Genomic DNA, 57,671 nt, shown 5'->3' on the forward strand with positions numbered 1-57,671 from the left:
TATCTGGGAGGCGTCCATTTTGAGTTAACCGGCGACAATGTAACAGAATGTATCGGAGGGGCTCGTGGCTTAGCTCCTCATGACCTTAAAACAGCCTATCACAGCCTGGTTGATCCAAGATTAAACTATGAACAATCGCTGGAAATGGCCATCCAGCTCAGCCATCAATTCAGAAATGAGACTTAATATGATTCTGAAATTTAATTTCTCTTGAATGAAGCAAAAAATCACTCTTAGGAGCTGATTTTCTTTTTTTGAGCCATGTCACTACTTTAAGCAATAAATTGCATTGAGCGCATTAAACATGATATTGGGGACTTATTTCATGCACAGCCTCAATCATTATTGCAACATTGTCAGGAGGTACGTCTGGAGTAATGCCATGCCCCAAATTAAAGATATGCCCTGTTCCATGTCCATAGGATGCCAATACACTGCTTACTTCTCTGCGTATACAATCTTTTGTAGTTCGTAAAACAGCAGGATCCAGATTTCCTTGTAAAGCAACCTTTCCGCCTACTCTTTGACGGGCAGAAGTCAACTCACACGTCCAGTCAACTCCTAATGCGTCACAACCTGTCTCAACCATCCATTCTAACCATTGTCCACCATTCTTGGTAAATAAAATTACAGGGATCTCGGGGTATTCCTTTTTTAATTGCTGAACAATTTGATACATGTATGCCAAAGAAAAATCCTTATAATTTTGTGGAGTTAAAACTCCCCCCCAGGTATCAAAGATCATAACCGCATTAACCCCTGCCTTTATTTGTTCAATTAAATAAGCAGTGACAGAGATAGCGAGTTTATTCAATAACAGATGAGCAGCCTCTTTTTTAGTGTATATCAAATTTAAAATTCGTTTAAAATCTCTACTGCTCCCGCCTTCTACCATGTAACATGCTAAAGTCCATGGACTACCTGAGAATCCAATCAAAGGTAATTCTTTGGGCATTTTCTGGCGGATTAAGCGCGCAGCATCAAAGACATAGGATAAAGATTCAGGAATTGAAGGAATTTTCAGCGCATGGATTGCTTTGACATCTTGCAGAGGATTTGTGAAACAAGGTCCTTCCCCTTCAGCAAAATAAAGCCCTAGCCCCATGGCATCGGGTATCGTTAAAATATCTGAAAATAAAATAGCGGCATCCAAAGCATAGCGACGCAAGGGCTGCAAGGTCACCTCACAAGCAAGTTCCGGATTCTTACAAAGATTTAAAAAATCACCAGCCTGTTCTCTTACTTTTCTATATTCAGGCAAATAACGCCCAGCCTGGCGCATAATCCATATTGGAGTTCTCTCCACAGGTTGTCGTCTCAAGGCTCGAAGAAAAAGGGATTGGTTCAAATCAAACATCATTTAATCACTATCACAATAAAAAGTGTTTATAGTATCATGTTAAGCTAATCAATACAGTGGTATAAATAGCAATCGATACTTAACTACATAAACGGGACGTACGAAAAACCCCAAGGCCAAGGAAAAAAATGTTTTTAATGAGAGAATTTAGATATACTAAATGACCGAGCTAAAAACTCTTTTTAACAAAGAGATTGGGGATTTCCGTAAGTACTGATAAATTATTAATGGATATCAAATGGATACTTTAAATATTACAGCTCTCAGTGTCGAAACAAAAATTGGTGTTTATGGGTGGGAGCAACGTATTAATCAACGATTATTAATTGACATATCCATTCCCTTTGACTTTAAAGATTGCAGGGATAATTTGTCTAATACACTGGATTACGCTGATCTGTGCCTAACAGTAACCCAATTTGTAGAATCAACTTCATTTCAATTAATTGAAACGGTAGCGGAACAAATTGCCGATTTAATCAAGCAAAAGTATCCGGTTAACAAAGTTTCAGTCGCTGTTACCAAACCCCACGCTGTAAAAAACGCTGCGGGTATTCAAGTAGTTGTTAACAGATAATCTATAAACAGCAACCTTCCATGATTAAATGAGTAACACTCATCCTCCAACGCTTCGCACCATACCGTTCAGATGCTCTGTTTTGGCAAGGTTTATTTGTGCTTTTTGAGCCAACGCCTTATTTGGATAGGGACCTACCACTACCCGGAACCAATTTCCCTGTGCTTGAGTGACTGGAACCACACTGACATCAAAGCCTTTAAGGATTAACATCCCCTTCATTTGTTCTGCATCCTGGCGTGCTTTAAAAGAAGCAACTTGAACCAAATAAGCTCCTTTATTAAGTTGTTGTGGAGTTGTTGGTTTTGCCTCTGCCACCTTCACTGAGGTTTGTGGTGTTGAATTAGCTATCGTTGATTTCACTGTGGTATTGACAGCAGCAGTGACAGTGCTAGTATTCTTTTGTGTTGGAGTTGATGACTTGTCTGCCGCATGATTGTCTGTATTTTGCTGACTAGCTGCCTGAGGTGCCGACCCTCTTTCATTCGTTAATAATGTATAAAACTCAAATTTAGGTTTAGGAGGCACTTGTTTATGTTCTTGCGCCACTTTAGTTGGCGCTTTTTCAGCATCATGTTGAGCTAAAACCTGAGTATTCACCCATTGACTTATCGTTTGTACATCAAGAAAAGAAGCTGTTAAATATCCAAACAAAAAAGTCATAATAATGACCAAAAACTGGTGTGGTCCTTTGTTGCGACGTGAAGTACGCCTATTTCCATAATCTTTTGCCATTACATACTCTCAGGAGCTGATACACCTAATATAGCCAAACCATTATTTAAAACCTGTCGCACCGACTCCAGCAAACACAAACGAGCACATCGTAATTGTTCTTGCTCGCATAATAGCTGGATCGCATTATAATAACTGTGTAATCCATTGGCTAGTTCCCTTAAATAGTAAGCAAGCTGATGCGGCTCGCAAGAAGCGGCAGCAGATTGGATCACTTCAGGATATCGAGCAATCAGAGAAATTAATGTGGTCTCATGTTGTTGCTCCAATAAATCAAGATTTTTAAGCCCCATATCCTTATCCCACTTCAATCCCCTTTCTTTTAACTGCCTCAATACACTGCAGATACGGGCATGTGCGTATTGAATATAATAAACAGGATTGTCACTGGATTCGGATTTTGCCAAATCCAGATCAAAATCCATGTGTTGTTCAGGCTTTCTGGCCACATAAAAATAACGGGCAGCATCATTTCCTACTTCTTCTCTTAATTCTCTCAAAGTGACAAATGAACCGCTACGAGTAGACATTTGCACCCTGTCACCGCCTCGATAAAGAATAGCGAACTGAACCAAAATAACATCCAGTGCACTTTCATCATGCCCTAATGCCTTAACTGCTGTTTTAATTCTTGTGACATAGCCATGATGATCAGCACCAAAAATATCAATGACCCGATCAAAACCTCTATCGTATTTATTCCAATGATAAGCAACATCAGAAGCAAAATAAGTCGTTTGTCCATTTGCGCGGACTAATACTCTATCTTTTTCATCACCAAAATCAGTTGCCCTAAACCATAAGGCGCCTTCTCTCTCATAAGTATGATTTCTGTCTTTCAAGGCTTGAATGCCCTTTTCAATAGAGCCGTCCTCAAATAACGATTGTTCAGAAAACCAATTGTCAAAATTTACACCAAACGCCTGCAAATCGTCTTTTATATCGTCCAATACTGTTTTCAAAGCGTGTTGATGAAAATTTGCAAACCCTTCTTTGCCCAGCAAGGTTTGCGCCCGCGCAATGATCGCATCGATATAAATTTCCTTATCTCCACCCTCGGGTTCATCAGCAGGTAAATTGTCTACTACCGAAGTCCATGGATATACCAATCGATTAGCCTGCTCGGACCACATCACTTGTGCAATCTCATAAACATATTGACCTTTATAGCCATTCGTTGGAAACACAACAGGCTCACCTGCCAACTCCAGGTAGCGCAACCACACACTAACAGCAAGGATATTCATTTGCCTGCCAGCATCATTGACATAATATTCCAAAGTCACATCATACCCAGCAGCCTTTAAAACATTCCCCAAAGTTGCTCCGAAAGCAGCTCCTCTTCCATGACCTACATGCAAAGGGCCAGTGGGATTAGCAGAAACAAATTCAATCAATACTTTCTGACTCTGTCCTAAATTACCTCGGCCAAACTCATTACCTTTGTTCAAAACTTCAGAAATAATGAGTGAACGTGCCGTACTACGCATAAAAAAATTAATAAATCCTGCCCCTGCTATCTCAATTTTCTCTACAGACGGATCCGAAGGGATTGCTGCAACCAGTCGCTCGGCTAATATTTTAGGTGACTGTCGGCATGGTTTGGCTAATACCAAGGCCAAATTAGTCGCATAATCACCATGGGCAGGATCTTTAGCATTCTCAACTTTTATTTCAATATCCAAATCAATTGGCATTTCGCCTGATTGTTGCAGATTAATTAATGCTTGTTTCAAAAGATATTCGATTATAGCTTTCATACTTCTCATTTATCCGTCAAAAATACCGCTATTATGCTCTTTTTCATACCATATGGAAAGGCTCTCAATCCAGGAGATCATCACTACAACAACAGAAATATCAATAGCTCATTAATTTTCAAGAGATTCATAGGACTTATGAATATAACCATCTTGAGAAAGCAGAATGGCTATGGGTCTTGTCACATCAAAGTGCGCAAAAATAATCATCATCATTACCGTGATAGGCACAGACAGAAACATGCCTAGTACCCCCCAAATGGCACCCCATAGAGCCAAAGCAAACAATATCACTAAGGGACTTAAGTTTAATGATTTACCTAACAGACGAGGCTCTAAAAAATTGCCTACGAAAAACTGTATAGCTACTATTCCGGAAGTCACTTCCAAAAACGGCCACCAGCTTTCAAATTGAATCAAGGCAAGTGCTGCCGGAAAAGCAGTTGCTACAATAGCTCCTATATTGGGGATGTAATTTAAAAAGAAAATTAATAATGCCCAAAACTCGGCAAAATCCAAACCAACCCATTTCATAATAAACCAACTCAACGTGGCAGTGAGCAAGCTCAACAAAGTTTTGATACCCAGATAAGTTTGAGTGTCTTTTGTAATATGCGAGATAATGTTTTTAACCAGTTTCCTGTGCTCTTCCTGTGGAAAAAAAGCATCCATCTTTTGAGTGAAATAATGCTGCTCAACAAATAGAAACACAACATATAATGAAATCAGCACAGCGGAACTGGTTATAGTCGTAAAAACTCCATAAATATTAACAAGCATACTCTGAATACTTAATCCTTGAATTAAACTGTCGAAATCGAAAATACCCTTAACATGAAATCGTTGATCCAGATTGTTAAATATATGCAGTAAATTTTCCTGATACCTGGGAGATGCGGCAATTACATCACTGACATTATTGGTAATGATGTTAATAAGAATCATTACCAGGCAAACAACAACAAACAAAGATAAAATCATGCTTATCCAGGACGGGAGATGTGTGCCGATGAAAGGAATTTTCTGTACACCACTATTAATGGTATTCAACAGGTGCCAAACAAAAATGGATATAACAATTGGAATTAATAATCCTCTTCCTGCGATTAATAAATAACCTGTTATCCAAACCAGTATCAAAGCCGCCGTAAACGTTATAATACGATTCATCCAATTGCACTCCATCTCTGACGAATAGATACTCGCAAGCAACAAGTAACTTGGTAATGATTTGGGCAAAATTGCCAGAATGATAACTCAAGTCGCAACGAATATATTTTCCTGTTATTATTAAATTTTTAATCTTAAATAATACCGTGCTGAGTAACTCTTGTGAATATTTAACTGGTGTTGGCCCAACCATTGCAGCAAAACTCGCTAAATACAGGATTTTCACCATACAAGACCTGCTTTTCCACTTGCCTTATAAATATCAAGACAGAACCAGGATAACACCAATTCAGGATTTGCGCTCTAATGAATGGTGTGTTATCGCAGGCCATGTATGCAAAACTGAAATTAAATACGGCAAAAGGATGATGTTAAATTGTTATGTAGAAGATAAAACAGGAGTAGTTAAGCTTCGCTTTTTTCATTTCAATAAGCAGCAAGTTCAGTCTTTGAATAACAGCACCATGATTCGAGCTTTTGGCGAAGTACGCGGATTTAACAACCATTTGGAGATGATTCACCCTGAGTATCAATTACTTGACCAGGAATCAGACTTCCACGTGGAAGAAACACTTACGCCAATTTATCCAACAACTCAAGGCTTAACTCAAACCCGATTAAGACAGTTAGTTAAAATAGCCTTGGAACAATGTGAACATGAACTTCATCAATTGGAATGGATGAGTGAAAAACAATTACAGGAAAACAATTTTTATGATCTGGGCGAATCTATTAAATTACTGCATAACCCTCCGCCGGACATCTCCCTTTCTAACCTGGAAACAGGCGAACATCCTGCCCTCAAGCGGTTAATATTTGATGAATTGCTGGCACAACAACTCAGCATGCAATTTGCGAGACAATCGCGTAGCAAGCTTCAAGCTCCTTCTATACCTCTTGATAAGGCTATCCATACACGCTTTATCGAATCATTGCCCTTCACTCTTACAAAAGCACAACAAAGAGTTTTTAAAGAAATCAGCCATGATTTAGCTCAAAGCAAACCCATGCTTCGCTTGTTACAGGGTGACGTTGGGGCAGGTAAAACCATTATCGCAGCGCTAGCCGCCCTTCAAGCCATCTCACAAGGATTCCAGGTTGCCTTTATGGCACCAACCGATTTATTAAGCGAACAACACACTAATAATCTCAGTAAATGGTTAAAACCTATCGGTGTTAATGTATTAAGACTGAGTAGTAAAATGAAAACCACAGAACGAAAAAATGCGCTTGCAGCCCTACAGGACAATAGCTGTCAGCTCATCGTTGGAACTCATGCCTTATTTCAGGAGCAAGTGGAGTTTGCTCATTTGGGTTTGGCCATTATTGACGAACAACACCGATTTGGAGTAGAACAACGGCTCCTTCTACAACAAAAAGGGCAATTAAACCAATTAATCCCTCATCAATTATTAATGACAGCCACCCCTATTCCAAGGACCCTGTCAATGTCTCATTTCGCCCATTTGGATATATCGGTCATCGATGAACTACCACCTGGCCGTATGCCAATTACAACAGCTGTGTTGAACCAGGATAAGCGTGAACTCATTATTGAACGTTTGCAAGCAGCAATCGCCAACGGCAAACAAGCTTACTGGGTATGCACTCTTATAGAAGAGTCTGAAAAGTTGCAATGCATGACAGCAACAGATACCTCAAAAAAACTACAAGAACAGCTCCCTTTCGCACGTGTAGGTCTTGTTCATGGGAGGATGAAAACACTTGAAAAAGAGGCTACTATGGCGGCTTTTAAACAAGGCGAGCTTGATTTATTGGTAGCAACTACCGTTATAGAAGTAGGTGTTGATGTTCCTAATGCCAGTTTAATGATCATTGAAAATGCAGAGAGACTTGGTTTGTCGCAGTTACATCAGTTACGAGGACGCGTCGGCAGAGGTAATAATCAATCTCACTGCCTTTTACTTTATCAATCCCCCCTATCACATCAAGGTGCTGAACGTCTAAAGATCATGCGTTCAACAACAGACGGTTTTCTGATCTCCGAAAAGGATTTGGAGTTAAGGGGCTCAGGAGAAATATTAGGGACCAGACAGACTGGCTTTAGACAATTTAAAATAGCTAACTTACAACGCGATAAAACCCTCTTCACTATTTTACACCCAATTGCAAAACAACTGGTGATGGAAAAACCAACAATCGCCAGACAAATTACACAACGATGGCTAGGCGATTTTGAACAATTTTTGCAAAGTTAAAAAATAATTAAAATTATTGAAGTCAAGACTGTTTTTTATTTTTTTCTTTGCTAACATGAGTGAGCCAGAAATAAAATTCATTTCCTCTTATCCCTGTGGATAACTTTAAAAATTAATTGCACAAAACTCTTTCTAATTTTGCTATTGAAATTTCTATAGCCCTTTTCATGCAAAGGTTATCTGGCTTTTTTAATTTAATTCACTCAAATATATTTATCCACAAAATCTGTGGATAATCCTGTGAACAGAATGCAAAACACCTTGTAAAATCAGTCTATTTTCTAACTGATTCAGAACTTTCCAATTTGCTTCCAGGTGAAATCAACAAATATTTTTTTTCATTGTTGTATAGGTTTTAAGCCTATGAAACCCAAAACTAATGGTACTAAAATTAGTATTTTTCAAAACTCCCAAAGTTTATGCATAAACAACTCCGCAGCATCAGTATTAATATCATTCATTAAACTAAGGTCTATGAGGATAAGAGCTTGAATTTTCATTAGAAAAATCCTCTCTTTTTTTAGAGTGATAAAAAGTCAAACCTACTGAAGAAATCTGAGGTAATGACAAAATTTTTTTCAATGCTTTTTTATTATCTTGAGTTTCATAAAACTCCTGAAATTTTTTTCATACTTTTGAGGGATCTTATTTTTAACTTGTAATTCATCAAGTATCACTCGGATTTTTGCATTAAAATCCTCAACAGGAAATTGTTTCTTTGCTTTCACAATACTTTCCATTAATAATTTAAAATAGATATTATTTCCCAAACAGGCATCTGCAACTCCTGCAATTATAGTTAAAGCCTTCTCCTCTGAGTTCAAAGCGTAGAAATGAGCATCCCGGTTTGCTTTGGCATATAATGAATTATATGTCAGTTTGGAATTCTTTTTTGCCACAGTTGCAATTTTAATATCCTCTAAAATTTCACTACGCAATCGATTATGCATTTCTTTTCGAATATCTTCAAAATCGATACAATTAGACAATTTAATAAAGGTTTTAACAGTAGGATGGCTCATCTTTTCTATGGAATTGGCCGAGAACAGAGAAAATAGTTTAAAACATATCGCGCCACAGACAAGTTGTTTCGCTTTATGCAATTTGGCTTCATCCAGAAGTTGTGACTCTTTTTCCCAAAAATTCTGCCAATGCTGATTATGTTCCAGCAGTTTTAAATAGAGAAGATGATCTGGTTCCAGATATAATCATAATTTTCTTTGCTGTATTCGATAGTAACCCGCTCAATTTTCTCATTTAGATCATTTAACAATGCCTTATTTAATTTGAAGAGTTTAGTCAAATCCCTCGATGAATTCTTTTCTGAGTCATGAAAGAATAATCGCCCATGTTGCGCACCACAATTTTCTACCCCAAAAAAATCAAAGATAGAATTTAAGTTATAGAACTCTTTTATTTCCGCTAAGTATACAACGATTTGATGTTGTTCTTCTTTTGTTAAAAGTGGTTGGGGATGAATTTTCATTTTCAGAACTTCTTTTAACTCTTGCATTAAAACATTTTCATTAGCACTCATGTTTGATTCCTAAATGCTTCAAAATAAAAATTAAATATTCAATCGCTGTAAATTCAAATAACTATCTGATTGATTAAAATAGGTTTGTTTATATGTATTACAATTAGATTAATTGACAAACAATAATTTTGAATATTTTAAAGACACTTTAGTTATTTATTGAATTTAAAGCTGGAATGCTTGATCCTGGGTACTTGATTTTTCCTATTGTCGACTGAGTTCTAATAATTGATAACCCAAGATAAATAGGAACTCACACTATAACATGCTATAGTTTATCCTCTAATTTTTATTTACAAAAATCCAAATTATTTTTGTGATTGAAAAAGGAACAGCAATGTACCCCCATGACAGGTATTGGCAAGCTAAAAAAGTTACCCTTATCGGTGCTTTTATTAATGCCTTACTCGGTGTTGTCAAAATGATTGGTGGTTTTTTATATCATTCTCATGCTCTCATTGCGGATGGGGTCCACTCCATTTCAGATTTAATTACTGATGTGATGGTTGTATTTGCTTCAAAATATGGAAGCGTCAGCGCCGATGACTCTCATCCATATGGCCATCAAAGAATCGAAACGGCAGCAACTTTATTGCTTTCCCTTTTACTAATTCTGGCAGGCTGTGGTATTGCCTGGGATGCACTTGATGAATTGCTTAAATCAGACCATACCATGCCAAACTGGTTATCGATTCCAATAGTTTGCTTCTCAATCATCGCAAACGAAGCTTTATTTCACTATACCCGCCATGTAGGAAAGAAGATTAGCTCCCAATTAATCACTGCGAATGCATGGCATCATCGATCAGATGCCGCTTCATCCATAGTGGTGCTGATTGGATTAATCGGCAGCTTGGCAGGGCTTGTTTATCTCGATGCTATTGCCGCCGTCATCGTAAGCTTGATGATTATAAAAATGGGGTGGAGCTATGGCTGGAACAGTGTCAAGGAATTGGTAGACACTGCGGTTGATGCAGAATTATTTTCTCAAATTGAACGAGTTATACAAAGCATCGACGGAGTAAAGCGTATTCACCAACTGAGAAGCCGGTTTATGGGTAGTGATGTGCTCATTGATGTCCATATACTGGTTTCACCCAAAATATCCGTTTCCGAAGGGCACTACATTGCCCAACATGTGCATCATACTCTGGTAAAAAAAATTGATTGCGTCAAAGATGTGATTGTCCATGTTGACCCTGAAGACGATGAAATTTCATGTCCATCCTTGCATTTACCAAACAGGGCAATACTCCAGGAAAAATTCTTTAATGACATTTGCTATGATTTTCCGCAGGTTTTATTTTGGAATATACATTATTTAAATGGAAAAATGAGTTTGGATATTTTTTGTTCAAATGATTTTAATCAATGGAAAAAATTGCATAATCGAGTAGTCTCAACCCTGAAATCACAAATCGATATAGAGGAGGTGCGTCTCTTTGGCTTGCATGAAGCGATGCATCATCCATCAAACTAATACCCGGAAGGCATAAAAGAATTGCTATATTTTAACAGTTTAATACTTCTGTGCCCTGTAGATTCGATTAGTCATTTCAGGATAATATATACGCATTTTAAAGTAGGAAGACTTCATGTTGTCCGCAACCAGTTTAAAAATAATTTTTGCTGTTTCAATATATATAGTCATTCTCATTGCAGGCTGGTACCCATTCAAAAAGCGAATTAAAGACGATAAACACATTGATTTTCCCATAGGTGAAACTTTGGCCACAGGCGTTTTTCTGGGCGCAGCACTTCTTCACATGCTACCTGAATCAAACGCCTTATTTAAAGAGATGGGGTATAACTATCCCTTTGCGTTTATTATTACCGGAGTAGTATTCCTTATTTTCTTGTGGTTTGAACATTTAGGAAAAGAACTATACCACCATCATGATGCAGAACATCCTGCTTTCGCGATACTTGCCTGGGCAATGCTTTCTGTTCATTCACTTATGCTGGGAGCTGCTTTAGGTTTTACCCAATACAACTCCATGGTCATTATGCTTTTTTTAGCGATCATCACACATAAGTGGGCAGAAAGTTTGGCCATTGCTATTCAATTAAACAAAAGTTCCATGAGCACCCGAAAAAGTATGGTGTTCTTTTTCTTTTTTAGTCTTATGACACCTTTGGGCATTTACTTTGGTTGGTATTTTGGCCATGGCGTGGAAACTAACTCTTTATTTGACCCTATATTGATTGCGGCATCCGCCGGTACTTTTCTCTATTTGGGAACCTTGCATGGTTTGGAGCGCTGCGTCATGGTGGAGCGTTGCTGTAATTTAAGTGACTTCAGCTTTGTAATCATAGGCTTTTTGCTCATGGCATCGGTGGCCATCTATGTCTAAATTTTTACAACAAAAACCGATTATTCTTGCCTCCTCTTCGACCATAAGACTTAAACTCATGAACTCTCTGGGTCTGGATTTTCTTGTAGTACCATCGAATTGTAACGAAGAGGAAATTAAAACAAGGCATAACTCTGACGAACTCATTGAGTTAGGGATTACCCTGGCTAAAATTAAAGCGTTGGATGTAAGCCAACATTACCCAGAGCATTATATCATTGCCGCAGATCAATTATGTGTCGCTGATAAAAAAGTATTTAACAAACCACTGAATCATCACACAGCTGTAAGACATTTGCGAGAATTAAGCGGGAAGCAACATCAACAAATTGCTTGCCTGTGTATTGTTAAAGAGAGCAAAATACTTTGGCAATACCATGAAACGGCTACTCTGACACTACATCATCTAAGTGAAAAAACAATTGAAGCTTATTTACAAGCGGAAAAACCTTATCAGAGTTGCGGTGCTTATCAATATGAAGGTCTAGGGAAGTGGTTATTTAAGGAAGTACAAGGAAGCGAGGATGCTATTCTTGGTTTGCCACTAATGCCATTAGTTAAAGCGCTTATAAACCTTAAAGTGGTATGTATTTAAATTAATAAATATAAGAAAGATTAGGAAAGACCATGCACATACATAAAATTCAGGCACGTGAAATATTAGATTCTCGCGGTAATCCTACCATTGAGGCAGACGTTATACTAAAAACAGGTGTTATAGGAAGAGCAAGCGTTCCCTCAGGAGCCTCAACAGGAAGCCGGGAAGCATGTGAACTTAGAGACAATGATCCAAAGCGATACGCTGGCAAGGGCGTACAAAAAGCAGTTAAACACGTTAATAACGAGATAAATCAGGCATTACAAGGATTGACAGTTGAGGATCAGGAGAATTTGGACCGCATTTTATGCCAATTAGATAATACAGAAAACAAATCTCATCTGGGAGCTAATGCTATGTTAGCTACTTCTCTGGCATGTGCCAGAGCAAGAGCATTATCTCTTAATCAGCCATTGCATATGGCACTTAATCAGAGCGAGATGATGATCATGCCCGTTCCTATGATGAATATTCTCAATGGAGGTGCTCATGCTGATAATAATGTGGATATTCAGGAATTTATGATCATGCCAATTGGCGCCCCTGATTTTCCAATAGCATTACAAATGGGAACTGAAATCTTTCATGTACTGAAATCTGTGTTAAAAAAGCAAGGATTAAATACTTCTGTTGGTGATGAAGGTGGTTTTGCACCTAATATTCAATCTAATCGTCAGGCGCTGGATCTCCTTAGCGAAGCAACTGAAAAGGCAGGCTTTCGATTGGGAGAAGACATTGTATTTGCCCTGGATGTTGCGGCTTCCGAGCTTTTTAATGAGGGTTTTTATCATATGCATTCTGAAAATCAAAAATTTGATGCCTATCAACTCATAGAATACTATGCAAATCTCATTTCTAGTTATCCCATAGTCAGTATTGAAGATGGCCTGGATGAAAAAGACTGGTCAGGATGGAAGCAATTAACCACTCATTTGGGAAATAAAATTCAGCTCGTCGGAGATGATTTATTTGTTACTAATCCCCAAATTCTACTAGAAGGTATTGCTCAAGGAGTTGCTAACGCCATATTAATTAAAGTCAATCAAATAGGTACTTTAAGTGAAACCAGGCAGGCTATAAAGCTCGCATATGAAAATGGATACCGGTGTATAATGTCCCATCGTTCAGGAGAAACAGAAGATACCTTCATTGCTGATCTTGCAGTTGCCAGTGGTTGTGGTCAAATTAAAACCGGATCTTTGTGTCGTACAGACAGGACTGCGAAATATAATCAGCTATTGAGGATAAATGAATTGGCGTCTTTACCCTATGCTGGAAAAAACATACTAAAAAGGTGAGTTCAAGCTTTCAGCATTATTTATGTTTAAGTTGGGGGAGGGTGTTGAGTGTTGAATAGAACTCGGCATCAGCCCAAATTTAAATCAAGGATAATATAGATAAAATACAATTTAAAATCAGTTCGATAAAAAATTTAATACTATATAGCCTGAACACATATTGCTCCTCGTGGTAATAAGATACTACAATAGTCATTAGATACATTCTTCAATAGAAAATTCTATGCGCCCCATATTCATTGTCTTAATTATTGCTTTAGTTGCTTTACAACATAAGCTATGGCTAGGTGATGGAAATATCATCCAATGGATTAAACTCGAAAAAAAACTGGAGGCTCATAAAAATCAAAACGATAAATTAGCTGCCAGAAATAAAGCTTTGGAAGCAGATATCAAAGAGTTAAAAAGTGGGGATCAAGCCCTTGAAGAACAAGCTCGATATGAACTTGGCATGATTAAGCAGAATGAAGTCTATTATCAATTTGTCGATTAGGCTTCAAAAGAGGCTAGACCGGAATCAACTCTATATGCGATGAAGGAATTTTATCCCAAAGGCTTAATACAAACCCTCCACCACCTGAACCAGTTGGCTTAACAGCAATTGCACCATCAGCAAACAAATGATTCATATGTTGTTGTAAGCTTTCACTAACCAAACCCCATTGTAAAAAACAATCTGCCGCTTTATTTATCGCTTTTGCCAAACGATTTAAAGCATTGCCTCCCCCCTCTTCCAAAACAGCTTTTGCTTCCTGAACAGCCTCTACCATTTGCCTATCCACTTGGTGAGCAAGCTCTGGATTTTTATCCCATAAATATTCAACTTGCTGTATACAATGAGAAGTAATGCCAATTTGATTGCAAGAGGATAAATACCAATAGGGATAAATGGTTTGTTTTACTGGAGTACAAAGCCCGGACTTAAAATATACTCCGGTATCTGAGGCTACACCAGCTACATCCAAACCGCTGCTTTTACCATGAAACAGATGTTCTAATTGTTTGGCGAATTCACTGCATTGATTATCTTGTATCATTTTCTGCGTGCAATACCACCGACTCATTGCAACACAAAGCGCCGCCGAAGCACCCATGCCGACTCCAACAGGAATATTGGTTTCCAAATAAAAATGACCACCTAATTCATTCAGTGAACGCCCTAATAAATGCATACCGCGCTCTAATACACTCCAAAATAATAAATGCATATCAGAACCATTACTGCCTTTAAATTCTGCGCTCAAGGACGGAGAGGAAGGGTTATATTTCAAAGTTAATTGCCGCTCTTTAATAGGAAATACTAAAGCTTCATGTCCTCTTACTACTGCATGCTCACCTGCTAAAATCCACTTGCCAAAAGTGGTGGTTTCAAAATCATAAAACATCATAGTTTCCTACCAAATAATCCGATTTAAATTGTCGTGCGAGATCTATTTGATCTGATCTATAAAGCAAATGAACATTAGGACCGGCATCCATAGTCACTACAGGGCCATCGCCTTTCTCGTTCCAAAATTTTTCAATAACATTCAATATATGTAAGGTATTATCTGTTATGTAAGAAAATGGTTTTTCACAGGTTTTAAATAATTGATGCATGTCGAGAAATTCATGCCAGCAAATTTGGTATATACTCGTCCAATCTTTATTTTCAAAAGCGTTCAGTAATAATTTCAAATTTGCCTCGGCCCTTTCACTTCGCGTTTCATAAAAAGGACTTGTTTTAACCAGCTTATGCGCCACCCTGGACGGTATTTCTTTTTCCTGGCTGCTAATTACTATGACTTGGTGTAATAAATCTTTATAAGGCAAATCAATTGCAGAGACTTTATCTCCCGTCCATAACGCCCATGGCGCATAAAAAGAACGACAAGACGACCCCGAACCTAATCGACTCAATTGTGCTTGCTCATCAATAGAAGGCAAAGGTTTTTGAGTAAGTTCACTTAATGCAATTGACGCACACTTTGTTAAGGCAGCAAAACTGGAAGCAGAGCTCGCTAAACCACTACTATGAGGGAAATTATTACTGGATTGAATTAAAAATCCACCAATATATCCAAAATACTCTTTCAATCGTATTAAATGATCAATAAAGCGTTTTTGCGCCTCAGCTGACAGGTTGAATTCTGGTGCTCCAGGAATACCAAGCGGCTCCCAAATGTCTTTTTTAGTTGGTAATTTCTCTAATTTCACAGAACTTAATAAATTACTCAAGGTGTAAGATAGAGAAGAATTATCAGGTAAATTGGAATCTTCATCTTTTTTACCCATATATTTGATCAAAGCAATATTAGCTGGTGCCTGAGCAAACCAATGCATAGTTAGTCTCCTTGAGGTCAATGACCAGGTGCATCATTCCATAAAATCTTATGTAATTGTAGTTGAAAACGAACTGGTAATTTATCCTGAATTATCCAATTTGCAAGATCAGTAGGATTTAGCTGATTCCAACTTGGAGAAAATAAGAGTTGTGCCCGTTCAGCTAACTGATATTCACTTAGTATACTACACGCCCATTCATAATCATTTCGGCTGCATAATACAAACTTAATCTGATCAGTGGGTTTCAGAAAATTCAAATTGGACAGCAAGTTTTTATCAGCCTCCCTGGAATCGGGAGTTTTTAAGTCCATGATGATCATAACTCGTTGATCTACACAGGCTATATCTCTGGCGCCACTGGTTTCCAAAGAAACAAAGTACCCCGCATCACAAAGTTTACTTAATAAAGGGATACAGCCAGGTTGAGCTAGTGGTTCACCACCAGTAACACAAACATGTTGGCATTGATAGGAAGCGACTTTATTCAAAATATCATCTATTTCAACGACTTCACCTCCTGAAAAAGCATAAGCCGTATCACAATACTGACATCGCAATGGACAACCAGTCAGACGAACAAATACAGTAGGTAAGCCTACTGTTACTGATTCTCCTTGCAATGAATGAAAAATCTCCGTAATTCTTAATTGTTCATTAAATCGTTTCATAAAGCATTAATTGCTTCCAATTTAGAGCTGGCTAGTTGTGCTGTTGGCGTATCAGGATATGTTTTAACGACTTGTTGAAAACGCTTTTTGGCTTCTTGTTTGTCACCTTTCCCAGCATAAGCATAACCAGATTTTAACAAACTGGCAGCAGCCTTGCTGGATGAAGGATATTGCTGCAAAACAATCTCAAAATGTTCTATTGCTTTAGAATAATCTTTTTTAACGAGATATAATTCACCTAACCAATATTCTGCATTGGCAGTATAACCACCTCTGGGATATTTTTGCACAAAAGTCTGCATAGACTTAATCGCTTCATCATAGCGTTTGTTTTTAACTAACTCGTAGGCAGCCAGGTAGCTTATCTGTTCATCTGCAGGATTAGCCCTGGAAACAGCAATAACAGGCTGTGGTTTACTATTATTAGATGATCCTGCTTTGATTTGAGGAGAAGTCGCTTTTAAAGTTGCTGGAGAACTAGATCCTAATGAAATATCTGTTGCTGGTTTATCATTTTGAATAGTTTTTGCCGAAGTTGAAGAATTGGATAGTCGAGAATCCAAATCCTTGTAGAAAGCTACTTGCTGCTGCTGTAATAATTTTAAATCGTGCGCCTGTACTTCAAGCTGGCCACGTAACTCTTGTATTTCCTTTTGAAGTTGCTGAATTTTATCAATTAACTTTGCACTGTCGTTGATACTTTTTTGATCGTCTTTGACAAGTGCGGGTTCATCATAAGGTTGAGAAGTATCGGTTGCATAATTATCGTTTTGAAGCCCATCCAACTCGGCATTCTCAATTTGAGGTTCATCGTACTTGGGATTGACAAGAGGAGCATCATGCTCCTCTTGCCTATCAATCATTGCAAAATTTTCACTATCATCTATTACTGGCGCTTCCGCCCATAGGGCGAAAGGAAGCATCAGTACAAAACATACGGTGATAATGGATTTTTTGCAATTAATCATCTTGTTGCCTCATAAATAAACTCTACGCGTCGATTCTGCGCATGCGACGCTTCATCATGGCCATAATTAGCTGGGCGCTCTTTGCCATAGCTAACTACACGAATTTGTTGTCTGCTAACACCTGCCATACGCAAAATTTCAGCTACAGTATCAGCACGACGCTCACCAAGAGCAACGTTATATTCACGACTACCACGCTCATCAGTATGTCCTGCTATCATCACTCGAGCACCTGGGTGAGTCTTTAAATATTCTGCCTGCGCGTTCACTGAAGGTAAATATTTTGATGCCAAAGTGCTGTCATCATATGCAAACAAATACAATTGATTATGCGGTGCCTGCGTTGTATAAGATTCACCAGGCTCTTGTCCAGCAAAGTGAGTCATTTGCCCCAAACCTTGAGCAGTAGCATCACCATCACCTACAGCAGCACCACCATCCGCACTGCCTGGGGTTTTAGAACAGGCTGCAACCAATACAGCGCTTGCTACAAGCAGTCCCAGTTTATAAAACGATCCGGCTTTCATTCCACAATCTCCTTAAACTCTTCTTATTATTTTAGAAATTACACATGATAATCATGGAGAGCCATTGTACAATTCTTTTTATTTTTTGGCTATTCCTAATCACGTTTAATATGCGATACAACAAAGTCTGTTGCCGTTGCAGTAAATCGAAATGTAGCCTGGTTCGCGGCAATAACTCCGCCATAAGGAGTATCTTGTGAACAGGGTATTTGCAGGCTAACAATTCGCGAGCCTATAATTTGATTATCACTAATATGGGTTAGTACTATTTTTGCAGAAAATTCAAGAACACTAGGTTTCTTGATAAAATTTTGCTCTAACTTCAATAGTTGAGTATCTAATCGATAATCTGCTTCTTCACTATAAGGACTCGATGTGACGGCATAAAAATACCCGGAACTCTGTAGACTTTGTACTAATAAAGGAAAAAGCATATCTGCGGGAGGTGAAGTCCACGCGTTTTTTACAAATGGCTCCAATTTAAAAGGTTTCTTCATGTAAAGCATTTCTTCGGTCTGATATCCTGCTACCGCTTCAGGCAATGTAACTTGCATTGTGATGGGCCTGGGTTTCCTGGTCAATTGCTTGGTACTGTATGCTGTTAATTGATATTCGTTGGTCACTGGGACTTTAACAGGTGAACAACTCATCAGTGTTAATATTCCTAGTATAAAACAAACACTACTGAGAACTTTCATATTTTATTCCCCTGGCCCAAGTTTAGGTGCTTTCGTACCTCGAATAATCACAGAAGGGTTTTGTCTCATTTCATTACTGACCTTTTCAAGGTTCGCAGAAATGGCATTCAAGCGTCGCAATAAAATTACTGCTGGAGGTATGGCCTGTTGGGAAATTTGATCGATAGTATTCTTACCCGCTATCATCGTTTTTGAAACATCCTTACCCGCAGCACTCATATTGTCAGCCAAAGATTTGAATTTTGAAATACCTGTTTTTAAATCTTTTATCAACTGAGGGAATTGTTTGCTTGCCTTCGCCATATTAGCTACAAATACGTCAAAATTACTTAAAGAACTATTGATTGATTGACCATTGTCGGCAATTATTTCTGTAATACGTTCTATATTAGCCAATGATTTTCTCACATTGTCAGCGTTTTCTTCATTAAAGATAAGTTGTGCCTTTTCACTCACCGCACCTACATTCTCAGCAACCTCTTTTAAAACAGCATCCAACTGATTCAGAAGAGACGGTTTGGAGGGAATTACAGGATAGGGCTCTCCCGGCATTTTTCGTAAAGGAGTCAAATCGGATGAACCAGCAGATAACCCAACATAAGTGACGCCTGTAATACCTTGTGTAATTAAGGTTGCAGAAGTACTGGTTGTTATTGGCGTACTCTTTTCGATATTTAACAATAATTCCACTTGCCTGGGATCATTTTTATTGAGTTTAATTTCCTTGACATAACCAACCTGAACCCCATTAAATTTAACAGGCGATTCGACACTGAGGCCAGAAACAGACTCCTTGAGATACACAGTATAGGAAGTATACTCTTTCTGGTTAAATCCGACTGAGAGCCATAAACCCGCGGATAATAGACCGGCTGTCAGAATAAGTACAATGAGGCCTACTATGGTGTAGTTGGTTTTAGATTCCAAGTAAATTGTCCCCTCTGTTATAGTATTTCTTAGAATTTGCTAAAGTATTCAGCAATTAGCGGGTTTTTATTTTTCATCAATTCATTAATGGGTTCAACACTAAGAATCTTCCCATCACCTACAAATGCCACTCGATCCGTTGTTCTTTTCAAAGACTCTATATCATGACTCACCATAACTATTGTCAAATTTAACGCATCTCTTAAAAAAACAACCAAATCATCAAAAAGTCTGGCTCCCCTGGGATCCAAACCTGTTGTAGGCTCATCCAGAAATAATAACTCTGGATCCATTGCAATAGCTCTTGCCGCAGCAGCTCTTCTCTGCATCCCCCCGCTTAACTCGGAAGGATATTTCACAGCCGCTTCCTTAGATAAGCCTACCAAAGTTATTTTTAAAAGTGCCAGTTCTTTCATAAAATCCTGATCTAAAGTAGTGAATTCTCTCATTGGGAACATCACATTCTCGAGAACGGTCATGGCTGAAAATAAAGCACTGTGTTGAAATAACATACCCCATCGGCGCCTAAGCTTAAAAGCTTGCTCCGCATCAAGATTATAAATTTCTTCACCGAATACTTTAATACTACCCGCAGAAGGTTTCAATAACATCAGCAAACTGCGTAATATAGTGGTTTTGCCACTTCCAGAGCCACCTATAATAGCCAGGATTTCTCCTCTCTCTACGGTGAGATTAATATCGGTGTGCACCCATTGACCGCCAAGGCAATTTTTCATTCCCTTGATTTCAATGACTGGTTCGCTCATTTATAAACCCATCCAGCTATAAGCTATGGAGAAAGCAGCGTCAGCAATAATAATTAAGAATAAAGCTTGCACAACACTTTTGGTTGTTTGGCTTCCTATACTATCAGCACTTGATTCTACTCTAAACCCCTGAAAACAACCCACTAAAGCAATTAATATTGAGAAGGCAGGAGCTTTATATAAACCCAGCATCATTTGGTTAAGTCCTACGGAATCTCTCAAGCGAGTTAAAAAATCTTCGAAACCGATGTTTAACATATTTTTGGACATGATCATTGCCCCCCAAATGCTAAAGATATCTGCCCAAAAAATTAACAAAGGAAACACTATTAATAAACCCAATACTTTTGGTAAGACTAATAATTCAGTAGGAGAAAGCCCCATGGTCAAGATCGCATCTACTTCTTCATTAATCTTCATACTGCCGATTTGAGCTGTGAATGATGAACTGGTTCTCCCCGCTACAATAATTGCTGTAATTAAAGGGCCAAATTCCCGAAAAATTGCCATGCCAGATAAATAAGCAATAAAAATATTGGCACCATAAGTTTCTAATTGTAAACCCATTTGATAAGCTAAAACGACTCCTATCAAAAAAGACAACAAGCCAATGATAGGCAATGCTTTTAGCCCGGCAGAATCAATAACAGAAACAATACTGGGTAAATGAAATCGCCGCCAATAAGCAAACGCTTCGAAAAGCCTTGTGCTTAAATCTCCAATCAAAATAATCAACCCATCAACCTGATGCAATTTATTTTCTGACTCCTTACCAATCTGATAAAGTATGCCCTCTTTAGAAACAACAGGTAATTGGTAGGAAAGAATCTCCTGTTTGGATTCTATGAGTTCCAGCATTTGCTGTTGGCTGTCGGAAAAATTGATTAATTCAACCTGGTTATTTCTTTTTTTAAGCTCATCTACGCATTTCTTTAATGCCAAAGCCCCGGCACTATCAAAGGCACTTATTTTTTCACCGTTTATAGTTATTTTTTGCGAATCAGGCAATGGGCTTTCGCCAAATTTTTTAGGTAATCCATCAAGTGATAAAACAGACCAGGAACCACAACACTGGTATGTTGCATTCTTTTGCTCGAAAACAATTTGTGCGCTAGTCTGTTCCATAGTTATTTCTTTTATTGAATTTTCCTAGAATAATACAAAATACCACAAGACCGCAAAACATTACGATTCATGGTATCATAATAATATAGGCAGTGCTCTTTTATCATCAGGTTATCTTCATGAATGAAACATTAATTGAAATCCAGACTAACCTCATCAAGCAAGCGGAAACAGAACTTATTCAATCTAATCGGCTCCTGGAATCTTTACAACAGAAAAAAGAACTGCCGGAAGAATTCGACTCTGATGAGTTAGACTCACTCAAATCTCTCATTTTGGTTTTGCAATACAGGCTGGATACACAAAATGCCTTAAGCCAGTTAGGTAATTTACAACAATACCTGCTTCAGTTATTAGGGATAGAAGCCAAGCATTCTTTTGAATTCAATATTGAGCGATTGGCCTTTGCTCTGGGAACAGATGAATTAAAACAAATTCTGTCGATGCTTAATCATTTGGTAGATTCGTTGTTACGTGTTATTGCCCAAAAGCAACTTAAAGAGTCTCAGGACAAAAAGAAATCACTTCAACAGGCCAGGCAATGCAAACCGATAGATACCCTGGTTAAGGTTTTGAATAAGCAAAAATTATTTATGGCAAAACTTGATGAATTAAAGCTGGCTCTTGAAAACATTGGGGGAGCTCCACAACCAGGCATAGTTTATGACCATATTGCCGCGTTACAGGGGCCCATATCCCGTTTCTACCAAGCACTACAACATGGCTTAGGCTTAAGTAACTCTCTTTATCAACAATTGCATAAAAAGAATCAATTCAGTTATCAATTACCCGATACCTTGCTTAAACCAGAACATGTAATTCGCAATATGAATTTTCATCCCGAATCGCAGCGACTATTTAAAACAACCTTGGAACGCAATAAGATGGAGAGCCTTGAGGAACGTGCTGCAGCCAAAAGGCTCGGGCATTTTTTTAATCATTAGCCATAATAAATCACTTACTGCCTCAATAAAATTTATACTCATTTCCAGCAATCATTTTGCTCAAAAAATAATCAAAAAATCCCCTGTAGTCTATACTTAAGTAGAATACGCTTTAAGGAGTAAAATAATGGAAAGTTTTATCTTTAAAGGGACCTCTTTACTAAAACTGGCGCTAGCTTTTACCCTTTTGATTGTTGCTTTGATTTTAGTCACTCCTGCCAATGCAAAAGCGGTTAACAGAGACATCAATCCGATAATTAATAAAGCCAATCCGACTCAAGTTGCTTACTGGGTACGCTATCGATATTGGGGTCCATATTACTATCGCGGATACTATTACAGGCCATATTACTATCGTTGGGGATATCCTTATTACAGACCTTATTATCGACCTTACTACAGACCTTATTACTATTACCGCTGGTAAGCAATAGTCTACTGTTGACCTACGATGATAGGTTTACTGTAATATGGACAAAGATGCAAGCTGTAATATTGACATGATAGCAACAGGATCCATTTATAATTGGAGGTTATGCTTATTAGGTCCATTTTGAGATTTGAGTAAAGTAAGTTCAGTTATTTTCTCATTCAAGCAATTGATATAAAGGTCAAGTCTGTAACTAATGTGACCTTGTTTTGATTTAATATGATTGCCAATAACACAAGCGGCCGAGCGATCAGTTAACGATCCAGAAAAATTAGATAGATTCACTGAACTAATGATATTCTCATCGAGTTTAGTAAACCCCCATTGCCCATTATACAAACATCCGTAAACAAAATAATAATACAACTCATTTTGCAAACAACTCTTGATTCTTATCAAAGTAGGTTTTTTTTGGGATAGTTCTTTTTTTATTCCATCCAGTTTTGAGCGTGCTTCAAATTCATTTTCTACAGGGGTATCAATTGATTTCAAAGCAATATAACCAGGTGGACAAACATCGGGACTTTTTAGGCCAGTGTCGTCAAATAGAAATGCAAGGACAATATTCCAATCATAATCATGATCATTAGGATTAAGCTTGCCTACTGAATCGAGATCAATTATATAGGCTCTAAAGGTACCATCTTGCTTTCTTTCTATCAAAAAATTATCATATTTAACATCGCAGTGCTTCAATCCAAGTTCAGTAAAACGCTTAAACTCAGAAAATACTGCATGTGTTAGTTGACACCAAGTCAACTGATCTTCTTCCCTGCTAATAAAAGAAAATAGAGTTTTACCAGGTAAATAAGGGAGAACCAATCGAATGCCGTTATCTGTAAATAAGTAGGCTTTGTTACCTGGATGAACCAAATTCCACACGTCCAATTCATGCTGATAACGTCTTTTATTATATTCATTATTAAGTTTTTGATCTCTAAGATCTGACAAGGCACGGACTTTATCTGGTTTAGGTTGCTTAACAACATATTTTGGAGACGTGTTTTGATGACAAAAAAATCTGGTCCATGCAGTCCACCCATGTGATGGTACACCATTTGGTGTGAATTCATCACCCTCATCTTCTTCAATATATGATTCGTCGTCATTCTCGTTTGTAGAAAAATAGTATTGTAATTTAGATTTCATGATAATTACCTTAAATTTATTATCAAAATAGCGAATAAACGAAAGAATATTAGTTAACCCATAGCCAAATTAAGCTTCTAATTAAAACACTATGCAGAATAAAAACACAATAGTCTATTTGATGATTTCATGCTAAAATTGATGCTATTTTTCAAAAGTAAATTTAGGCATGCAAAACGAATACAGCCAATTTGAACAGCGTAAGCGCGATCACATAGAACTAGCCTTAATGCCAGCTAATCAAAGCAGCGAGTTAAATCCCTTTGATCATTTTTCTTTGGTACATGAAGCCTTACCTGATCTTGATTTTAAAGATATTTCCATACAAAGCACCCGGTTTAAAAAACCGGTTGAAAAACCATTTATTATCAGTTCAATGACAGCCGGCCATTCCAATGCTATAGAAATTAACCATCGATTGATGGAAGCTTGCTCAATGACAAAATGGGCAATGGGCGTTGGTTCACAGCGAAGAGAATTAACCGACAAACAAGCTGCGTTTGAGTGGGAACCACTCCGTCGTGATTTCCCTGTGGTCAGCCTGTTCAGTAACCTGGGAATCGCTCAGTTGATTGACACCCCAATTTCTGCAATCCAGCGTTTAATTGATACTTTACACGCTGAAGCATTAATTATTCATTGCAATCCATTACAGGAGTGTATTCAACCGGAAGGAACAACTAATTTTCAAGGGTGTTGGGCAGCATTGGAAGCATTAGTCAAAAAGATTACCTCTCCAGTTATAATAAAAGAAACTGGTTGTGGCTTTTCAAAAAGTACACTGCTCCGGTTAAATAATATAGGTATTGCCGCTGTTGATGTCAGTGGTGTGGGAGGTACGCATTGGGGGCGAATTGAAGGACATCGGGCAAACAAAGATCCGATAAGGCACCGAACTGCAGATACTTTCCGAAATTGGGGAATTGATACCTTGCAAAGCATTCATAATGCCATAAGCCTCAATCCTTCCTTCGAAATTTGGGGTTCTGGCGGCGTAAGAAATGGTCTGGATGCCGCAAAACTGTTTGCGCTGGGTGCTACCACAGTCGGCTTCGCGAAACCCATGCTTGAAGCGGCTTTGGATTCAACCGGGCAAGTACTTACCCAAATGGATACAATTGAATATGAATTGAAAACTGCTATGTTTTGTACTGGCAGCCTGGTTCTTGATGATTTAAAGGAGAAGGCATGTCCATAGCTGCTAATGCTGGTGAATTATTTCGAGGATTCTCAAAATTATCACGTGAAGAGCGCTTTCAAAGATTATGTGCTTTAGGGGCCTTGACTCATGAAGACATAATATTTCTTAAACAAGGTGGTATTAAAGATTTAAATCTGGCCGACAAGTTGATTGAAAATGTGATTGGATATTTTCAGCTTCCATTGGGTGTGGCTACTAATTTTAATATTGATGGACGTGATTATGTAATACCCTTGGCAGTTGAGGAAACCTCTATTATTGCCGCTCTCTCCAAATCAGCAAAATGGATTAGGCAACATGGTGAAATCAATACATGGATTCATGGAGAAAGTATTCTTGGACAAATTCAACTGGCAAAGGTAAAGGATTTTCAAAGATTCTCTGATCTCTTTAATAAAAATCGTCAATATTTTATAGAAATAGCGAATAAAGACGTTGCCGCCAATATGGTCAAACGAGGCGGCGGTGTTACCGATTTGCTAGTACGTCATTTAAAGAGAGAAGATGGGCAAGATATGGCAGTAATTCATTTGGCGATGAACAGCTGCGACGCTATGGGTGCCAATATCATCAATCAAGTACTTGAATATTTAAAACAACCCATAGAGCAAATAACTGGTGAAGAAGTCACCATGTGTATTTTATCCAACTTAAACGATCAAAAATTAACGACCGCTCAAGTCATTATTCGTAATATTGACCCAATCCTCGGCCAAAAATTGCAAGAGGCCTCACTCTTTGCAGAAATAGACCCCTATCGTGCTGCTACCCATAATAAAGGGGTTATGAATGGAATTGATCCGGTTTTAATTGCTACAGGTAATGATTGGCGGGCTGTGGAAGCTGGGATACACGCCTATGCGGCACGTTCTGGACAATACAAAGCGATCACTCGTTGGCGGTATCAAAATGAAATACTCACAGGAGAATTAACTGCTCCTATCATAGTAGGTACTGTTGGAGGCGTAACCTCTTTACACCCCACGGCTAAAATGTGTTTACGCATGATGGATATCACTTCTGCCAATCAACTCTCACAAGTTATTGCAGCAGTTGGGCTAGTGCAAAATCTTGGCGCACTCAAAGCTTTATGCACTGATGGAATCATTCAAGGGCATATGAAATTGCATATTGATAATTTGCTATTAGTTGCAGGGGCCAATGAAAATGAAATGCCCGTGCTAAAAGAAAAATTGCAAGAATGGCTTAACTTAAACAAACGAGTCAGCTTGAATAACGCTTATGACTTATTAGCTGAAATCCGACAAGCCCCTGTTGCAGTATGAAATGGCAAATTCCCGCTAAAACATTTTTATTAGGAGAATACGCTGCCATTGCGGGAGAACCGGCTATCCTCTTAACGACGAGTCCTTATTTTACTCTTACATTAACCGACAATGCAAAATTAGAAGGAATTCATTCAGAGTCACCTGCTGGATTATGGTGGCAAAAAAATTGGTATCCTCCCTTTGGCCTATCCTGGCAAGATCCTTATCAAGGCCAAGGTGGCCTGGGAGCATCCAGTGCTCAATTTTTAGCCTGTTATTTGGCAACTTGTTTACTGCAAAAGATTCCCCCTCAACTAAACCATATGCTTGAGGCCTATTATCAATCGTCCTGGTCAGGTTTTGGATTAAGGCCAAGTGGTTATGATGTGATTGCTCAGTCACAGCAAGGTTGTGTTTACATTAATAAACAAAAAAATCAGGTTGATTCTTTCCCATGGCCATTTAAAGATTTATCGTTCTTGATCATTCACACAGGCAACAAACTGGCAACACATCATCATCTTAAAGAAGCCACCCTACCTTCTCAAATAGATTACCTGGCTTCCTTGGTTGTCAAAGCAAAAGAGGCTTTTGATTTAGCTCATAGCCATCATTTAATCCAATGTATTAACTTATATGCTCAAAAACTGTCAGAATTAAATCTGGTGAATCAACATAGTCTAGCTCTTATCCAGTCTATAAAATCTTATCCAGAAGTCTTGGCAATAAAGGGCTGTGGCGCTTTGGGAGCTGATACATTATTAATTCTTGCCGATAAAAGAGACTTACAATCCCTCAAAGATAAAGTTCAAGATCAAAACTGGTCAATTTTAGCTACAGAAAATAATCTAACTACCAGGAACAATAATATCTTGCTTGAAAAAAGCATATAAATAACACATCTTGTTTGTTAAACAAAAATAATCTCTAAAAAGACTTGAAATTCTGCTCTAATCCGGTATGATTTCAGCCTCTTCAGGGCCGTTAGCTCAGGTGGTAGAGCAGGAGGCTTTTAACCTCTGTGTCATAGGTTCGAATCCTATACGGCCCACCAGTTTTTAATAAACTTATACCATCAACTATTGTATTTTGCTGGTTATACCCTGAAAGGGCCGTTAGCTCAGGTGGTAGAGCAGGAGGCTTTTAACCTCTGTGTCATAGGTTCGAATCCTATACGGCCCACCATTCTGGTCTCCCTCCTGTATCAGACAGACCAGAAATATAAAATGATCATCCACACCCCATTGCGCTCGTAGCTCAGCTGGATAGAGTACTTGGCTTCGAACCAAGGTGTCGGGGGTTCGAGTCCCTCCGAGCGCGCCATTTAAAATCAAGCACTTAGCTCTAGTTTGTGTCCAAAAAACCAAGTTACTGTGACCAAAACGTGTCTAAACACGTTCAGCCGCAGCTCTGAGATGTGCACTTGAAAGGTGTGCATACCGCAACACCATTTCATAATTAGACCACCCACCGAGTTGTTGTAGCTCATGTAAAGGTGTACCATTTTGCACATGCCAACTTGCCCAAGTATGGCGTAAATCATGCCAACGAAAATCATTAATACCTGCACGTATTAATGCCTTTTGCCAAGCGTGGTTATTACAACGAGTTACCGGATTTCCATTGTATGTAAATACATACGTTGAATTCCTTCCCTGCTGTGCTTTTAAAATTGAGATTGCTTGTTTGTTTAACGGTACTGGTATGGGGCGCTTGGATTTAGATTCATCAGCATGTATGAGCGCATGCTTTTTATCTAAATTTATTTCGCTCCATTTCAATTGCGTTACATTAGACTCTCTAAGACCTGTTGCTAATGTGAAAGAAGCCATTGCCTCTAAATGAGGAGGTAATTCTTTCAAAAGCAAATTAGCTTCTTCCTTCGTTAACCAACGGATGCGTTTATTCTCAATTTTTCGCATCCTAATAATAGGAGTCTTATCAAGCCAACCCCACTCTTTATGAGCGCGATTTAAAATTGCACGAACCAATTCCAAAACCCTATTAACAGTGGTTAAGGAAACATGCTCTGCTTCCTTCTTCTTAGCAATAAACTCAATTAAATCTCTGTCAATATCAGAAAGTTTTTTTGCTCTTAAAAAGGAATCTAACCATGCCAGATGGTATTTATCTGTTTCCAGACTACGCTTATGAGACGATTCATCAATCCACCTCAATACCGCATCCATCCAGGTTCTATTCGGCAATGACTTAATTTTATCGGTTTGCCACAATTCATGCTTCAGTTGATCATGTAACCGCAGCGCATCTTCTCTTATTTCAGTCCCAGTACTTTTGCGTACTCTTTTTCCTTGGTGCCTGATATCAAGCCACCAAACTCCATCTCTTTTGTAGAGTGCCATTCTTTATTACTCCTAACATAAGCACCCTGCGAAGCGTCGCAAGTAGAGTACTTGTTTCTAATATGCATCACAAGATCTTGTTCTATAAATATCCATCTTCGGCCAATTTTGACGCCTGGTAGCTGGCCATTCGCAGCCATGCGCCTAAGGCTTTCTTTATGTACACCTAAAAATTGTGAGGCCTGCAAAATATTCATTGTTTTCATAAGGCAATCCTTACGCTTGATAAAAGTAATTAATGGATAGCTTTTGAGTAAAATCAGATGTCTGATGTTGGCACTTTAATTTAGATCGATTTCTAAAATTATGTGATAGAAATTTAACGCACTGGGTTTGTGAATATAGCCTAACCTTTATAATAAATAACTTCTGCTCAATAAAATATTTGATCATCTCAACTCCTGTAATACTTACATCAAAATACTCGTTTCGAGTATTTATTACATCATAATGAGCATATCAGTGCAAATACTTTTTTTGGCTATACCTATAAGAATTTTATTTGTACAATGGCTATCAAAGTTTAATAAAAGGTACATCAAATGAGTTTAATGGAAGAACTTGAAGCCGCTGTAGGAAATGAGTATTTGATAAGCCACAAAAATTTATTGTTAAACACTAATCAAAATACACAGAGGCAGGCTCACTCTAATAAAATAGTCTCGATACAAAGACAGTATCAGCCTGATAGCAATAAGATAGTTAATATAAAGCGAGTTAATGCATAAACTTATAGTAGTAGGGTCGGGAATAAAGTCGATTTCTCATCTGACCGAAGAAACTAAACGGGTTATTCAAAGTGCCGATAAGGTACTCTACCTCATTAATGAAGATAACCTAAAACAATGGATTCAACGAGAAACGAAAAATTCTGAATCGTTGGATTCTATCTACTTTAGTAGCGAAAAACGAATTGAAGCGTATCAGGCACTAACAACTCATATCATTGAAGAATATAAAAAGGTTTCCATTTTATGCGTTGTATTTTACGGCCACCCTACCGTTTTTGCAGACTCTGCACTTAATGCCGTTAGACAAATTAAACAGGATAATGGCGAAGCAATTATTTTACCTGCAGTATCCTCCCAAGACTGCTTGTTTAGTGATCTAGAAATTGATCCAGGCGATCAGGGATGTTTTTCAATTGAAGCCACAGAGCTGGTATTATTTGAACGGTGCATTGATATTCACGCGCATTTAATACTTTGTCAGGTAGCAAATTTTGGTAGAACTGATGGAAAAAAAACTAGCAGTCTATCAATTTTAAAAGATTATCTAAGTGGCTACTATCCAGCAGATTACTCCATTTGTCTTTATGAGGCGCCCTCCCTTCCTACTTACCCTCCCCGAATAGAATGGATACAACTTCGTAATCTCGAGCTATCAGCTATTTCTTCAATAACAACAGTATATATTCCGCCGATCGAAAAAAAGGCAATTAGCAAAAAGTACCTGAAATTACTCGATTTGAAAATTGATGATTTAGCCTTGAGTTGATAAATACTCTGATCGTTTTAATCTATACAACACATGCCCCATTAAAGGGCTACCTGAGGTTACTTTAGGGTTATCAAAATTATCTTCTGAATTGGTATATAATCCGATCTTTTGCATTACTCGAATAGACGGCTTATTTAATTCGGATGTAAATGAGACAACTTCATCCAAATCTAGTTTCCTAAAAGCATAATCAAGGACTGCTTTGGCGGCCTCTGTTGCATAGCCTTGGTTCCAGTGTTTTGAAGATAAACGCCAACCAATTTCAATCGCAGGAGTAAAATGAGCTTGAAATGTTGCAGTAAATAAACCGACAAAACCTATCATCTCACCGGTATTTTTAATTTCAACAGCATATAGCGAGAAATTCTTTTCTTCTTGATGAGAGATGATTCTATCTATGAATGCAATAGTTTCTTCTCGCGTAGGTATGGCTGGAAAAAACTGCATTACTTTTTGGTCTTGGCTAATGGCAATTAAGGATTCCACATCATTTTCTTGAAAAGTCCGCAGAAATAATCGTTCTGTTTCTAATATTCTCATCTATATAGCCTTATTGTTTGCTTAATCTAACGCAACCTCTAAATAACTTCGCATCGCTGGCAAATTGCGTTTTATCGCTACAATAGGAAAAAGCAAATCTGTTATCAGTACCTTCTAATTCTTCAGAACTATTAATGTTCTTATTACTAGAAGATTTATAATGGTAAAAAGAAAATTCCGTTTGTTTACTTACATGGTAAAGCAGACTTCCAAAAGCGGAACTATTATCTGCGGTAAACTCCGACTGATAAGCCAGCAGCACATTTTTTAGCATTTCCAGTTCACTATAAGCGCTATTGCTTTGATTGGTTTTAAATGTATTAATCTTGGCAAAAGGACACTGTAAGGGATAGTAAACACTATCAGACTGACCATTCAAAGCTGACGGCACCATTACTGTCGCTGTGTATTCTAAGTCATAACATTCATTATAAATTTTCTGAATTGTTTTAACTGGGAAGTATTGCTCATCAATTGCTGGCTTCACACCAATACCCGATCCCATACAAATATTAAAAATGTATTTTGCTGTATCCATGATGAATGGTGTAGGTCTGAAACGATTAATACTCTTGGCGCTGAGAAATAAATCGTTACAAGAAGCATCATAGGTATTTTGAGTCAGTTTTTTTCTTAACGACTCCGAGAAATATAATTTCAGTTTAAGCCATTTATCATTATGTTTAACTTCATTGATAAACTGCTCAGAAAAATAAAGAATCTCGCTATACCAGTTATCAATAGTATTTTTATCCTTCAATATCTCTTTAAATACTAGATAATGCTCATAAGGTGATTTAGGTGCCGGAGCAGCGACATTAAAATATTTCTGAATTCTCGCATGCTTCCTTTTACAACCAATATTCGGCAATAAAAAAGATGAAAGTGCACCAGAAGAAACAGACAGCACATTATTATCTACAGTCTGATCCTCGTCAAAAATAACCTGCATATTAAAAATTGCACCAGGTCCCTGAACACAGTCTGGAAAGATGCGTTCATCTTCACCAAAATAATGCCACTCGCAAAACTTATCCAATATTAAGCCCAAGGGTAGACTATTTTTACCATACCCAAGATGATTGAATAATTCATTATCTGTGTGCTTGCTGTCAATCTTTTCCATTTGACCGCTGCTTGTCGGCAGATAGGCATGATTTTTAATGCCAAAATGTTCACCAAATTTAAATCGAGCTATAAAGAAAGGGATTGTATTGCCCGGTTTAATTTCTTCAATGACATGATATATGGATTCGTTAACTTGCTTTACTTGATACTTGATTTCATCCCATGAAACTCTACTAATTTTGTTCATTCCTAAACACCCATACAACAATTGAATATCAATTATCATCCCTTGAAAATCAGGATAATTGTAGAAAGGGATTAAGTTTATCCATTTTTAATGGTAGAGTCACCTTCCAAATAGTTTTAGGGAAAAAATATGTTGTCACCAGAAAAAATGCCAAAAGGAATCATGCCCCTGTATTTAATACAGGCATTTTCAACCTTCTCTTATGCAATTCTGTATTCCTCATTATCTCTGTTTCTCACTAAACAATTAGGGTTGTCTAATGCTCTTTCAAATAGCATTGTTGGTTTATTTCTCGCATTTAACTATGTTCTGCATTTACTCGGTGGAGTGGTTGGTGGACGATATCTAAGTAACCGAGCCTTATTTTTGATTACCACAACCATACAAACGATTGGTATTTTACTTTTGGCGCTTTCAGTTAAGTCGTTGCTTTATCTTGGACTGAGTTTATTTCTGGTAGGATGTGGCTTAAACACTACTGCATACAACAGCATACTGACACAACGCTTTGCACCGGATGATAACCGCAGAGATAAAGCCTTTTTCTTGAGCTACTCCTATATGAATGTAGGCTTCTGCGCTGGCTATATCATAAGCGGCTTTTTTGATTACTCCAATCAATATCAAACACTACTCTATGCCAGCATAATTCCAAACGTAATCACTCTTTTGCTTATGTGGGGTTATTGGTCGAACTTGAATGATCGCGATACTCCTTTAATTAAAGTTACAAATAAAGCTTCCCTGAATTTAAAAAAATCTTTTGGCTGGGGAATTATATTAGCTCTTATCCCATTCACCTTACTTTGTTTTCATAAAGCCCAGTTCAGTAATGGGGTTGTAGTAGGCCTCAGCGTTATTATGCTTTTTGTCATTTTATACCTTGGCTACCAACAAAAATCGACTTTGGATAAGCAAAAGATTATGACTTTTCTAATCCTGACAGTAACATCAATTCTATTCTGGATGATCTACTTCACAGGCCCTATGGGCGTAACTCTGTTCATTAAAAACAATGTCGATAAACACCTCTTCCATTATGAAATGGCGACCCAATGGATTTTGAATATCAATGCCATCGTAATCATTATAGGCGCCCCATTATTATCAATAGTATTAACGCGGCTGCAGGCAAAAGGATACAATGTATCAGTAACCAAACAATTTATCTGGGCCTTTCTGATACTAGCAGGCTCCTTCTTTTTGTTATCCAGCAGTATACTCTCTGCCAATAAGCATGGCTATGTTAGTGTTTATTGGGTGATGCTCCATTTTACTACTCAAGCAATTGCGGAGTTACTCATAGGACCAGTAGGCTACGCCATGATCGGCAGAATTTCCCCACCGCAATTACAAGGCGTGCTTATGGGCACTTGGATGATGGTCTCAGGCGTATCAGCATCGTTATCACATTATTTTTCTAATGCCATGACTAAAGAGGAGTCCACAAATCCATTGCTATCCAATGGTGATTACCAGCATGTGTTTAATCAGCTAGGTATCTGGGCACTATTGGGCGCTGTTTTCCTTTACTTGATTGCGAAAAGAATCAAGCCTGTTATTGAGCAGAAAACAGATTCAGGGTTATCGGAGACTATAACAGCCGCATAAAAAAGGGCATCAAACAATAATAATTGATATCAAATAAATCAAAATTGCATTTTACCTCTGATATTTTCCATGTAAAAAAACTAATTTTATCGATATTACAGCTATGGTTTACTGTTTTTCGAATGGACTATGCCGTAATAATATGAAAGTGAGGTTGTTACATGGAATGTTTTATCGAGGTTGCAGAACCTGTAATTGATGTTAAGTTTCAATTAAAAAAAGATACTCAGAAATATCTGATTGATTACATTCTGTCCTACAGTGAGTTGGACTGTAAACAACTAGCCCAAATACTTAAAGCCAGCCCACTGGTGCTTAGCCAGGTATTGGCGGGAAAAGAGTTTTTAGGATCTGCGAAGGCACGCAACTTATTTCATTATTTCACCATGCTGATTGGGCATTAACGCTTTTAATTTCTGCCAATCAAGATCTGTTCTATGGTCTTAGATACCTTGATGGACAGATCCACCCATCAAATAAATCAAGATTGATACACTATGTCCATAATGATACTTACAAATTAATTAATCATGATAAATTGGTTAGCACAAGCAGGCCTTAAACCTTTTTAGCCGGTGTGATCTAGTTTTCGTATTGCAAAAATGATCTAAATTTCAGGGGTCGTGTTTTAATCTTTGATAAGCTTCAAACAAAATATAGCCCCACCTATGGAATCTAAAATGATAGAAAATAATCCACTCCAACCAATCAAGTCATCGTTGAACAGTATACAAGAAATAACAAAAAGTGCAGGAAATCCTACTTTGAGACTTGGAAAAGTGTGCACTCATTGGTAGTCAGGTATTTATTTTGCGCGCCAAGTCCTCTCATCTGCTTTACCTACATATATTGCCCACCATTAATATCCAGATTAGCGCCTGTAATAAATCCTGATTCAGAAGATGCTAAGAAAGCCACAGCCTTTGCAATTTCTTGAGGCTTACCTAAACGCCCTATGGGAATGTTGGCAATAATAGACTTTAATACATCTTCTCTCATGGCAGAAAGCATAGGGGTTTCGATGTAGCCTGGGGAGATAGTATTCACAGTAATTCCCTTATTAGCTACTTCCAATGCCAGACTTTTACTAAATCCAAATAAACCGGCTTTGGTCGCCGCGTAATTGCACTGTCCGAACTGGCCCTTGCGACCATTAATTGATGAAATGCTAATAATTCGCCCATAACCTTTATCCAGCATGGCCGGTAACACATTACGCGTCATATTAAACACGCTGGTTAAGTTCGCATCAACAACCTGCTGCCATTGCTCAAGTGTCATTTTTTTGAGAGTCGTATCACAAGTAATACCAGCATTATTCACCAAGACGTCGATACGTCCATAGCGCTCCATGACCAATTCCGTGAACTTTTCACAATCAGCAAAATGTGTGGTATCCGCATAAAGGATATCAACATCAAAACCCGCTTCTTTTTGAGTAGCTTGCCACCGTTTTGCTTCCTCATGTTGCCCATTTTTAAAATAACAAGCAATGACTTGATAATCGGCGGCCAGATGTTGGCATATGGCCGTACCTATTCCGCCCGTACCTCCTGTTACAACCGCTGTCATTCGTTCCATAAATGACTCCTATAGTTTGTATGGTTATGAGTTTTTTTGATAAGAATTCATTGACTTTAAACGATTTCGACTTCCTCGGCGTGTGGGCCTTTTTATCCTTGACCTACTTTAAATAAAACGCGTGCTCCATCAGGAAGGTTTTTAAAGCCATTGCCTTGAATGGCACTGAAGTGAACAAAATAATCTTTGCCATTACTTTCAATAAAGCCAAATCCTTTGGCTTTATTGAACCATTTTACTTTTCCACGTACTTTGTCTGCCATATCGGTTGTCCCTCCTGATAAGAGTCTATAGTTTAACACTTTTTTATCGGTTTGACAGATGAATGAATCATCGAATCAATATAGAAAATATTGGCTTATTTTAATCATTGTTGGTCAATAAGTAATACAATTAAAAGAAAGGGAGTTAATAGGTTCTAGTGCAGGGTCAATCAATGAGTGAGCATTATACGGCGAAAATTTATTGTGGCACTGAGGAAATTGCCCGTCAATCCGGTGAAAACCTGGAGCAATTATATGTGTGGATTTTAGCCTATGCGGAGAAAACTTATGGGGAAATCCATGGAGAAATTACGGATAAAATAAGTCATCAAGTGGTTAGGCGATTTAAAAAACAATCAATAGAATGATTTAATCAGGCAACAAGAAAAACAATATCATTAATCCATACCATGAATCACATCATAGGTTGACTTATACCTGATTTCTTTTAATTTAATGTGCTCTTGACATAATTGATAATTTTTAGCGCATTGCCCTCACTAAAAGGTTTATAAAAATGACATAAATTTTTTAGTGTGGTATTGACTTTATTCCCAATAGGCGGTTGTTGGGAAGTGATAACAATAATAGAAGCAATACTATGGGGTTGTTGTTTTTTATAAACGCAATCAAATCATAATCACCCAGTGAGTTGTACAAGTGATTATCAATTAAAAGAGTATCATACGTTTTAACTGCTATTTTATCGAACATCTCCTCTGCGGTAGTAGCCAGATCAACCAGTTGCCCAAGCTGCATTAATTGACTTCGAATAACAATTCGAGCAGCAAATGAGGCCTCTACAACAAGAAAGCGGAAAGAATTGTTCATCAAATCCTCATTGTTTGGATAAAACCCTATTTTAAATTATAACCTCCCTATTTCATGCCTTGCTAAGCTCAATAAGAAAAAAGATTGCAAGCACCCAAAATTCTTGATCAAAAAAACTCACCGAGTCAATAAATTGAAAACTAATTAAAATGCTCCGTTTTTTGTTTCAAATAATAAGTATGAAGCTGATTCAAAAGTTTTTGCAATTTGTCCAAATGGCGTTGGGTAGTTTTTTTATCGTTAGCATTGCTGCTCTTAATCAGGTCGGGGATCAAGTGACTGATAGCATCGATGTGACTTTGTATGTTTTTTAATTGTTTTGGGGATAAATCCTGACTTAATCCCGGTAAGGCATTGATTAAATCAAGAATAACAAAGGCATGTTGACGCACCTCACTTAACCGATTCATTTCAAGATCTTTGTAAATGGCAAGACTATACTCATCCATCTCTTGTAATAGTTCTGGTACTGTCGCAGGAATAGTCACCTTTGATGCAGGTTGTTCACTTGCCATGGTATGCGATATTGAGATTAAAAAAAGTAGTATTACTTTGGATAATAATTTGTTGATACGCGAATTAAAATTAAGATACCTAATGGCCATGGTCTTTCCTTTGATTTTTATCATTCTGTTGTTTTGATTCACTCATCTTCAATTTCTAAAACATTATAGACCTTTAAGAGGGAGTTTGAAGCCCAGGGGACAAAAACGTACACTAAAGATCTAATGGTTATTCCAGTATAAAAACATGATTGAGTTATTACTGTAACCTGAATAAAGAATTATCATTGACTTTGGCAATATGCGAAGAATAGTCGATACAGGGGCAAGAAGACATCAAAAGTAATGCGCCATACTTACTACTTGTACTCAAATCAATGACCACTACATATCCCATATAAGAATATCAAATTAATGTAATTGAAATGACGCGCCATGTAAAAAAATAGCCAATATAGCAAGGGAAATAATTAAAATCATGTAAAAACGTGTCGTTTTCTTCTTTTTTCGAAAATAAATCATGAAACAATAATCAACACCCACAGAGCACCTATAATCCATGCCTTCATTTCCATGCTTACCCTGTTGCGTTATTGATTATTGATTTGGATGCCTATGCTCCCCATCGCCACCAAAGCCCCCTTCATACCCACTCTCAGGATGCACTTCTTTAGAAGTCGTTGTCTTAGTGCATGCAGTCAATCCATATCCTAAACAAAACATTCCGATCAAAAAGAAAATCTTAAGCCCTCGAGTATTCATTACTTCTCCTGTTTCCAAATAAAAAGCTGCTCAATCCATCATAACATATTGAATCATTGATTGTTATCTCACCAAATGAATACAAACAATAGCTATGTGTCCTTCTTGTACTTAACTTCTTATCACTAGGCTATATTTCCTGAATTTCAGAATGTCCTTGATGCGAATTCAATAATCGCAATCCATTCACAACCACAATCAAACTCGCTCCCATGTCTGCAAACACTGCCATCCAAAGAGTTGCGATGCCCGCAAGTGCCAAAAAGAAAAAAATCCCTTTGATTGCAATGGATAAGCTAATGTTTTGACGAAGAATCCGTGCTGTGTTGCGACTTAAATCAATGTACAAAGGAAGCATCGCCAAATTGTCATTCATCAAGGCCACATCCGCTGTTTCCAATGCGGTATCTGTTCCTTTGCCCATTGCAAAACTAACAGTTGCTTTGGCCAAAGCAGGCGCATCATTAATTCCATCACCAACCATTCCTACCGCTTTATATTGCTCTATGAGAAAATCAATGGCCTGGAGTTTATCCGTAGGCAAAACATTCGCTTTCACTTCATCAATACCCACTTGCTTGGCAATCGCATGAGCAGTCACCGCATTATCTCCTGTTAACATGGCTGTTTTTATCCCTTGTTGGTGAAGCCTTGCAATCGCCCATTGGCTGGTTGTGCGAAGCGTGTCGGCGACTGCAAAAACAGCCAATACAGTGGAGCTGTTGCTTAAGATAACGGTGGTTTTTCCTTCCTCTTCTAATCGTTTGAGTGCTTGTTCTATCGCAGAATTACAGACTTGATTGTCTTCAGCCAATTGATGATTGCCTATGTAATAAAGTTCTTGCTGAACCAGTCCTTTCACACCTCGCCCAGGAAGAGCAAAGAATTCCTCCACATCCAGCAAGGAACTATTGGATTGTTCTTGTTGCCAATACGTCACTAAAGCATGAGCCACAGGATGTTCGGAGTGACTATCCAGGCTTGCAGCCAACAATAACAGTTGCTCTTTGGTTTGGCTCTTATCATAAACAATAAAATCAGTCACAATTGGTTTGCCTTCTGTTAAAGTACCTGTTTTATCCAATGCGATTAATTTTAATCGATAACCTGTCTCTAAATAGCTCCCTCCCTTAATAAGAAGTCCATGTTTTGCAGCAGCAGCCAATCCACTCACAACGGTCACCGGCGTTGAAATGACTAAAGCACAAGGGCAAGCAATCACCAGCAAAGTTAACGCCTTATAGAGCCAGTCATAAAAAGGATAACCCAATGCCAATGGAGGGAACAGTGCAATAAGAACTGCTATCAAGACCATGATGGGTGTGTAATACTTGGCAAATTGGTCCACAAAACGTTGAGTTGGCGCCCGTTCAGCCTGCGCTTGTTCAATGGCCTTACCAATTTTAGCAAGCAGCGTATCTCCTGATGCTTTTGTGACCTGGACCTCAAAAGCACCATGCTCATTTAAACTACCTGCAAAAACCTCATCCCCTACTTGTTTGACTACTGGCATGGACTCACCTGTAATCGGCGCTTGATTGACGGTACTTTGCCCCGAAATCACTACTCCATCCAAGGGAATTCGCTCACCCGGCCTTACCCTGAAAACAGCCTCTAGTGGTACCTCTTCTACCGGCATGGTTTGCCATTGACCATTGTCCATTTTAACTCGAGCCACTTCCGGAGCAATTTGCATCAAACTTCGAATAGCTAATCGCGCTTTATCTAACGAATAACGCTCGATACGCTCAGCCAAAGCAAACAACACGGTAACCATCGCAGCCTCAGGCCACTCGCCTATCAATACAGCACCACTGATTGCAATCAACATCAAACTGTTAATATTCATGGCTTTGGTGCGCAAAGCAAGCCAACCTTTTTTGAAAGTAGGTGAACCACTTAAGACCATAGCCAATAAGGCAGGGATAATACTCCAGGTGGATTGCTCTGTGCCTAAAAAATAAGCCGCCAATTCGGAAAAAAGAGCGAAAACACCAGCTAAAATAATGAGTAGCCAAGACGAATCAGAAAGAGACCTCCCTCCTTCTTTTGCTGGATGGATGCCGCTTTTAGAACGCACACTCATTCCTAATGCTGCAATACGTTGTTGCAACAAATCTATGGAAGAAAGACGATGGTGAATAGTCACTTCTTCAGCAATGAAATTAAAATCCAAATGTTCAATTTCAGGAATGCCCTGTAATTGTCGTCGAATCAGTTGCTCTTCTGCAGGACAATCCAGTCCTGCCACAAAAAACGTTGTTAACCTTAAAGGCGTTGTCATAAAGATTTCCCACATTGGCCACAAAATTTCGCACCTATGGCAATCACTGCACCACAAATGCATAGTGCACTTTCCAGGCTACTGCCACATTCACTGCAAAACCGCATCCCAGGAGTAAGAGAAGTTTGACATCGTGGGCAATTCATTTTGCCTCGTGAAAGATTAGCTGAGTCCTCTCGATAATCATTTCTTTGACCATGATGAGAGTTACGGTAACCGCCATGATGATCGCTCAAGCCATTGCCAAAAATTCTTTTTAAAAAGCCCATGTTAATTCTCCATTTCCTCAGTAAAGTGTTTGAGCATGTCCTCTAAGATGCAGCGCACATGCCTGTCATAAATACTGTAGTAAATGTGTTTGCCTTCTCGAGTGGCTATTAAAAGACGTGCTGAGCGGAGCAGACTCAGATGATGGCTGGTTAAAGGCACAGAAAGCTGTAATTGCTCAGCAAGCTCAGATACGGATTTGGGACCTTCCAGACACCTCAAGAGGAGCTTTAACCGATTGGCTTCGCCCATTAAATGTAAGATGTCACTTAATGTGATAATTTGGTCTTCTGTTAACATAGTTAATTAAACGGTTAAACAAGTGTTTAATTATAAATATAGTGCACCGACCTATTTTGTCAAATGGAACTCCAGGCTAGTTTGCACTTTCAAAGAAATATCATTTAAACTAAGTATGTGAAGCCACTTAATGGAGCATTGATGAATTTCCTTTTCTCTCACATGCCTCTTACGATTGCAGTTTTGGCGTTTCTTCTAGGAATGCTAATGATGATTGCAACTAAAAATCAACACTCGAAATTAAAAAGAGCCATCGCCACCTCAGGTTTTCTCCTGCCCTTTTTTGGATTGATAGCCTTAATCGCTATCCTTCCTTTGACTTACTTGCCAGAACTAAGATAGAGTTCTTTCTTTACAGAGTTGGCATGCCAAAAGGACTCGTTACATTATTTGTTCTTGTGGTTCGCTTTTAGATTGGCCTTTTTTTCGACGCCCATGAAACACATAGTACAAACCAGGCAATACTAATAAAGTCAGAAAAGTGGACGAAATAATACCACCAATTACCACGGTAGCTAAAGGCCGTTGCACCTCAGAGCCCGTTCCTGTAGCTAAGGCCATCGGTACAAAACCTAAAGAGGCTACTAAAGCGGTCATTAGTACAGGACGAAGTCTTGCCAGTGAACCTTGCAATACAGCATCTTTCAAATATACTTTTTTCTGCTCGCGTAATTTATTAATAAAAGTAATCATCACAAGACCATTGAGTACGGCCACCCCTGACAAGGCAATGAATCCAACTCCTGCCGAAATAGATAAAGGAATTCCCCTTAACCACAAAGCAAAAACACCACCCGTTAAAGCCAGAGGAATGCCTGTAAATACCAACAGAGCATCTCTGACCTTGCCAAAACTTATAAACAGAAGGAGGAAAATACCTAACAAGGTAATGGGTACAACGATTTGCAATCGTTGGTATGCTGATTGCAATTGCTCAAACTGACCTCCCCAGGTAATCCAATAACCGCTCGGTAGTTTGACCTGGCCATCAATGCGCTTTTTTGCTTCACTCACAAACGAACTTAAATCACGGTTTCTGACATTCGCAGTAACCACCACACGACGCTTTCCATTTTCACGACTGATTTGATTGGGGCTTTCGCTGCGAATAAGAGAAGCCACTTCACTTAACGGGATAAAATGCTGCTCACCATCTTTAGACAGAGGCAAAGGAATAAAAATTTGCCGCAATACATTCGGATCGGAACGTAAGGATTCTGGTAGACGTACCACGATATCAAAGCGCTTATCTCCTTCAAAAAGCTCACCACCTTTTTTCCCGCCTGTGGCTATCACTACCGCCTCTTGAACGGTACCAATTTGCAAGCCATAACGGGCCAGCACATCACGATTAATTTCTACCGTCAAGAGAGGTAAACCACTGACTTGCTCGACCTTCACATCGGCAGCGCCAGGTACCTGTTTTAGTTGCGCACTAATCGCTTCTGCTGTTTTCAGCAAAGTATCCATGTCATCACCAAACACCTTGACCGCTACATCACTACGAACCCCGGAAATTAATTCATTAAAGCGCATTTGAATGGGCTGGGTAAACTCATAGTTATTCCCTGGAATTTGTTGGACAGCACTCTCAATCTCCTGCACTAACCCTGGTTTGGTTTTTTTCGGGTTAGTCCACTTCTTCCTTGATTTTAATATGATAAAGGTGTCAGCCACATTAGGCGGCATGGGATCGGTTGCCACTTCGGCAGTTCCCAGCTTTGCAAAAACATTCTTGACCTCAGAAAATTGCCGGATGCGTTTCTCCACTAAATCCTGCATAGTAATCGCTTGCGTCAAACTGGTGCCTGGAATGCGCATGGCGTGCATGGCAATGTCCCCTTCATCAAGGCTTGGGATAAATTCTCCGCCTAAATGAAAGGCAATCCCTAAGCTAACAACAACCAATGCCACGGCAGCACTAATAACTACTCGTCGCGCATGAAAACAACGTCGTAGCACTTTGGCATACCCTAAAGACAGATAATGCACCAACCAGTTTTCTTTTTCCTGAAGATGTCCTCGTAAAAAAATCGCAACCGCTGCAGGCACAAAGGTTAAAGCAAACAACATGGAGGCTAAAAGTGCGATAATGACCGTTTGAGCCATGGGCAAAAACATTTTGCCTTCCACACCAGTTAACGTCAAAATCGGCAAATAAACGACGGTAATAATAAACACCCCAAAGATACTGGGCCTGATGACTTCCGTAGTCGCATACGAAATCACCTTTAAACGCTCTTCAAGGTTTAAAACTCGATGGAGCGCATGCTGCTGTTCAGCCAAGTGTTTGATGCAGTTTTCAACAATAATGACCGCCCCATCCACAATCAAACCAAAATCAAGTGCCCCTAAACTCATTAAATTGGCACTGATTTGATTCTCCACCATGCCAGTAATGGTCAGCAACATGGATAAAGGAATAACCATCGCGGTAATGAGTGCGGCACGGATATTTCCTAAAAACAAAAATAAAATCACACAAACTAATAAGGCACCTTCCAACAAATTATTCTTCACGGTATTAATCGTCGCATTCACGAGCGTTGTTCGGTTATATACAGTGATCGCTTCAACGCCTTCAGGAAGAGTCTTGTTAATGTCCTTCATTTTGGCCGCCACGCGCTCAGAAACCGTACGACTGTTTTCTCCCATTAACATAAAAACCGTACCTAAAACTACTTCTTTACTGTTTTCAGTCGCAGCCCCAGTTCGTAACTCCTTGCCTAAAGCCACTTCAGCGACATCACGAATACGAACTGGCGTGCCCTCAAAACTAGCAATGACAATGTTTTCAATATCAGCCATATTTTGGACTTGTCCTGGCACACGGATTAAATTCTGCTCGCCATTGGTTTCAATATAACCCGCACCGACATTGGCGTTATTGCGCTCTAAGGCTTCCACCACATCGTTTAAACTTAAACGGTAGCGAACCAACTTGGATGGATCTGGAGTAATATGGAATTGTTTCTCATAACCCCCTATGGTGTTGACTTCAGCAACCCCCTCCACATTGCGAAGTTGTGGTTTAATAATCCAGTCCTGAATGGTGCGCAACTCCGTAGGATTATAATGCTGGCTTATGGGTACATTCGGTTTGTTGGTGACTGTGTACATAAAAATCTCACCAAGACCAGTTGAAATGGGTCCTAAGGTGGTTTCCACCCCAGGAGGCAATTTGTCCTTGACCTCTTGTAAACGCTCATTAATCAATTGCCTGGCAAAATAAATATTGGTACCGTCCTTAAACACCACGGTGACTTGCGATAACCCGTAACGCGATAAGGAACGAGTATAATCCAGACTAGGTAACCCACTCATAGCCAGTTCAATAGGAAACGTGATGCGCTGCTCCACCTCAAAAGGGGAGTAACCGGAGGCTTGGGTATTAATTTGCACCTGCACGTTGGTAATATCAGGAACCGCGTCAATAGGAAGGCGCTGGAAGTTATACACACCAAGAATGGCAATGACAAGCGTGAATAACAACACAAACCAGCGATGTTTCAGGGAAAAGCGAATGATTTTTTCAAGCATCTTTAATCCTTAGTGCTCATGGCTTGCACCTTCTTTTCCAAGCTCTGCTTTCATAAAAAAACTGTTTTTACTGACATAACGTTGTTCTACATCAAGCCCAGACACCACTTCTGCCCATTGACTGTCTTTTTCACCCAAAATAACGGGTGTTGCCTCAAAATAATCCCCTTGCTGTACAAACACTACTTCTTTTCCATCCATTCGTTGTATGGCAGAAAGAAGAACAGCAACCGGCACTGTTTTTTCTTTAATAGTAATAGCCCCATTCACATACATCCCTGGCAACCAAAGACGCCTGTCATTAGAAAGTACGGCACGCGCCAAAGTGGTTTGGCTATCCTCAACACCCAAGGGTGAAATATAAGAAATAGTACTGATGGATTTTGGTTTGCCCTCATCCCCTGTCACAGTGACTTCCATACCTTGTTTCACAAGGGGCGCTTCCTTGCGATACAATGTAAAATCCGCCCACACCGTAGCCAAATTAGCCACTTCATAAATGGGCTTGGTGTTTTGAGCAAGCTCTCCATTGGTCGCATATTTTTGTACGATAGTCCCAGTAATAGGCGCAGTAATGGTATAGTTTTGTAAGCTTTCATTACTTTCAATAGTGACTAACACTTCTCCTTTCATCACTTCATCACCTAAATTTTTAGTCATGGACTGAATAATACCTGAATAGCGCGGATAAATTGGAGCCAACGTATCGCGATTAGGAGCAATCTTGCCTACCACTTTTAATTGAGTCTTAATGGTTTGACTTTGAGCGGTGGCCATTTGAATATCAGCCGCCTTTAAAACCTCAGCTACTATTTTAACTCGCCCCTCGTAGCTGGCATAATGCCAATTGTAACGCTTTTCCTGCAAGGTTAATTGAATGGTAACATCAAACGAATGAGGTTCTCGAATCACCTGGTTGCTTTGTAAAAAATTCTCAACTGGAATGAAGGTAATAACCTCTTTTTTATCATTAAACCGAGTGAGTTCAACTGTTAAATGGGCTTTATCAGGAGAGATCATTTTTCCGTTTTGATACAAGTAAGCACGAAAACGAGGAGGCATACCCCTTTCAAAAATTAAAAGTTCCAATGCCGTATTTCCCTCTTTAAACAAACGTCCACCTTGTGGACCTTTTTCCATAGTCTTTTGATGTTCGCTTTCTTCAGAGTGGTTGTTTTCAGCTCTTAAGGAAAACGAACTAAAGCTCAATAAAAGAATCAGCGATAGAAAATAAGGAATGAATGGCCTTTGAAATTTCATTGACTCTCCTTAATGGGCTCTAATCCTAAAAGCCCTGTCATCTGAATTAAAGATTTATGATAATCGGCATGAGCCTGCTGATAATGACGCTCTTCCTCATACAAGGTACTTAATGCCGTATAAAGTTCCACATAAGTATAACGACCCATTTGATAACCCTCTTGAGCCAATTGGATGGACTTACGCGCGGAGGGCAATAAGGAATCCGTGACTAAATTGGCTTCGTATTGACTTTGTTGGGCTTGTAAAAAAACCGCATAGACATTTTGACGCACCTCAAGACGCGTGCTTTGAAACTCATGAGCCGCTTGAGTATATTGCGCTTCAGCCGTCATGATTTTCCCTTGATTGCGATTATAAACAGGTACTTCTGCAAAAGCAGACATCACCGCAGCATTACTGCCATCATCAGAAAAATGGCGACCACCCAATTGAATATTTAAATCAGGCCAAACGGATTTTTTAACGGCAGTAATCGTGGCTCGCCTGGCTTGTAATTGCAATTGCATTTGCACAAGCTGCGGGCTTTGCGGTAGTTTTTTTATTAATTCGGACCAATCCAGAGTAAGACCAGGCAATCCTTTATCCACCAAAGGCTTATCAATTCTTAACCCATAACCTAATAGACGGGCGAGCCTTGCTCGTTGTAGCAAAGCATCACGTGATGCTTTGCTTTCCTGAATTCGAGCCTCACCCAAGCGCACTTGGGCTAATCGCAAATCCAACTCCGCACCAGCACCCGCTTTAACCCGGCGTTCAATGGCGACTACAATGTCTTGATTAAGTTTGGTTAATTTTTTGGTTACCTTATGCCATTGTTCTGCATATAAAGCATCCACGTACGCGTTACCAACTGCCATATAAAGCACCGTTTTTTGCACTTTAATACTCGCAAGAGAAGTCAAATAATCCGCATAGGTTGCTTTTTGCAAATACTGAAGACGATGCCCTAAAGGAATAGGTTGTGTCACAGAAGCCGTGGTTTCTGCTGATTCATAACTGGAATAGACACCAGAACCACCAAAATTTTCTGCTGTTAAATTAAGTTGGGGGTTAGGATAAAGTCCGCTTTGAATAAAAGCACCTCTCATGGCTTGCGCTTTATCTATTTCAGCTTGCAATTCAGGGTTATTGCGATAAGCCATAGCCAAGGCTTGTTTGAATGTGAAGGTTGTATTGGCTTTTGTACTGAATGACAAGCTCAGTAAAACCAGTGAAACCAACCTTAAAAAAAGCCCCATTCCTTTTTCCTTGAATTAAGATAACCAAGATAATCTGTTCACACCATGATTTGACATTCTAACTGGATTTAATCCATACTTAAACCACTGTTTTGATGCCTTTAATTATGAGTAAATGCTTCTTTCTCTATAAATACCTAATTCTTGAAATCCATAAAACAAAACCGATACCAATTCAATGTAAAAAACCAGATGCTTTCAATTAAAAACGGATTTTATTAAGTAGTGTGTTATGCAAAAATAGGGCAATACATGTAATCATCAAGAAGCTTGTTAGCCTTTGATATTATAACCGGCATCCACATAGAGAATTTGCCCCGTAATAGAAACGGCTTTATCAGACACCAAAAACGCCGCCATCTCACCTATAGCCTCTATGGTCACCAGCTGATGAAGGGGTGCCTCATTGGCTGCCTTCTCCATCAGTTTATCAAAATCGGCCAACCCTGATGCCGCGCGCGTACTGATTGGCCCCGGAGAAATGGCATTGACCCTAATCTTTTTACTCCCAAGTTCCATAGCAAGATAACGAACTGAAGTTTCTAAAGCGGCCTTAACTGGCCCCATGAGATTGTAATTTTTAACGACTTTTTCTGCACCATAATAACTCATGGTCATGATACTTCCTCCATTGACCATGAGTGGCTCAGCCGCTTTTGCCAATCGGATAAGAGAATGACAAGAAACATCCATGGCCACCATAAATCCCTCTTTGGAGCAATCGACAACCCGACCTTGTAAATCCGCTTTTGGCGCAAAAGCAATGGCATGAATGACAAAATCAAGATGACTCCAGCTCTCCTTTATCCTTTGGAATAATGCATCGAATTGGGCTTTATCCGTCACATCAAGGGGCATGAAAATGGATGCTGAAACCTGTTCTGCTAGAGACTGAACATAACTCTTGGCTTTCTCATTCTGATACGTGATGGCTAATTCGCAATTGGCCTCATACAATACTTTGGCACAACCCCAGGCAATTGAGTGTTCATTAGCAATACCAATAATCAGTCCTTTTTTATTCTTCATAAGCTTCCAACTCCTGTTTGGTGCTCAAGAAGTGACATGGCATGCACTGCCATCATCCGTTCTTCATTGGCAGCAACAATACGAGTTTCAGAAACTCCAATTGACGTAAAATACCATCACGCACAAACGCTGAATTCTCACCTGTACCACCGGTAAAAACAATCGCATCAACTTCACCTAGTGCCATTGCCATCATACCCATGAATTGGGCCATTTTGAGGCAGAAATACTTTAATGCAAATCGTGCTTTTTCATTCTCGCTCTCTTCTAGAATTTTGAGGTCATCGGTGACTGTAAATGAAGGCTTACACCCAATATCGACTACTTTTCCATAAGCTAAAATCTTTGGATTGGGTTGTCTTGAAAAAAGCTGAAATTTGATACTGGAGGAGCCCACATTAATCACAAGAAGGCACGAGGCTTTGATGTTCGTCATTTAATTCGTCCTTCCTTTCGCGCTGCGGCCATTTTAACCGCCAGAGCACAGGAAAAAAGCCGGGTGCGTAGTGAATCAGCACGACTTACCAAAATGATGGGCACACGAGCCCCTAAAACAATGCCAGCAGCATCCGCATGCCCTAAAAAGGTGAGTTGCTTGGCTAAAATATTACCGGATTCGATTTCAGGCACCAAAAGAATATCAGCATCCCCAGCAACCAGTGAAACAATTCCTTTTTCTTTGGCTGCCTCTTTGTTAATTGCGTTATCAAAGGCCAAGGGACCATCAAGGATACCATGGGTTATCTGACCTCGGTCAGCCATTTTACATAAAATCGACGCATCAACTGTGGCTTGCATCTTGGGATTGACGGTTTCGATAGCTGCCAATAGTGCTACTTTGGGCTTCTTGTTCTCACCATACAATACTCGCCAAAGGTGAATGGCATTCTGACAAATGTCGGCTTTGTCACTCGCACTTGGGGCGATATTAATCGCTGCATCGGTAACAATCAGTGGCTTATGGTAAGAAGGTACATCCATGACATAGGCGTGGCTGACTCGGTGTTGGGTGCGTAAACCGGATGTCGAAAGCACAATCGCTGCCATCAATTCATGGGTGCTTAATGAGCCTTTCATGATGGCATCAATCTCGCCTGCAGCGGCCAAATCAGCAGCTTTATTGGCGGCAGCATCGCTATGTTCGGTATCCATCGTTTCCCATTGGGATAAATCAATATGGGCATCACGAGCTGCAGCCCTCATTTTAGCCAAAGGTCCCACCAATATAGGAGTAATGAGTCCTGCCTTCATCGCATCGTTCACCGCTTCCATGACGTTGCTCGTTACAGGATGCACGATTGCCGTACGGACAGCAGCCATACAGCGACACGTCTTAATAATGGCTTCAAAGCGATCGTGGTTATAAATTTCAATAGGCGGAAGGTGGGCACGCGCCACTCGCATTTTTTCTGTTGGTGCAAGGACGGTTGCTAATCCCTCAATCACGGTTTCTCCACGCTGATTGATACCCTTGCAACCAAAAATCACAATGGGTTTATTGGTGTGCTTATCCTTAACCATGAGGGTAATGGTGATGGTATCGCCTAAACGCACTGGCTTTTTAAATTGGATATCCTGTTCAAGATAAATCGTACCTGGCCCAGGTAAAACGGTGCCAAGAAGTGCGGAAATCAATGAGCCAGACCACATACCATGCCCAACAATCCCATGAAAAATAGTACTCTTGGCAAACACGGAATCCACATGAGCGGGATTCACATCGCCCGACATGGCAGCAAACAAATTGATGTCGTCTTGAGTGAGTGTTTTACTTAAGCTAGCCTGACGGCCCACTTCAAGTTCATTAAAGGTCACATTCTCAAGAAATTCCTGCTCCATCCTTCTTCCCTTCTATTTCTGATGCACGTAAGTACCGGGGGCTGCTGGTAGTGACGTATCTATAACCGGTGGAGGAATGCGTTTCTTGGTGGATTGCAGCACCAGCCACTCATGCCAACCGCGCCACCAGGAACCCTCTCGCTTTTCTGCAACGGTTAGCCAATTTGCGGGGTTTAAGTAAGCCTCGCCCTCTTTATGTTCATGAATACGGTAAGAACGTCCTGGATGTCCCGGTTCACTCACAATACCCGCATTATGGCCGCCACCCGTGAGGACGAAGGTCACATCACTATCCGTCATCAAGTGGATTTTATACACTGACTGCCAGGGAGCTACGTGGTCTTTTTCAGTGCTCACAGCAAAAACAGGCAGCTGAATATTTTCGGCGGCCACCGGTTTTCCTTCCACCGTATAACGACCTTCAGCAAAATCATTCTTTAAAAAGAGTTTTTCTAAGTATTCGCTGTGCATTTTATAAGGCATTCGAGTGGCATCGGCATTCCAAGCGGTTAAATCAATCATTCCACGCCGCATGCCATGCATGTAATCTTGAATCATCTTGGACCAGATTAAGTCATAAGCACGCAACATCTGGAAAGAACCCGCCATTTGCTTCGTGTCCAGATACCCTTGTTCCCGCATCATGCTTTTCAGAAAGTCCACTTGGCTTTCCGTCACAAAGAGCATTAATTCGCCAGCCTCGGTAAAATCCCCTTGGGCTGCCAACAGCGTAAGGCTATTTAAACGTTCATCCTTGTCTCTTCCCATCACGGACGCCGTAATTAGAGCCAAGGTGCCGCCTAAACAATAGCCCATCAGATTGATTTTGGCCTCTGGTAGAATGGTGGAGACCGCATCAATCGCCGCCATAGCACCAAGACGATAATAATCATCCATCCCCAAATCACGGTCCTCTTTATCGGGGTTGCGCCAGGAGATTATAAATACCGTGTGTCCCTGCTTGACGAGCCACTTCACTAAAGAGTTATGTGGGGACAAATCCAGTATATAATATTTCATAATCCAAGCCGGCAGTATCAGTATCGGCTCTTTGTATACTGTCTTGGTTTGCGACTCATATTGAATGAGTTCAATTAAGTGATTCTGAAACACGACTCGTCCTGGCGTAATGGCCACCTGTTGGCCTGGGATAAAGTGTTCGGAGCCTGTTGGTGGTGTGCCGGTTAGTTTTTCTAGCCAGTCATCCAATGCAATTTGGCTGCCTTGAATAAGGTTAAGCCCACCCGTGCGTATGGCTTCGTTGAATAAATCAGGGTTCGACCAGACAAAATTGGAAGGGGATAGGGCATCAAGCCATTGGCGTGCCCAAAATGAAACCGTGCGCTCCACCGGACGAGGTAACCCTGGTACATTCGTTGTAGCACGTCGCCACCAATCCTCCACCTGCAAAAATCCTTCTGCGAACAAACGCCATGGCATGGGTTGCCAACTGTCTTTTTTAAACCGCACGTCTTTACCCCCAGCAGCACGGTCAACACAAACAATATTATTAATACAATCATTGGCATGAAAAATAGGGTAAAAAGCCAGTTCCCATAAATTTCCTGGGGATTGGATTAATTGCCAAAGCCAAGTGGAATAGGACGAACCTATTGCGGCAGGACTTATTCCCATTGTCCATTTTGCCAGGTTGGCTTGAATTAGCTGATTAAAGAACGGAAAAAAATTATCCGAGGTGCTTGCATCAGTAGGAACACAACATGAATCCGTACCAACTGACAATTCTTCCCGCTGAGTCAATAAAACTTCCTTGGGACAACATTGTTTTTCTAGTCCATTCATGGCCGACATCCTTGGCATTTAGCACTATAATCAATAAGATATAATAAATGATAGCACAAAATCTAACCCATCCCTTCTGTCTAGGGGGTATCTTTTCATGAGTTAAACGACTAAATGATCACCTCTTGTGGATTTCTTTGGCCAGGGAGTGTTTCTAGTTCCTTGAGCCTTAGCAATTTATTTGCAGGGAATCCCCAATAAAATTAAGTATTTTGTTTTGAATTTTTATTGATTCAATAATAAGATAGGTTTCCATTTGTCGCTGTTAACAAGGAACAGTATTGTATGCGATTACGTCTGTTAGCATTCCCTTTAGCCGGAATTATCGTTGGTGTGAGCATTTATTCTGGAATCATTAATACGATTAAAGAATATGTGGACAATTATGTTGTTCAACACAAAAATCCCGCAGATTGGAATAACCGCGGGATAGATTATATGATTGGCAAAAAGGTACCCCAAAATTACTCTGAGGCAGTAAAGTGGTTTCAAAAGGCAGCAGAGCAGGGTGATACCATGGCTCAACGCAACCTTGGTTTAACGTACACAACCGGCACAGGTGTTGCTCAAAATCATAGCAAGGCCATGAAATGGTTTCGAAAAGCAGCTGAAAAAAATGATCCCGTCGCTGAATTTAATCTTGGTGTACTCTACATAGAAGGCATTGGCATTTCACATAATGATGGGGAAGCTGTTAAATGGATCCACAAAGCAGCTGAACAAGGATTTCCAGATGCGGAACGTACTCTGGGTATCTTATATTTAACTGGCAAGGGTGTAAAACAAAATGATGGTGAGGCAATAATATGGTTTCGTAAAGCAGGTGAACATGGCGATCTTGCGTCTCAGCGTACTCTCAGTGCAATGTATGTAGAAGGTAATCATACTCAGCAAAATGATTTTGAGGCAATGAGATGGTTTTATCTGGCTGCTAAGCAAGGAGATCCTATCGCTCAGTATAATATCGCTATCGGTTTTCTTGTAGGGAAAGGTATGAAACAAAATAATATTGAAGCAATGAAATGGTTTCATCTTGCTGCCAATCAAGGGTTACCTCAAGCTCAATACGCGCTTGCTGCAATTTATCATGATGGCCAGGGGGTTCCTCAAAATCATGATGAAGCACTAAAGTGGCTTCAAAAAGCTGCTGAGCAGGGGTACCCAGCGGCTCAACAGCACTTGCAGAATCTTAGGGGAGAGTGAATCACGTGACTGTAATCTCGATGACTTACCACCAATTTCGCTTTTATTGCCTTAATTTTACTTACTTAAATAGGAATGTAAAAAACTAGGAACTCTCGTTATTGTTTACTGGATACGAAGGTGGTACTAATGCCTTCGAGTATGACTGGCCCAAACACGCCCAATAGAAGGATTTTTATGCTTTAGACCACTGCTCTGATTTTTGCCATTATTTTGAGTTTTTTTAGTTGTTGGAGTCAAAGACGTGCATGCTGAGACACTAAAGAAAAGAATAAAAAAGTGCTATTAAAAGAATGGTGTTCCTTAATACTGTTACAATATTCATAGCAAATCCTTATAAAATTAAAGTGTTTATTCCCCCATTAAATTAAGATATAAAAATTGGCATGAATAGGGTCATTTAAAAATCAATGACTCTATTTATCAAAATAGATACGCATCAGAACGAGATCCCTTTTCTTAATGTCTCTTTGGTGTATTCAGTCAAATCTTTTGAGGTAACTCGGAATAGTGTACAACTCGAAGTACTGCTCAATAACTGAGCAAGTCTACATCCTGACTTATACTTACATAAAGCTCCTGTTGTTTTTGCGTTTATTCCTAATGCTCCAGTAAACCCTCAAGGTAACGTCGTTTTAGCCGCAAATAACTATCATCATGGCGGACATCACAAAGCTCCTCACGGAGGACATCCTGGATGGATAAAGTGGAAAGGACATTGGATTTGGTGGGATGGGCATCATAGTGGGCATTAAATCAATTGCCTTCTGTGATTATTATTAATGAATCAGATGGCCTTTTTGTTGTGTGGTGTTATGTTTTATTCCAAAACAGAAAGGCAGAGCTTACCATCAGGCAAGTTGATTGGCTGTGAATCAAGAAGTAGTCTAGGATCCTGAAAGAGAGTAATTGGCTCGAATTTGTGCCAGCACTTTTTGCAATTTTTGCCAGTTGGCTTGCGTACCTTCTTTATCATTGGCATCACCCGTTTTATCAAGGCGCTTTGCCAGTTGCTCGGTATACCCCACGTTTTGCTTCAGATTTTTGAGTTGTTCTTCAGACAAATTCTTGCTTAAATCGGGCAGTGCTTTGACTAAGTCTCGAATCGCAAATGCATGTTGGTGAATGGTATCCAGCTGATTGTCAGCCAACGCTTTATTAATGGCTGCAGTATGTTGGTTAATGGCCTCCCAAATGGCAGGAATGGTAGTTGGGATAGACTGAGCTTCCTCTTCATGATTAGCAGCAGCATACGCAGGTGACAATAAAAAAAGCAAAACAACAAGCAGGTTAAACAAACCTAGTGCTTTTTTATTAAAAGACTTCGTTATTTGATTCATTATGATTCTCCTTGAGAGTTTGCCTTTGCATACTGTCTCTTTTCACGCCAAGTTTCCATCGTGTTATACACTGTGGGCACCACAAACATATTTAAAAACGTGGAGGTAAACAATCCTCCAAGCAATACTTGTGCCAAAGGACGCTCCAATTCTTTCCCAGAAGGCGAGCCCCACAACAGAGGAATTAAGCCAAGCGCTGCCGTTGCTGCGGTCATGAGCACAGGCACCAAACGGTCAAGAGTGCCTTGAATGACTACCTGTTCCCGTGGTTGTCCTTGGGTACGCAACTGATTGTAATGGCTTACTAAAATAATCCCATTACGTGCCGCAATGCCAAATAAAGTGATAAACCCAATCATGGCGGCCACACTCATATCCCCACTTGCTAGAAACAAAGAAACCACGCCACCAATCAAAGCGAGCGGCAAATTAAACATGACCAATAATGCTTCACGGAAGGTGCCAAACGCTTTATGAAGAAGAATCAACATGATGAAAATGGCCAACGCGCCAAACAGAATTATCACGCGAGAGGCCTGTTGTTGACTTTCAAACTGTCCGCCATATTGAATGAAATAGCCACTTGGCAACGACACTTTTTCCTTAATCCGTTGCTGAACTTCTTGAATCACACTGCCTAAATCCCGCCCTTGCACATTAAACGCAATCACCAAGACGCGCTGTACGTTTTCCCGATTAATTGCAAAAGGTTGAGGCTCTAACTGAATATCCGCCACCGCACGCAAAGGAATTTTGGTTTCCTGATTCGCCAAACCATGCGCATCAATCAGCATGTTTTGAATGGCTTTCATGCTGTCTCGCCCTTCTTCACCCATGCGTACATACAAATCAAACGTTCGTTGGCCTTCGAGAACACTCGATACCGTCACCCCATTAAGAAGAACTTGCACATCTTCTGAAATCTGCCCCACATTAACCCCATAACGGGCCGCTTTCTCTCGGTCAATGGTAATGACCAACTGCGCCACCTTGATTTGTTGCTCTTTGTTCACATCCACCACCCCTGGAACGGTTTTTAAAATGGCTTCAACCGATTGACCTAATTCGTTAAGGGTGGCCAGATTATCGCCAAATAGCTTCACCGCCACTTGCGCTCTGACTCCTGAGAGCACTTCATCCATACGATGGGCAATAAATTGCCCGACATTAAACACAGCACCCGGAATGTTCGCCAAATCTGCTCGAATACGTCGCAACAATTCATCCGGTGACATGGTTTTGTCTTTGTCAAAATCAAGTCTCACATCAAATTCACTGGCATTGGGTGGCATGGCGTCTTCATCCAACTCACTACGCCCTGCCCGTTGGGCAATGGAAACGACTTGCGGATACTTCAACAAAGTTTTGCTCACTTGTTGTCCTAAGCGCATGGTTTCATCCAGGGAAGTCCCTGGAAGGGTGCTCATCGCGATAATAAAATTGCCTTCATGAAATTCGGGCAAAAACGAAGTTCCAAAAAAAGGAAGTAAGGCTAAAGCGAAAAGAAAGGCGCCTATAGCCATAGTTACAACCGTTTTACAATGCGCCAACGACCAATTTAAACCTGTTAAAAAATGTTTTTTTAACCACATCACAAAACGAGTTTCCGCTTGAGCATGTTGGGCGATTTCTTCTTCGGTCAAATGATAACGCGCCTCTTGAGGCAAAGCATGCATCACGACTTGAGTATCTTGTTTTTTTTCCGTTTTTCCCACTAAAAGAAGATAACAAAGAGCAGGCACCGTGGTAATAGAAACCACAAGAGAGCCCATCACTGACGCAATGTAAGCAATCGCCAAAGGACTAAAAATTCGCTCAGAAATTCCTGATAAAAAGAAAATGGGCAAAAATACGAGGCTAATGATAATGGTCGCATAAACGACCGAGCTTCGAATTTCCAAAACCGCATCAAAAACAATTTCAATGGCGGGCAAGGACTTCTTGGCCAAGCGATTTAATCGTAGGCGATGCACCACGTTTTCAACGGTGATAATACCATCGTCCACCACTTCACCAATGGCAATCGCCATCCCTCCTAAAGTCATCGAATTAATACCAAAACCAAAATAGTGAAGAACCAAGAGGCCCACTATGAAAGAAACCGGCATGGAAAGAAACGTAATAAAGGAAGCCCGCCAATTCATTAAAAACAAAAACAACACCGCAATGACGATGATGGCTCCTTCAATCAAGGCTCTAGTCAAGTTGTGAATCGCCGATTCAATAAAATTGGCTTGGCGAAATACTTCAGTTACTAATTCCACCCCTGCTGGCAAAGAGCGTTTGATCTCCTCTAATGCTTGTTCGACCTTATAGGTGGTGGTTAAGGTATCCGCTCCATAGATTTTGGAAATCGTGCCAATGACTGCATTTTTTGCATTATAAGACGCATCGCCCCGTTTGATTTCACCACCGAAAGCGACAGTTGCTACATTGTTAATGGTAATAGGAACTCCATTACGAACCACAATCAATGTTTTTTTAATGTCATCCAGTGTTTTGATGCGACCCATGGTACTCACCACAAACTCCGTACCCGCCTGATGCACAAAAGCACCAGGAACGTTTTGATTCGCGGACGTTAAGGCTTGGCGTACCTCTTCAATGGTGATGCCATAAGCCACCATGCGTTGTGAGTCAAGCAGCACCTGATATTGCTTGACTTCTCCACCAACGGAAACCACCGCAGCCACCCCACCTAAAGCCAAGATGCGAGGACGAATGGTCCAGTCGGAAATCGTACGCAACGCTTCAGGGCTTGCGGTGCGGCTAATAAGCGCGTATTTAACAAGCCATCCCACCGCCGAAGTCACAGGCAGCATCACTGGTGCATTAGCCCCTGGAGGAAGGCGATTGACTGCTTGCTGAAGACGCTCGTTCACCAATTGACGATTGCGATAAATGTCCGTTTTGTCATCGAATACCACCGTAATCGTCGATAATCCCACCGAAGTTTTTGAGCGGACACTAGCCACCCCAGGTGTTCCATTGATGGCACTTTCCAAGAGATAAGTCACCAGGGTTTCCACATCTTGAGTAGCCATGCCAGGCACTTGCGTTTGCACGACCACTTGAGGCGGGGCAAATTCGGGAAACACATCCACTGGCATTTGCTGCAAGGTATAGCCGCCTAGCAAGCAGAGGATAATGGTCAAAGCTAAAATTAAGGGACGATTTCGTAAGGACCAGGCGATGAGATAAGTAAACATTTAATGAGGCTCCTCTTGGCCTGCTTTTGGTTTACTGCCCCCACTTAACCATAAGGTATAAAGCTCACGGTTGCCTTGAGTTACGACCAGGTCGCCAGGAACTAAGCCATCGGTAATTTCTGAATGCTCATCATCCACCGCACCCACTTTCACCACGACGCGATCGTAGGTGTCGTCGTTTTGCACAAAAACAAAGGTCTCATTATCCGCTTGCAACAAAGCCGCACTAGGCACAGCCAGTGCTGCCTCATTATAAGCTAAAATAACGTTAGCACGTACAAACATACCCGGTTTGAGAAGCCCCTCCTTATTGTCTAAGGTAATTCTGACATTCACTGTACGAGTTAACGAGTCAAGATTCGGTTCGATTAAAGTCATTTGGCCTTTAAAGATTTGCCTGGGGTAACTTAGGGCATGAATATTCACTGCTTGCCCGACCTTAATCTTGCCTAAATCTTCTTCATACACTTGAGCAATCACGA

At 39.8% G+C, this 57,671-nt stretch carries 57 protein-coding genes and 3 tRNA genes (2 of these 60 only partly in view); 22 read left to right on the forward strand and 38 right to left on the reverse strand.

The genetic code is table 11. The annotated features are described in order from the left end of the window. Window positions 1-186, forward strand: partial view of a 3-deoxy-7-phosphoheptulonate synthase class II gene (locus tag OQJ02_RS09740; RefSeq protein WP_265718976.1) — the 3' end only. Its footprint begins 1,152 nt before the window's first position; only the last 186 of its 1,338 coding nucleotides appear in the window; its start codon lies beyond the left edge, outside the window; the stop codon is at window positions 184-186. A gap of 112 nt (window positions 187-298) precedes the next feature. Here OQJ02_RS09740 and hemE read toward each other — a convergent pair whose 3' ends face one another. Further along, on the reverse strand, window positions 299-1,357 hold the full coding sequence (gene hemE / locus OQJ02_RS09745; protein WP_265718977.1) for a uroporphyrinogen decarboxylase: 1,059 nt from the start codon (window positions 1,355-1,357) through the stop codon (window positions 299-301). A gap of 241 nt (window positions 1,358-1,598) precedes the next feature. On the opposite strand from hemE, the gene folB reads away from it, so the two are divergent. Next, window positions 1,599-1,937: a dihydroneopterin aldolase gene (gene folB, locus OQJ02_RS09750; RefSeq protein WP_265718978.1), complete on the forward strand. Its 339-nt coding sequence runs from the start codon at window positions 1,599-1,601 to the stop codon at window positions 1,935-1,937. A 39-nt stretch (window positions 1,938-1,976) separates the two neighbouring features. Here folB and OQJ02_RS09755 read toward each other — a convergent pair whose 3' ends face one another. From OQJ02_RS09755 to OQJ02_RS09765, 3 genes are all read right to left on the reverse strand, one after another. Further along, window positions 1,977-2,672 carry an SPOR domain-containing protein gene (locus tag OQJ02_RS09755; protein ID WP_265718979.1) on the reverse strand — a complete coding sequence of 232 codons (696 nt, stop codon included), beginning with the start codon at window positions 2,670-2,672 and terminating at the stop codon, window positions 1,977-1,979. Further along, window positions 2,672-4,432 (reverse strand): arginine--tRNA ligase, encoded by a 1,761-nt coding sequence (argS, locus tag OQJ02_RS09760; protein WP_265718980.1) that lies wholly within the window; start codon window positions 4,430-4,432, stop codon window positions 2,672-2,674. The genes OQJ02_RS09755 and argS overlap by 1 nt, the downstream gene beginning before the upstream one ends. A gap of 111 nt (window positions 4,433-4,543) precedes the next feature. Continuing rightward, window positions 4,544-5,602, reverse strand: a complete 1,059-nt coding sequence (locus OQJ02_RS09765) for an AI-2E family transporter (RefSeq protein ID WP_265718981.1) — start codon at window positions 5,600-5,602, stop codon at window positions 4,544-4,546. Window positions 5,603-5,748: 146 nt separating this feature from the next. On the opposite strand from OQJ02_RS09765, the gene recG reads away from it, so the two are divergent. After that, on the forward strand, window positions 5,749-7,821 hold the full coding sequence (gene recG, locus OQJ02_RS09770; RefSeq protein WP_265718982.1) for an ATP-dependent DNA helicase RecG: 2,073 nt from the start codon (window positions 5,749-5,751) through the stop codon (window positions 7,819-7,821). A gap of 578 nt (window positions 7,822-8,399) precedes the next feature. Here the strand turns inward: recG and OQJ02_RS09775 are convergent. Together OQJ02_RS09775 and OQJ02_RS09780 are read right to left on the reverse strand one after the other, a co-directional pair. Beyond that, complete coding sequence (locus tag OQJ02_RS09775) at window positions 8,400-8,924, reverse strand: hypothetical protein (RefSeq protein WP_265718983.1); 525 nt, start codon at window positions 8,922-8,924, stop codon at window positions 8,400-8,402. Window positions 8,925-8,995: 71 nt separating this feature from the next. Then, window positions 8,996-9,358: a hypothetical protein gene (locus OQJ02_RS09780; protein WP_265718984.1), complete on the reverse strand. Its 363-nt coding sequence runs from the start codon at window positions 9,356-9,358 to the stop codon at window positions 8,996-8,998. Between the two features lie 337 nt (window positions 9,359-9,695). Here OQJ02_RS09780 and OQJ02_RS09785 point away from each other — a divergent pair, with 337 nt between their 5' ends. The 5 genes from OQJ02_RS09785 to ftsB all read left to right on the forward strand — a co-directional run bounded on the left by OQJ02_RS09785 (window position 9,696) and on the right by ftsB (window position 14,101). Then, a complete protein-coding gene (locus OQJ02_RS09785; RefSeq protein WP_265718985.1) occupies window positions 9,696-10,838 on the forward strand; it encodes a cation diffusion facilitator family transporter in 1,143 nt (380 codons plus the stop codon). 115 nt (window positions 10,839-10,953) lie between these two features. Further along, window positions 10,954-11,712, forward strand: coding sequence for a ZIP family metal transporter (locus OQJ02_RS09790; protein WP_265718986.1), 759 nt, complete (start codon window positions 10,954-10,956; stop codon window positions 11,710-11,712). Beyond that, window positions 11,705-12,307 (forward strand): Maf family protein, encoded by a 603-nt coding sequence (locus OQJ02_RS09795; RefSeq protein WP_265718987.1) that lies wholly within the window; start codon window positions 11,705-11,707, stop codon window positions 12,305-12,307. The genes OQJ02_RS09790 and OQJ02_RS09795 overlap by 8 nt, the downstream gene beginning before the upstream one ends. 32 nt (window positions 12,308-12,339) lie before the next feature. Continuing rightward, window positions 12,340-13,608 (forward strand): phosphopyruvate hydratase, encoded by a 1,269-nt coding sequence (gene eno, locus OQJ02_RS09800; RefSeq protein ID WP_265718988.1) that lies wholly within the window; start codon window positions 12,340-12,342, stop codon window positions 13,606-13,608. Window positions 13,609-13,831: 223 nt separating this feature from the next. After that, window positions 13,832-14,101: a cell division protein FtsB gene (gene ftsB / locus OQJ02_RS09805; RefSeq protein WP_265718989.1), complete on the forward strand. Its 270-nt coding sequence runs from the start codon at window positions 13,832-13,834 to the stop codon at window positions 14,099-14,101. Window positions 14,102-14,114: 13 nt separating this feature from the next. Here ftsB and OQJ02_RS09810 read toward each other — a convergent pair whose 3' ends face one another. The 9 genes from OQJ02_RS09810 to OQJ02_RS09850 all read right to left on the reverse strand — a co-directional run bounded on the left by OQJ02_RS09810 (window position 14,115) and on the right by OQJ02_RS09850 (window position 21,613). Next, window positions 14,115-14,993: a mevalonate kinase gene (locus OQJ02_RS09810; RefSeq protein ID WP_265718990.1), complete on the reverse strand. Its 879-nt coding sequence runs from the start codon at window positions 14,991-14,993 to the stop codon at window positions 14,115-14,117. Next, window positions 14,983-15,930, reverse strand: coding sequence for a diphosphomevalonate/mevalonate 3,5-bisphosphate decarboxylase family protein (locus tag OQJ02_RS09815; RefSeq protein WP_265718991.1), 948 nt, complete (start codon window positions 15,928-15,930; stop codon window positions 14,983-14,985). The genes OQJ02_RS09810 and OQJ02_RS09815 overlap by 11 nt, the downstream gene beginning before the upstream one ends. A gap of 17 nt (window positions 15,931-15,947) precedes the next feature. Further along, window positions 15,948-16,601 (reverse strand): 7-carboxy-7-deazaguanine synthase QueE, encoded by a 654-nt coding sequence (gene queE, locus OQJ02_RS09820; protein WP_265718992.1) that lies wholly within the window; start codon window positions 16,599-16,601, stop codon window positions 15,948-15,950. Beyond that, a complete protein-coding gene (gene ybgF / locus OQJ02_RS09825) occupies window positions 16,598-17,569 on the reverse strand; it encodes a tol-pal system protein YbgF (RefSeq protein WP_265718993.1) in 972 nt (323 codons plus the stop codon). The genes queE and ybgF overlap by 4 nt, the downstream gene beginning before the upstream one ends. Further along, window positions 17,566-18,096, reverse strand: coding sequence for a peptidoglycan-associated lipoprotein Pal (gene pal / locus OQJ02_RS09830; RefSeq protein WP_010947759.1), 531 nt, complete (start codon window positions 18,094-18,096; stop codon window positions 17,566-17,568). The genes ybgF and pal overlap by 4 nt, the downstream gene beginning before the upstream one ends. 95 nt (window positions 18,097-18,191) lie before the next feature. Then, window positions 18,192-18,794 carry an ABC-type transport auxiliary lipoprotein family protein gene (locus tag OQJ02_RS09835; protein ID WP_265718994.1) on the reverse strand — a complete coding sequence of 201 codons (603 nt, stop codon included), beginning with the start codon at window positions 18,792-18,794 and terminating at the stop codon, window positions 18,192-18,194. 3 nt (window positions 18,795-18,797) lie between these two features. Next, window positions 18,798-19,721: an MlaD family protein gene (locus tag OQJ02_RS09840; RefSeq protein WP_265718995.1), complete on the reverse strand. Its 924-nt coding sequence runs from the start codon at window positions 19,719-19,721 to the stop codon at window positions 18,798-18,800. A 29-nt stretch (window positions 19,722-19,750) separates the two neighbouring features. Beyond that, the gene (locus OQJ02_RS09845) at window positions 19,751-20,488 is read right to left on the reverse strand and encodes an ABC transporter ATP-binding protein (protein ID WP_265718996.1); all 738 of its coding nucleotides are present in this window, start codon (window positions 20,486-20,488) and stop codon (window positions 19,751-19,753) included. After that, entirely contained in the window at window positions 20,489-21,613 is a 1,125-nt protein-coding gene (locus tag OQJ02_RS09850) for an MlaE family ABC transporter permease (RefSeq protein WP_265718997.1), read from the reverse strand. A 119-nt stretch (window positions 21,614-21,732) separates the two neighbouring features. Here OQJ02_RS09850 and OQJ02_RS09855 point away from each other — a divergent pair, with 119 nt between their 5' ends. Beyond that, window positions 21,733-22,557, forward strand: a complete 825-nt coding sequence (locus OQJ02_RS09855; RefSeq protein WP_265718998.1) for a hypothetical protein — start codon at window positions 21,733-21,735, stop codon at window positions 22,555-22,557. 127 nt (window positions 22,558-22,684) lie between these two features. Continuing rightward, window positions 22,685-22,984, forward strand: a complete 300-nt coding sequence (locus OQJ02_RS09860) for a hypothetical protein (RefSeq protein WP_265718999.1) — start codon at window positions 22,685-22,687, stop codon at window positions 22,982-22,984. Window positions 22,985-23,077: 93 nt separating this feature from the next. Here OQJ02_RS09860 and OQJ02_RS09865 read toward each other — a convergent pair whose 3' ends face one another. Then, window positions 23,078-24,136, reverse strand: a complete 1,059-nt coding sequence (locus tag OQJ02_RS09865) for a hypothetical protein (RefSeq protein ID WP_265719000.1) — start codon at window positions 24,134-24,136, stop codon at window positions 23,078-23,080. A gap of 169 nt (window positions 24,137-24,305) precedes the next feature. Between OQJ02_RS09865 and fni the strand changes: the two genes are divergently transcribed. From fni to OQJ02_RS09895, 6 genes are all read left to right on the forward strand, one after another. After that, window positions 24,306-25,334 carry a type 2 isopentenyl-diphosphate Delta-isomerase gene (gene fni, locus OQJ02_RS09870; RefSeq protein ID WP_265719001.1) on the forward strand — a complete coding sequence of 343 codons (1,029 nt, stop codon included), beginning with the start codon at window positions 24,306-24,308 and terminating at the stop codon, window positions 25,332-25,334. Then, window positions 25,325-26,623 (forward strand): hydroxymethylglutaryl-CoA reductase, degradative, encoded by a 1,299-nt coding sequence (locus OQJ02_RS09875; protein ID WP_265719002.1) that lies wholly within the window; start codon window positions 25,325-25,327, stop codon window positions 26,621-26,623. Before fni ends, OQJ02_RS09875 begins: the two co-directional genes overlap by 10 nt. Continuing rightward, entirely contained in the window at window positions 26,620-27,498 is an 879-nt protein-coding gene (locus tag OQJ02_RS09880) for a mevalonate kinase (RefSeq protein ID WP_265719003.1), read from the forward strand. The genes OQJ02_RS09875 and OQJ02_RS09880 overlap by 4 nt, the downstream gene beginning before the upstream one ends. 85 nt (window positions 27,499-27,583) lie before the next feature. After that, a tRNA-Lys gene (locus tag OQJ02_RS09885) sits at window positions 27,584-27,659 on the forward strand. Between the two features lie 55 nt (window positions 27,660-27,714). Next, window positions 27,715-27,790, forward strand: a tRNA-Lys gene (locus tag OQJ02_RS09890). Between the two features lie 61 nt (window positions 27,791-27,851). Then, a tRNA-Arg gene (locus tag OQJ02_RS09895) sits at window positions 27,852-27,928 on the forward strand. Window positions 27,929-27,993: 65 nt separating this feature from the next. Here OQJ02_RS09895 and OQJ02_RS09900 read toward each other — a convergent pair. Both OQJ02_RS09900 and OQJ02_RS09905 read right to left on the reverse strand, forming a co-directional pair. Then, window positions 27,994-28,968, reverse strand: coding sequence for a tyrosine-type recombinase/integrase (locus OQJ02_RS09900; protein ID WP_015444326.1), 975 nt, complete (start codon window positions 28,966-28,968; stop codon window positions 27,994-27,996). Then, on the reverse strand, window positions 28,881-29,174 hold the full coding sequence (locus OQJ02_RS09905) for a helix-turn-helix domain-containing protein (RefSeq protein WP_040148067.1): 294 nt from the start codon (window positions 29,172-29,174) through the stop codon (window positions 28,881-28,883). Before OQJ02_RS09905 ends, OQJ02_RS09900 begins: the two co-directional genes overlap by 88 nt. 514 nt (window positions 29,175-29,688) lie before the next feature. Here OQJ02_RS09905 and OQJ02_RS09910 point away from each other — a divergent pair. Further along, window positions 29,689-30,465: an SAM-dependent methyltransferase gene (locus tag OQJ02_RS09910; RefSeq protein ID WP_015444324.1), complete on the forward strand. Its 777-nt coding sequence runs from the start codon at window positions 29,689-29,691 to the stop codon at window positions 30,463-30,465. Here the strand turns inward: OQJ02_RS09910 and OQJ02_RS09915 are convergent. After that, entirely contained in the window at window positions 30,451-31,008 is a 558-nt protein-coding gene (locus OQJ02_RS09915) for a GNAT family N-acetyltransferase (RefSeq protein ID WP_015444323.1), read from the reverse strand. The two genes, OQJ02_RS09910 and OQJ02_RS09915, sit on opposite strands and share 15 nt — an antisense overlap. A 10-nt stretch (window positions 31,009-31,018) precedes the next feature. Then, window positions 31,019-32,323, reverse strand: a complete 1,305-nt coding sequence (locus OQJ02_RS09920) for a hypothetical protein (protein WP_015444322.1) — start codon at window positions 32,321-32,323, stop codon at window positions 31,019-31,021. A 129-nt stretch (window positions 32,324-32,452) separates the two neighbouring features. Between OQJ02_RS09920 and OQJ02_RS09925 the strand changes: the two genes are divergently transcribed. After that, window positions 32,453-33,934: a peptide MFS transporter gene (locus tag OQJ02_RS09925; RefSeq protein WP_015444321.1), complete on the forward strand. Its 1,482-nt coding sequence runs from the start codon at window positions 32,453-32,455 to the stop codon at window positions 33,932-33,934. A gap of 161 nt (window positions 33,935-34,095) precedes the next feature. Continuing rightward, window positions 34,096-34,338, forward strand: a complete 243-nt coding sequence (locus OQJ02_RS09930; RefSeq protein WP_015444320.1) for a hypothetical protein — start codon at window positions 34,096-34,098, stop codon at window positions 34,336-34,338. 436 nt (window positions 34,339-34,774) lie between these two features. Here the strand turns inward: OQJ02_RS09930 and phbB are convergent, their stop codons facing one another. Together phbB and OQJ02_RS09940 are read right to left on the reverse strand one after the other, a co-directional pair. After that, the gene (phbB, locus tag OQJ02_RS09935; protein ID WP_015444318.1) at window positions 34,775-35,515 is read right to left on the reverse strand and encodes an acetoacetyl-CoA reductase; all 741 of its coding nucleotides are present in this window, start codon (window positions 35,513-35,515) and stop codon (window positions 34,775-34,777) included. A gap of 92 nt (window positions 35,516-35,607) precedes the next feature. Next, window positions 35,608-35,778, reverse strand: a complete 171-nt coding sequence (locus tag OQJ02_RS09940) for a cold-shock protein (RefSeq protein WP_015444317.1) — start codon at window positions 35,776-35,778, stop codon at window positions 35,608-35,610. 173 nt (window positions 35,779-35,951) lie between these two features. Here OQJ02_RS09940 and OQJ02_RS09945 point away from each other — a divergent pair, with 173 nt between their 5' ends. Beyond that, a complete protein-coding gene (locus OQJ02_RS09945; RefSeq protein WP_015444316.1) occupies window positions 35,952-36,146 on the forward strand; it encodes a hypothetical protein in 195 nt (64 codons plus the stop codon). Between the two features lie 163 nt (window positions 36,147-36,309). On the opposite strand, the gene OQJ02_RS09950 is transcribed toward OQJ02_RS09945, so the two are convergent. From OQJ02_RS09950 to OQJ02_RS09975, 6 genes are all read right to left on the reverse strand, one after another. Next, window positions 36,310-36,609, reverse strand: coding sequence for a response regulator (locus OQJ02_RS09950; protein WP_015444315.1), 300 nt, complete (start codon window positions 36,607-36,609; stop codon window positions 36,310-36,312). Window positions 36,610-36,749: 140 nt separating this feature from the next. After that, a complete protein-coding gene (locus OQJ02_RS09955; RefSeq protein WP_015444314.1) occupies window positions 36,750-37,214 on the reverse strand; it encodes a hypothetical protein in 465 nt (154 codons plus the stop codon). A 495-nt stretch (window positions 37,215-37,709) separates the two neighbouring features. Beyond that, window positions 37,710-37,874 carry a hypothetical protein gene (locus OQJ02_RS09960; RefSeq protein WP_015444311.1) on the reverse strand — a complete coding sequence of 55 codons (165 nt, stop codon included), beginning with the start codon at window positions 37,872-37,874 and terminating at the stop codon, window positions 37,710-37,712. A gap of 130 nt (window positions 37,875-38,004) precedes the next feature. Beyond that, complete coding sequence (locus OQJ02_RS09965; protein WP_015444310.1) at window positions 38,005-40,158, reverse strand: heavy metal translocating P-type ATPase; 2,154 nt, start codon at window positions 40,156-40,158, stop codon at window positions 38,005-38,007. Continuing rightward, a complete protein-coding gene (locus tag OQJ02_RS09970; protein WP_015444309.1) occupies window positions 40,155-40,427 on the reverse strand; it encodes a zinc ribbon domain-containing protein in 273 nt (90 codons plus the stop codon). The genes OQJ02_RS09965 and OQJ02_RS09970 overlap by 4 nt, the downstream gene beginning before the upstream one ends. A 1-nt stretch (window position 40,428) precedes the next feature. Further along, window positions 40,429-40,725, reverse strand: coding sequence for an ArsR/SmtB family transcription factor (locus tag OQJ02_RS09975; RefSeq protein WP_038839087.1), 297 nt, complete (start codon window positions 40,723-40,725; stop codon window positions 40,429-40,431). Between the two features lie 207 nt (window positions 40,726-40,932). On the opposite strand from OQJ02_RS09975, the gene OQJ02_RS09980 reads away from it, so the two are divergent. After that, window positions 40,933-41,067 (forward strand): hypothetical protein, encoded by a 135-nt coding sequence (locus OQJ02_RS09980; RefSeq protein WP_015444307.1) that lies wholly within the window; start codon window positions 40,933-40,935, stop codon window positions 41,065-41,067. Window positions 41,068-41,106: 39 nt separating this feature from the next. Here OQJ02_RS09980 and OQJ02_RS09985 read toward each other — a convergent pair whose 3' ends face one another. The 7 genes from OQJ02_RS09985 to OQJ02_RS10015 form a co-directional block, all read right to left on the reverse strand. Continuing rightward, the gene (locus OQJ02_RS09985; protein WP_015444306.1) at window positions 41,107-44,265 is read right to left on the reverse strand and encodes an efflux RND transporter permease subunit; all 3,159 of its coding nucleotides are present in this window, start codon (window positions 44,263-44,265) and stop codon (window positions 41,107-41,109) included. Between the two features lie 9 nt (window positions 44,266-44,274). Continuing rightward, the gene (locus OQJ02_RS09990) at window positions 44,275-45,525 is read right to left on the reverse strand and encodes an efflux RND transporter periplasmic adaptor subunit (protein ID WP_015444305.1); all 1,251 of its coding nucleotides are present in this window, start codon (window positions 45,523-45,525) and stop codon (window positions 44,275-44,277) included. Next, a complete protein-coding gene (locus OQJ02_RS09995) occupies window positions 45,522-46,766 on the reverse strand; it encodes a TolC family protein (RefSeq protein ID WP_015444304.1) in 1,245 nt (414 codons plus the stop codon). The genes OQJ02_RS09990 and OQJ02_RS09995 overlap by 4 nt, the downstream gene beginning before the upstream one ends. A 273-nt stretch (window positions 46,767-47,039) precedes the next feature. Beyond that, window positions 47,040-47,795: an enoyl-ACP reductase FabI gene (fabI, locus tag OQJ02_RS10000; protein WP_015444303.1), complete on the reverse strand. Its 756-nt coding sequence runs from the start codon at window positions 47,793-47,795 to the stop codon at window positions 47,040-47,042. Window positions 47,796-47,847: 52 nt separating this feature from the next. Next, the gene (locus OQJ02_RS10005) at window positions 47,848-48,231 is read right to left on the reverse strand and encodes an acetate kinase (RefSeq protein WP_015444302.1); all 384 of its coding nucleotides are present in this window, start codon (window positions 48,229-48,231) and stop codon (window positions 47,848-47,850) included. Beyond that, window positions 48,228-49,634: a bifunctional enoyl-CoA hydratase/phosphate acetyltransferase gene (locus OQJ02_RS10010; protein WP_015444301.1), complete on the reverse strand. Its 1,407-nt coding sequence runs from the start codon at window positions 49,632-49,634 to the stop codon at window positions 48,228-48,230. Before OQJ02_RS10010 ends, OQJ02_RS10005 begins: the two co-directional genes overlap by 4 nt. A gap of 12 nt (window positions 49,635-49,646) precedes the next feature. Then, a complete protein-coding gene (locus OQJ02_RS10015) occupies window positions 49,647-51,437 on the reverse strand; it encodes a PHA/PHB synthase family protein (RefSeq protein WP_015444300.1) in 1,791 nt (596 codons plus the stop codon). A 285-nt stretch (window positions 51,438-51,722) separates the two neighbouring features. Between OQJ02_RS10015 and OQJ02_RS10020 the strand changes: the two genes are divergently transcribed. Continuing rightward, window positions 51,723-52,640, forward strand: a complete 918-nt coding sequence (locus tag OQJ02_RS10020; protein ID WP_015444299.1) for a tetratricopeptide repeat protein — start codon at window positions 51,723-51,725, stop codon at window positions 52,638-52,640. A gap of 887 nt (window positions 52,641-53,527) precedes the next feature. Here OQJ02_RS10020 and OQJ02_RS10025 read toward each other — a convergent pair. The 3 genes in view from OQJ02_RS10025 to OQJ02_RS10035 are tightly spaced (each overlapping or abutting the next) and all read right to left on the reverse strand, a layout consistent with a single transcriptional unit that may run on beyond the window. Further along, complete coding sequence (locus OQJ02_RS10025) at window positions 53,528-53,980, reverse strand: hypothetical protein (RefSeq protein WP_015444296.1); 453 nt, start codon at window positions 53,978-53,980, stop codon at window positions 53,528-53,530. Next, window positions 53,980-57,189, reverse strand: coding sequence for an efflux RND transporter permease subunit (locus OQJ02_RS10030; protein WP_015444295.1), 3,210 nt, complete (start codon window positions 57,187-57,189; stop codon window positions 53,980-53,982). The genes OQJ02_RS10025 and OQJ02_RS10030 overlap by 1 nt, the downstream gene beginning before the upstream one ends. Next, window positions 57,190-57,671, reverse strand: the end of a protein-coding gene (locus OQJ02_RS10035; RefSeq protein WP_015444294.1) for an efflux RND transporter periplasmic adaptor subunit. It continues 484 nt past the right edge of the window; 482 of the gene's 966 nt are visible here — the last part of the coding sequence; the start codon falls outside the window, past its right edge; the stop codon is at window positions 57,190-57,192.

The sequence above is a fragment of the Legionella sp. PATHC032 genome, from assembly GCF_026191185.1.
Lineage (GTDB): Bacteria > Pseudomonadota > Gammaproteobacteria > Legionellales > Legionellaceae > Legionella.

Coding starts and splice junctions, on each gene's coding strand:
- OQJ02_RS09755 (WP_265718979.1), bottom strand. CDS start 2,672: ATGGCAAAAGATTATGGAAATAGGCGTACTTCACGTCGCAACAAAGGA.
- OQJ02_RS09980 (WP_015444307.1), top strand. CDS start 40,933: ATGATGATTGCAACTAAAAATCAACACTCGAAATTAAAAAGAGCCATC.
- pal (WP_010947759.1), bottom strand. CDS start 18,096: ATGAAAGCCGGATCGTTTTATAAACTGGGACTGCTTGTAGCAAGCGCT.
- OQJ02_RS09995 (WP_015444304.1), bottom strand. CDS start 46,766: ATGGGGCTTTTTTTAAGGTTGGTTTCACTGGTTTTACTGAGCTTGTCA.
- argS (WP_265718980.1), bottom strand. CDS start 4,432: ATGAAAGCTATAATCGAATATCTTTTGAAACAAGCATTAATTAATCTG.
- OQJ02_RS09785 (WP_265718985.1), top strand. CDS start 9,696: ATGTACCCCCATGACAGGTATTGGCAAGCTAAAAAAGTTACCCTTATC.
- OQJ02_RS09920 (WP_015444322.1), bottom strand. CDS start 32,323: ATGAACAAAATTAGTAGAGTTTCATGGGATGAAATCAAGTATCAAGTA.
- OQJ02_RS09855 (WP_265718998.1), top strand. CDS start 21,733: ATGAATGAAACATTAATTGAAATCCAGACTAACCTCATCAAGCAAGCG.
- OQJ02_RS09970 (WP_015444309.1), bottom strand. CDS start 40,427: ATGGGCTTTTTAAAAAGAATTTTTGGCAATGGCTTGAGCGATCATCAT.
- OQJ02_RS09910 (WP_015444324.1), top strand. CDS start 29,689: ATGCATAAACTTATAGTAGTAGGGTCGGGAATAAAGTCGATTTCTCAT.
- OQJ02_RS09905 (WP_040148067.1), bottom strand. CDS start 29,174: ATGAAAACAATGAATATTTTGCAGGCCTCACAATTTTTAGGTGTACAT.
- OQJ02_RS10010 (WP_015444301.1), bottom strand. CDS start 49,634: ATGGAGCAGGAATTTCTTGAGAATGTGACCTTTAATGAACTTGAAGTG.
- OQJ02_RS09940 (WP_015444317.1), bottom strand. CDS start 35,778: ATGGCAGACAAAGTACGTGGAAAAGTAAAATGGTTCAATAAAGCCAAA.
- OQJ02_RS09875 (WP_265719002.1), top strand. CDS start 25,325: ATGTCCATAGCTGCTAATGCTGGTGAATTATTTCGAGGATTCTCAAAA.
- OQJ02_RS09780 (WP_265718984.1), bottom strand. CDS start 9,358: ATGAGTGCTAATGAAAATGTTTTAATGCAAGAGTTAAAAGAAGTTCTG.
- OQJ02_RS10020 (WP_015444299.1), top strand. CDS start 51,723: ATGCGATTACGTCTGTTAGCATTCCCTTTAGCCGGAATTATCGTTGGT.
- OQJ02_RS09925 (WP_015444321.1), top strand. CDS start 32,453: ATGTTGTCACCAGAAAAAATGCCAAAAGGAATCATGCCCCTGTATTTA.
- OQJ02_RS09835 (WP_265718994.1), bottom strand. CDS start 18,794: ATGAAAGTTCTCAGTAGTGTTTGTTTTATACTAGGAATATTAACACTG.
- OQJ02_RS09955 (WP_015444314.1), bottom strand. CDS start 37,214: ATGGCCATTAGGTATCTTAATTTTAATTCGCGTATCAACAAATTATTA.
- OQJ02_RS09930 (WP_015444320.1), top strand. CDS start 34,096: ATGGAATGTTTTATCGAGGTTGCAGAACCTGTAATTGATGTTAAGTTT.
- OQJ02_RS09990 (WP_015444305.1), bottom strand. CDS start 45,525: ATGAAATTTCAAAGGCCATTCATTCCTTATTTTCTATCGCTGATTCTT.
- OQJ02_RS09900 (WP_015444326.1), bottom strand. CDS start 28,968: ATGGCACTCTACAAAAGAGATGGAGTTTGGTGGCTTGATATCAGGCAC.
- OQJ02_RS09985 (WP_015444306.1), bottom strand. CDS start 44,265: ATGCTTGAAAAAATCATTCGCTTTTCCCTGAAACATCGCTGGTTTGTG.
- ftsB (WP_265718989.1), top strand. CDS start 13,832: ATGCGCCCCATATTCATTGTCTTAATTATTGCTTTAGTTGCTTTACAA.
- fni (WP_265719001.1), top strand. CDS start 24,306: ATGCAAAACGAATACAGCCAATTTGAACAGCGTAAGCGCGATCACATA.
- OQJ02_RS09945 (WP_015444316.1), top strand. CDS start 35,952: ATGAGTGAGCATTATACGGCGAAAATTTATTGTGGCACTGAGGAAATT.
- queE (WP_265718992.1), bottom strand. CDS start 16,601: ATGAAACGATTTAATGAACAATTAAGAATTACGGAGATTTTTCATTCA.
- OQJ02_RS09765 (WP_265718981.1), bottom strand. CDS start 5,602: ATGAATCGTATTATAACGTTTACGGCGGCTTTGATACTGGTTTGGATA.
- OQJ02_RS09950 (WP_015444315.1), bottom strand. CDS start 36,609: ATGAACAATTCTTTCCGCTTTCTTGTTGTAGAGGCCTCATTTGCTGCT.
- OQJ02_RS09865 (WP_265719000.1), bottom strand. CDS start 24,136: ATGAAATCTAAATTACAATACTATTTTTCTACAAACGAGAATGACGAC.
- OQJ02_RS09815 (WP_265718991.1), bottom strand. CDS start 15,930: ATGCATTGGTTTGCTCAGGCACCAGCTAATATTGCTTTGATCAAATAT.
- OQJ02_RS09790 (WP_265718986.1), top strand. CDS start 10,954: ATGTTGTCCGCAACCAGTTTAAAAATAATTTTTGCTGTTTCAATATAT.
- OQJ02_RS09975 (WP_038839087.1), bottom strand. CDS start 40,725: ATGTTAACAGAAGACCAAATTATCACATTAAGTGACATCTTACATTTA.
- hemE (WP_265718977.1), bottom strand. CDS start 1,357: ATGTTTGATTTGAACCAATCCCTTTTTCTTCGAGCCTTGAGACGACAA.
- OQJ02_RS09965 (WP_015444310.1), bottom strand. CDS start 40,158: ATGACAACGCCTTTAAGGTTAACAACGTTTTTTGTGGCAGGACTGGAT.
- OQJ02_RS10025 (WP_015444296.1), bottom strand. CDS start 53,980: ATGAATCAAATAACGAAGTCTTTTAATAAAAAAGCACTAGGTTTGTTT.
- OQJ02_RS09960 (WP_015444311.1), bottom strand. CDS start 37,874: ATGAATACTCGAGGGCTTAAGATTTTCTTTTTGATCGGAATGTTTTGT.
- OQJ02_RS10005 (WP_015444302.1), bottom strand. CDS start 48,231: ATGACGAACATCAAAGCCTCGTGCCTTCTTGTGATTAATGTGGGCTCC.
- OQJ02_RS09850 (WP_265718997.1), bottom strand. CDS start 21,613: ATGGAACAGACTAGCGCACAAATTGTTTTCGAGCAAAAGAATGCAACA.
- phbB (WP_015444318.1), bottom strand. CDS start 35,515: ATGGAACGAATGACAGCGGTTGTAACAGGAGGTACGGGCGGAATAGGT.
- fabI (WP_015444303.1), bottom strand. CDS start 47,795: ATGAAGAATAAAAAAGGACTGATTATTGGTATTGCTAATGAACACTCA.
- OQJ02_RS10030 (WP_015444295.1), bottom strand. CDS start 57,189: ATGTTTACTTATCTCATCGCCTGGTCCTTACGAAATCGTCCCTTAATT.
- OQJ02_RS10015 (WP_015444300.1), bottom strand. CDS start 51,437: ATGAATGGACTAGAAAAACAATGTTGTCCCAAGGAAGTTTTATTGACT.
- OQJ02_RS09810 (WP_265718990.1), bottom strand. CDS start 14,993: ATGTTTTATGATTTTGAAACCACCACTTTTGGCAAGTGGATTTTAGCA.
- eno (WP_265718988.1), top strand. CDS start 12,340: ATGCACATACATAAAATTCAGGCACGTGAAATATTAGATTCTCGCGGT.
- OQJ02_RS09880 (WP_265719003.1), top strand. CDS start 26,620: ATGAAATGGCAAATTCCCGCTAAAACATTTTTATTAGGAGAATACGCT.
- OQJ02_RS09860 (WP_265718999.1), top strand. CDS start 22,685: ATGGAAAGTTTTATCTTTAAAGGGACCTCTTTACTAAAACTGGCGCTA.
- OQJ02_RS09915 (WP_015444323.1), bottom strand. CDS start 31,008: ATGAGAATATTAGAAACAGAACGATTATTTCTGCGGACTTTTCAAGAA.
- OQJ02_RS09845 (WP_265718996.1), bottom strand. CDS start 20,488: ATGAGCGAACCAGTCATTGAAATCAAGGGAATGAAAAATTGCCTTGGC.
- ybgF (WP_265718993.1), bottom strand. CDS start 17,569: ATGATTAATTGCAAAAAATCCATTATCACCGTATGTTTTGTACTGATG.
- OQJ02_RS09795 (WP_265718987.1), top strand. CDS start 11,705: ATGTCTAAATTTTTACAACAAAAACCGATTATTCTTGCCTCCTCTTCG.
- folB (WP_265718978.1), top strand. CDS start 1,599: ATGGATACTTTAAATATTACAGCTCTCAGTGTCGAAACAAAAATTGGT.